The 55,062-nt window shown below is 63.4% G+C and carries 63 protein-coding genes and 1 tRNA gene (1 of these 64 running past the window's edge); 18 read left to right on the top strand and 46 right to left on the bottom strand.

Annotation, left to right across the window (positions count from 1 at the left end; all coding sequences use genetic code 11):
* From AC6H0R_RS11090 to AC6H0R_RS11050, 9 genes are all read right to left on the bottom strand, one after another.
* Positions 1-667, bottom strand: partial view of an aspartate aminotransferase family protein gene (locus AC6H0R_RS11090; RefSeq protein WP_497581431.1) — the beginning only. 737 nt of this gene lie to the left of the window's left edge; the window shows 667 of its 1,404 coding nt (coding positions 1-667); it begins with the start codon at positions 665-667; its stop codon lies off the left edge, out of view.
* A 2-nt stretch (positions 668-669) separates the two neighbouring features.
* Entirely contained in the window at positions 670-2,157 is a 1,488-nt protein-coding gene (gene trpE, locus AC6H0R_RS11085) for an anthranilate synthase component I (protein ID WP_497581430.1), read from the bottom strand.
* Between the two features lie 199 nt (positions 2,158-2,356).
* Positions 2,357-3,028 carry a phosphoglycolate phosphatase gene (locus AC6H0R_RS11080; protein WP_497581429.1) on the bottom strand — a complete coding sequence of 224 codons (672 nt, stop codon included), beginning with the start codon at positions 3,026-3,028 and terminating at the stop codon, positions 2,357-2,359.
* Positions 3,025-3,717, bottom strand: coding sequence for a ribulose-phosphate 3-epimerase (rpe, locus tag AC6H0R_RS11075; protein ID WP_497581428.1), 693 nt, complete (start codon positions 3,715-3,717; stop codon positions 3,025-3,027). Before rpe ends, AC6H0R_RS11080 begins: the two co-directional genes overlap by 4 nt.
* 66 nt (positions 3,718-3,783) lie before the next feature.
* A complete protein-coding gene (locus tag AC6H0R_RS11070) occupies positions 3,784-4,548 on the bottom strand; it encodes a 3',5'-cyclic-nucleotide phosphodiesterase (protein WP_497581427.1) in 765 nt (254 codons plus the stop codon).
* Positions 4,549-4,584: 36 nt separating this feature from the next.
* Positions 4,585-5,238, bottom strand: coding sequence for an FHA domain-containing protein (locus AC6H0R_RS11065; protein WP_497581426.1), 654 nt, complete (start codon positions 5,236-5,238; stop codon positions 4,585-4,587).
* 133 nt (positions 5,239-5,371) lie between these two features.
* Positions 5,372-6,265 carry a succinate--CoA ligase subunit alpha gene (gene sucD / locus AC6H0R_RS11060; protein WP_497581425.1) on the bottom strand — a complete coding sequence of 298 codons (894 nt, stop codon included), beginning with the start codon at positions 6,263-6,265 and terminating at the stop codon, positions 5,372-5,374.
* A 12-nt stretch (positions 6,266-6,277) separates the two neighbouring features.
* A complete protein-coding gene (gene sucC, locus AC6H0R_RS11055; protein ID WP_497581424.1) occupies positions 6,278-7,438 on the bottom strand; it encodes an ADP-forming succinate--CoA ligase subunit beta in 1,161 nt (386 codons plus the stop codon).
* A gap of 259 nt (positions 7,439-7,697) precedes the next feature.
* Complete coding sequence (locus AC6H0R_RS11050; RefSeq protein WP_497581423.1) at positions 7,698-8,447, bottom strand: Nif3-like dinuclear metal center hexameric protein; 750 nt, start codon at positions 8,445-8,447, stop codon at positions 7,698-7,700.
* A 90-nt stretch (positions 8,448-8,537) separates the two neighbouring features.
* Between AC6H0R_RS11050 and AC6H0R_RS11045 the strand changes: the two genes are divergently transcribed.
* Positions 8,538-9,713, top strand: coding sequence for a Do family serine endopeptidase (locus AC6H0R_RS11045; RefSeq protein ID WP_497581422.1), 1,176 nt, complete (start codon positions 8,538-8,540; stop codon positions 9,711-9,713).
* Between the two features lie 18 nt (positions 9,714-9,731).
* Here AC6H0R_RS11045 and tatC read toward each other — a convergent pair whose 3' ends face one another.
* The 10 genes from tatC to hisB all read right to left on the bottom strand — a co-directional run bounded on the left by tatC (position 9,732) and on the right by hisB (position 15,236).
* A complete protein-coding gene (gene tatC / locus AC6H0R_RS11040; RefSeq protein WP_497581558.1) occupies positions 9,732-10,547 on the bottom strand; it encodes a twin-arginine translocase subunit TatC in 816 nt (271 codons plus the stop codon).
* On the bottom strand, positions 10,544-11,020 hold the full coding sequence (gene tatB, locus AC6H0R_RS11035; RefSeq protein ID WP_497581421.1) for a Sec-independent protein translocase protein TatB: 477 nt from the start codon (positions 11,018-11,020) through the stop codon (positions 10,544-10,546). Before tatB ends, tatC begins: the two co-directional genes overlap by 4 nt.
* Before the next feature lie 80 nt (positions 11,021-11,100).
* Positions 11,101-11,334: a Sec-independent protein translocase subunit TatA gene (tatA, locus tag AC6H0R_RS11030; protein ID WP_497573809.1), complete on the bottom strand. Its 234-nt coding sequence runs from the start codon at positions 11,332-11,334 to the stop codon at positions 11,101-11,103.
* Between the two features lie 10 nt (positions 11,335-11,344).
* A complete protein-coding gene (locus tag AC6H0R_RS11025) occupies positions 11,345-11,692 on the bottom strand; it encodes a histidine triad nucleotide-binding protein (protein WP_497581420.1) in 348 nt (115 codons plus the stop codon).
* Positions 11,693-11,702: 10 nt separating this feature from the next.
* The gene (locus AC6H0R_RS11020) at positions 11,703-12,029 is read right to left on the bottom strand and encodes a phosphoribosyl-ATP diphosphatase (protein WP_497581419.1); all 327 of its coding nucleotides are present in this window, start codon (positions 12,027-12,029) and stop codon (positions 11,703-11,705) included.
* Entirely contained in the window at positions 12,026-12,415 is a 390-nt protein-coding gene (gene hisI, locus AC6H0R_RS11015) for a phosphoribosyl-AMP cyclohydrolase (protein WP_497581418.1), read from the bottom strand. The genes AC6H0R_RS11020 and hisI overlap by 4 nt, the downstream gene beginning before the upstream one ends.
* Entirely contained in the window at positions 12,412-13,170 is a 759-nt protein-coding gene (gene hisF, locus AC6H0R_RS11010; protein ID WP_497581417.1) for an imidazole glycerol phosphate synthase subunit HisF, read from the bottom strand. Before hisF ends, hisI begins: the two co-directional genes overlap by 4 nt.
* On the bottom strand, positions 13,170-13,919 hold the full coding sequence (gene hisA / locus AC6H0R_RS11005; RefSeq protein WP_497581416.1) for a 1-(5-phosphoribosyl)-5-[(5-phosphoribosylamino)methylideneamino]imidazole-4-carboxamide isomerase: 750 nt from the start codon (positions 13,917-13,919) through the stop codon (positions 13,170-13,172). The genes hisF and hisA overlap by 1 nt, the downstream gene beginning before the upstream one ends.
* 42 nt (positions 13,920-13,961) lie before the next feature.
* Positions 13,962-14,606 carry an imidazole glycerol phosphate synthase subunit HisH gene (hisH, locus tag AC6H0R_RS11000; protein ID WP_497581415.1) on the bottom strand — a complete coding sequence of 215 codons (645 nt, stop codon included), beginning with the start codon at positions 14,604-14,606 and terminating at the stop codon, positions 13,962-13,964.
* A 42-nt stretch (positions 14,607-14,648) separates the two neighbouring features.
* Complete coding sequence (gene hisB / locus AC6H0R_RS10995) at positions 14,649-15,236, bottom strand: imidazoleglycerol-phosphate dehydratase HisB (RefSeq protein ID WP_497581414.1); 588 nt, start codon at positions 15,234-15,236, stop codon at positions 14,649-14,651.
* Positions 15,237-15,379: 143 nt separating this feature from the next.
* Between hisB and hisC the strand changes: the two genes are divergently transcribed.
* Complete coding sequence (hisC, locus tag AC6H0R_RS10990; protein WP_497581413.1) at positions 15,380-16,453, top strand: histidinol-phosphate transaminase; 1,074 nt, start codon at positions 15,380-15,382, stop codon at positions 16,451-16,453.
* A gap of 72 nt (positions 16,454-16,525) precedes the next feature.
* Here hisC and hisD read toward each other — a convergent pair whose 3' ends face one another.
* Both hisD and hisG read right to left on the bottom strand, forming a co-directional pair.
* Positions 16,526-17,821, bottom strand: a complete 1,296-nt coding sequence (gene hisD, locus AC6H0R_RS10985; RefSeq protein ID WP_497581412.1) for a histidinol dehydrogenase — start codon at positions 17,819-17,821, stop codon at positions 16,526-16,528.
* Positions 17,818-18,474 carry an ATP phosphoribosyltransferase gene (hisG, locus tag AC6H0R_RS10980; protein ID WP_497581411.1) on the bottom strand — a complete coding sequence of 219 codons (657 nt, stop codon included), beginning with the start codon at positions 18,472-18,474 and terminating at the stop codon, positions 17,818-17,820. Before hisG ends, hisD begins: the two co-directional genes overlap by 4 nt.
* A gap of 140 nt (positions 18,475-18,614) precedes the next feature.
* Between hisG and rnk the strand changes: the two genes are divergently transcribed.
* Positions 18,615-19,013 (top strand): nucleoside diphosphate kinase regulator, encoded by a 399-nt coding sequence (rnk, locus tag AC6H0R_RS10975; protein WP_497581410.1) that lies wholly within the window; start codon positions 18,615-18,617, stop codon positions 19,011-19,013.
* On the opposite strand, the gene murA is transcribed toward rnk, so the two are convergent.
* From murA to AC6H0R_RS10925, 10 genes are all read right to left on the bottom strand, one after another.
* Entirely contained in the window at positions 19,014-20,264 is a 1,251-nt protein-coding gene (gene murA / locus AC6H0R_RS10970; RefSeq protein ID WP_497581409.1) for a UDP-N-acetylglucosamine 1-carboxyvinyltransferase, read from the bottom strand.
* Between the two features lie 6 nt (positions 20,265-20,270).
* A complete protein-coding gene (locus AC6H0R_RS10965; protein WP_497581408.1) occupies positions 20,271-20,531 on the bottom strand; it encodes a BolA family protein in 261 nt (86 codons plus the stop codon).
* A gap of 22 nt (positions 20,532-20,553) precedes the next feature.
* The gene (locus AC6H0R_RS10960) at positions 20,554-21,345 is read right to left on the bottom strand and encodes an ABC transporter permease (RefSeq protein ID WP_497581407.1); all 792 of its coding nucleotides are present in this window, start codon (positions 21,343-21,345) and stop codon (positions 20,554-20,556) included.
* The gene (locus tag AC6H0R_RS10955) at positions 21,338-22,234 is read right to left on the bottom strand and encodes an ABC transporter ATP-binding protein (protein ID WP_497581406.1); all 897 of its coding nucleotides are present in this window, start codon (positions 22,232-22,234) and stop codon (positions 21,338-21,340) included. Before AC6H0R_RS10955 ends, AC6H0R_RS10960 begins: the two co-directional genes overlap by 8 nt.
* Positions 22,234-22,521: an STAS domain-containing protein gene (locus tag AC6H0R_RS10950; RefSeq protein ID WP_497581405.1), complete on the bottom strand. Its 288-nt coding sequence runs from the start codon at positions 22,519-22,521 to the stop codon at positions 22,234-22,236. Before AC6H0R_RS10950 ends, AC6H0R_RS10955 begins: the two co-directional genes overlap by 1 nt.
* Entirely contained in the window at positions 22,521-23,147 is a 627-nt protein-coding gene (locus AC6H0R_RS10945) for an MlaC/ttg2D family ABC transporter substrate-binding protein (RefSeq protein ID WP_497581404.1), read from the bottom strand. The genes AC6H0R_RS10950 and AC6H0R_RS10945 overlap by 1 nt, the downstream gene beginning before the upstream one ends.
* 5 nt (positions 23,148-23,152) lie before the next feature.
* Positions 23,153-24,001: an MlaA family lipoprotein gene (locus AC6H0R_RS10940; RefSeq protein ID WP_497581557.1), complete on the bottom strand. Its 849-nt coding sequence runs from the start codon at positions 23,999-24,001 to the stop codon at positions 23,153-23,155.
* Positions 24,002-24,077: 76 nt separating this feature from the next.
* Positions 24,078-24,542: an outer membrane lipid asymmetry maintenance protein MlaD gene (mlaD, locus tag AC6H0R_RS10935; RefSeq protein WP_497581403.1), complete on the bottom strand. Its 465-nt coding sequence runs from the start codon at positions 24,540-24,542 to the stop codon at positions 24,078-24,080.
* On the bottom strand, positions 24,539-25,333 hold the full coding sequence (gene mlaE / locus AC6H0R_RS10930) for a lipid asymmetry maintenance ABC transporter permease subunit MlaE (protein WP_497581402.1): 795 nt from the start codon (positions 25,331-25,333) through the stop codon (positions 24,539-24,541). The genes mlaD and mlaE overlap by 4 nt, the downstream gene beginning before the upstream one ends.
* Positions 25,330-26,148 (bottom strand): ABC transporter ATP-binding protein, encoded by an 819-nt coding sequence (locus AC6H0R_RS10925; RefSeq protein ID WP_497581401.1) that lies wholly within the window; start codon positions 26,146-26,148, stop codon positions 25,330-25,332. Before AC6H0R_RS10925 ends, mlaE begins: the two co-directional genes overlap by 4 nt.
* A 194-nt stretch (positions 26,149-26,342) precedes the next feature.
* On the opposite strand from AC6H0R_RS10925, the gene AC6H0R_RS10920 reads away from it, so the two are divergent.
* The 6 genes from AC6H0R_RS10920 to AC6H0R_RS10895 all read left to right on the top strand — a co-directional run bounded on the left by AC6H0R_RS10920 (position 26,343) and on the right by AC6H0R_RS10895 (position 30,534).
* On the top strand, positions 26,343-27,308 hold the full coding sequence (locus AC6H0R_RS10920; protein WP_497581400.1) for a KpsF/GutQ family sugar-phosphate isomerase: 966 nt from the start codon (positions 26,343-26,345) through the stop codon (positions 27,306-27,308).
* Positions 27,308-27,829 carry a KdsC family phosphatase gene (locus AC6H0R_RS10915; RefSeq protein ID WP_497581399.1) on the top strand — a complete coding sequence of 174 codons (522 nt, stop codon included), beginning with the start codon at positions 27,308-27,310 and terminating at the stop codon, positions 27,827-27,829. The genes AC6H0R_RS10920 and AC6H0R_RS10915 overlap by 1 nt, the downstream gene beginning before the upstream one ends.
* An 11-nt stretch (positions 27,830-27,840) precedes the next feature.
* Positions 27,841-28,410 carry an LPS export ABC transporter periplasmic protein LptC gene (lptC, locus tag AC6H0R_RS10910; protein ID WP_497581398.1) on the top strand — a complete coding sequence of 190 codons (570 nt, stop codon included), beginning with the start codon at positions 27,841-27,843 and terminating at the stop codon, positions 28,408-28,410.
* Positions 28,407-28,940 (top strand): lipopolysaccharide transport periplasmic protein LptA, encoded by a 534-nt coding sequence (lptA, locus tag AC6H0R_RS10905; RefSeq protein ID WP_497581397.1) that lies wholly within the window; start codon positions 28,407-28,409, stop codon positions 28,938-28,940. The genes lptC and lptA overlap by 4 nt, the downstream gene beginning before the upstream one ends.
* A gap of 11 nt (positions 28,941-28,951) precedes the next feature.
* A complete protein-coding gene (locus tag AC6H0R_RS10900; RefSeq protein ID WP_497581396.1) occupies positions 28,952-29,728 on the top strand; it encodes an enoyl-CoA hydratase in 777 nt (258 codons plus the stop codon).
* Positions 29,729-29,967: 239 nt separating this feature from the next.
* Positions 29,968-30,534 carry a phasin family protein gene (locus tag AC6H0R_RS10895; RefSeq protein WP_497581395.1) on the top strand — a complete coding sequence of 189 codons (567 nt, stop codon included), beginning with the start codon at positions 29,968-29,970 and terminating at the stop codon, positions 30,532-30,534.
* A 93-nt stretch (positions 30,535-30,627) separates the two neighbouring features.
* Here AC6H0R_RS10895 and AC6H0R_RS10890 read toward each other — a convergent pair whose 3' ends face one another.
* From AC6H0R_RS10890 to miaB, 9 genes are all read right to left on the bottom strand, one after another.
* Positions 30,628-31,365, bottom strand: coding sequence for a lysophospholipid acyltransferase family protein (locus AC6H0R_RS10890; RefSeq protein WP_497581394.1), 738 nt, complete (start codon positions 31,363-31,365; stop codon positions 30,628-30,630).
* Positions 31,362-31,901 (bottom strand): D-glycero-beta-D-manno-heptose 1,7-bisphosphate 7-phosphatase, encoded by a 540-nt coding sequence (gene gmhB / locus AC6H0R_RS10885; protein WP_497581393.1) that lies wholly within the window; start codon positions 31,899-31,901, stop codon positions 31,362-31,364. The genes AC6H0R_RS10890 and gmhB overlap by 4 nt, the downstream gene beginning before the upstream one ends.
* A 12-nt stretch (positions 31,902-31,913) precedes the next feature.
* Positions 31,914-34,007 carry a glycine--tRNA ligase subunit beta gene (gene glyS, locus AC6H0R_RS10880; protein ID WP_497581392.1) on the bottom strand — a complete coding sequence of 698 codons (2,094 nt, stop codon included), beginning with the start codon at positions 34,005-34,007 and terminating at the stop codon, positions 31,914-31,916.
* The gene (gene glyQ, locus AC6H0R_RS10875) at positions 34,007-34,933 is read right to left on the bottom strand and encodes a glycine--tRNA ligase subunit alpha (protein ID WP_497581391.1); all 927 of its coding nucleotides are present in this window, start codon (positions 34,931-34,933) and stop codon (positions 34,007-34,009) included. The genes glyS and glyQ overlap by 1 nt, the downstream gene beginning before the upstream one ends.
* Positions 34,934-35,004: 71 nt before the next feature.
* Positions 35,005-36,483: an apolipoprotein N-acyltransferase gene (gene lnt, locus AC6H0R_RS10870; protein ID WP_497581390.1), complete on the bottom strand. Its 1,479-nt coding sequence runs from the start codon at positions 36,481-36,483 to the stop codon at positions 35,005-35,007.
* A complete protein-coding gene (locus tag AC6H0R_RS10865) occupies positions 36,483-37,334 on the bottom strand; it encodes a CorC family transporter (RefSeq protein WP_497581389.1) in 852 nt (283 codons plus the stop codon). Before AC6H0R_RS10865 ends, lnt begins: the two co-directional genes overlap by 1 nt.
* Positions 37,335-37,399: 65 nt before the next feature.
* Positions 37,400-37,840: an rRNA maturation RNase YbeY gene (gene ybeY, locus AC6H0R_RS10860; protein WP_497581388.1), complete on the bottom strand. Its 441-nt coding sequence runs from the start codon at positions 37,838-37,840 to the stop codon at positions 37,400-37,402.
* Between the two features lie 41 nt (positions 37,841-37,881).
* Positions 37,882-38,853: a PhoH family protein gene (locus tag AC6H0R_RS10855; protein ID WP_497581387.1), complete on the bottom strand. Its 972-nt coding sequence runs from the start codon at positions 38,851-38,853 to the stop codon at positions 37,882-37,884.
* Entirely contained in the window at positions 38,853-40,190 is a 1,338-nt protein-coding gene (miaB, locus tag AC6H0R_RS10850) for a tRNA (N6-isopentenyl adenosine(37)-C2)-methylthiotransferase MiaB (RefSeq protein WP_497581386.1), read from the bottom strand. Before miaB ends, AC6H0R_RS10855 begins: the two co-directional genes overlap by 1 nt.
* Before the next feature lie 58 nt (positions 40,191-40,248).
* On the opposite strand from miaB, the gene AC6H0R_RS10845 reads away from it, so the two are divergent.
* Positions 40,249-40,325, top strand: a tRNA-Met gene (locus AC6H0R_RS10845).
* 76 nt (positions 40,326-40,401) lie between these two features.
* On the opposite strand, the gene AC6H0R_RS10840 is transcribed toward AC6H0R_RS10845, so the two are convergent.
* On the bottom strand, positions 40,402-41,331 hold the full coding sequence (locus AC6H0R_RS10840; protein ID WP_497581385.1) for a bile acid:sodium symporter family protein: 930 nt from the start codon (positions 41,329-41,331) through the stop codon (positions 40,402-40,404).
* Positions 41,328-42,212 carry a DMT family transporter gene (locus AC6H0R_RS10835; RefSeq protein ID WP_497581384.1) on the bottom strand — a complete coding sequence of 295 codons (885 nt, stop codon included), beginning with the start codon at positions 42,210-42,212 and terminating at the stop codon, positions 41,328-41,330. The genes AC6H0R_RS10840 and AC6H0R_RS10835 overlap by 4 nt, the downstream gene beginning before the upstream one ends.
* Before the next feature lie 38 nt (positions 42,213-42,250).
* Here AC6H0R_RS10835 and AC6H0R_RS10830 point away from each other — a divergent pair, with 38 nt between their 5' ends.
* Entirely contained in the window at positions 42,251-42,718 is a 468-nt protein-coding gene (locus AC6H0R_RS10830; protein WP_497581383.1) for a tellurite resistance TerB family protein, read from the top strand.
* Here the strand turns inward: AC6H0R_RS10830 and AC6H0R_RS10825 are convergent, their stop codons facing one another.
* Both AC6H0R_RS10825 and AC6H0R_RS10820 read right to left on the bottom strand, forming a co-directional pair.
* Positions 42,719-42,922: a hypothetical protein gene (locus AC6H0R_RS10825; protein ID WP_497581382.1), complete on the bottom strand. Its 204-nt coding sequence runs from the start codon at positions 42,920-42,922 to the stop codon at positions 42,719-42,721.
* Positions 42,919-43,839: a LysR family transcriptional regulator gene (locus tag AC6H0R_RS10820; protein ID WP_497581381.1), complete on the bottom strand. Its 921-nt coding sequence runs from the start codon at positions 43,837-43,839 to the stop codon at positions 42,919-42,921. Before AC6H0R_RS10820 ends, AC6H0R_RS10825 begins: the two co-directional genes overlap by 4 nt.
* 128 nt (positions 43,840-43,967) lie before the next feature.
* Here AC6H0R_RS10820 and gcl point away from each other — a divergent pair, with 128 nt between their 5' ends.
* The 7 genes from gcl (at position 43,968) to msrB (ending at position 50,733) form a co-directional block, all read left to right on the top strand.
* Positions 43,968-45,740: a glyoxylate carboligase gene (gcl, locus tag AC6H0R_RS10815; RefSeq protein ID WP_497581380.1), complete on the top strand. Its 1,773-nt coding sequence runs from the start codon at positions 43,968-43,970 to the stop codon at positions 45,738-45,740.
* 121 nt (positions 45,741-45,861) lie between these two features.
* Positions 45,862-46,641: a hydroxypyruvate isomerase gene (gene hyi / locus AC6H0R_RS10810; protein ID WP_497581379.1), complete on the top strand. Its 780-nt coding sequence runs from the start codon at positions 45,862-45,864 to the stop codon at positions 46,639-46,641.
* Between the two features lie 111 nt (positions 46,642-46,752).
* The gene (locus AC6H0R_RS10805) at positions 46,753-48,012 is read left to right on the top strand and encodes a glycerate kinase type-2 family protein (protein WP_497581378.1); all 1,260 of its coding nucleotides are present in this window, start codon (positions 46,753-46,755) and stop codon (positions 48,010-48,012) included.
* Positions 48,013-48,033: 21 nt separating this feature from the next.
* Positions 48,034-48,447 (top strand): GlcG/HbpS family heme-binding protein, encoded by a 414-nt coding sequence (locus AC6H0R_RS10800; RefSeq protein ID WP_497573867.1) that lies wholly within the window; start codon positions 48,034-48,036, stop codon positions 48,445-48,447.
* A gap of 43 nt (positions 48,448-48,490) precedes the next feature.
* The gene (locus tag AC6H0R_RS10795; protein WP_497581377.1) at positions 48,491-49,351 is read left to right on the top strand and encodes an HDOD domain-containing protein; all 861 of its coding nucleotides are present in this window, start codon (positions 48,491-48,493) and stop codon (positions 49,349-49,351) included.
* A 253-nt stretch (positions 49,352-49,604) separates the two neighbouring features.
* Positions 49,605-50,231: a peptide-methionine (S)-S-oxide reductase MsrA gene (gene msrA / locus AC6H0R_RS10790; protein WP_497581376.1), complete on the top strand. Its 627-nt coding sequence runs from the start codon at positions 49,605-49,607 to the stop codon at positions 50,229-50,231.
* Positions 50,232-50,247: 16 nt separating this feature from the next.
* A complete protein-coding gene (gene msrB, locus AC6H0R_RS10785; RefSeq protein WP_497581375.1) occupies positions 50,248-50,733 on the top strand; it encodes a peptide-methionine (R)-S-oxide reductase MsrB in 486 nt (161 codons plus the stop codon).
* A 1-nt stretch (position 50,734) separates the two neighbouring features.
* Here msrB and AC6H0R_RS10780 read toward each other — a convergent pair whose 3' ends face one another.
* Positions 50,735-51,733: a response regulator gene (locus tag AC6H0R_RS10780; protein WP_497581374.1), complete on the bottom strand. Its 999-nt coding sequence runs from the start codon at positions 51,731-51,733 to the stop codon at positions 50,735-50,737.
* Complete coding sequence (locus AC6H0R_RS10775; protein WP_497581373.1) at positions 51,730-55,056, bottom strand: MHYT domain-containing protein; 3,327 nt, start codon at positions 55,054-55,056, stop codon at positions 51,730-51,732. The genes AC6H0R_RS10780 and AC6H0R_RS10775 overlap by 4 nt, the downstream gene beginning before the upstream one ends.
* Positions 55,057-55,062 lie beyond the last annotated feature (6 nt).

Genomic DNA, 55,062 nt, shown 5'->3' with positions numbered 1-55,062 from the left:
TGAAGGCCGCGACCTTCTCGGGACCGGCTTCGAGGATGGCGCGCTCCAGATCCTCGGCGCACTCGATGGCACACGAATCGGGCTCCTTGCCGAACGGACAGCGGTAGCAGAAACAGGGCGCGACGCGCGGTGCCTTGAACAGCATCGGTTCGTAGATCGCCCGTCTCCAGCGGTTGCCGCCGGCCGCCAGCGCGCCCAGGGTGTTGCCGTGGTAGCTCTGGTCGCGGCCGATCACCATCCACTTGTCAGGACGGCCCATCTGCACCCAGTAGGCGCGCGCGAGCTTCATCGCCGATTCGACTGCTTCCGAGCCGCCGGAGACGAAATACGCGTGGTTGAGCCCGCCCGGCGCGCGGTCGGTGAGCATCTTGGCAAGCTCTTCCTGCGCAGGGTTGGTGAACTGGCTGGTGTGGGCAAATTCGACGTGGTCGAGCTGCGCCTTCATGGCCGCGACGACTTCCGGCACGGAATGACCGAGCGAGGACACCACCGCCCCGCCACAGGCGTCGAGATAGCGTTTGCCATGCTCGTCGAAGAGGTAAGCGCCGTCGCCGCGCACCACCGTCGGGTAGTAGCTGAACGGGTTGCGGTAGAAGACGTGGGTGTCGTCATTCACCTCCGGCTCGAAGGAAGCGCTCTTGCGTCTGCGTTGTGCCGGTTCAACCATGATCAGTCCGTCCGTGTATCGAGTCCCGCCTCGGCCATTTCGGCCGCCCTGAGCATGGCGCGCGCCTTGCTCTGCGTTTCCTGCCATTCGGCATCGGGGTCGGAATCGGCAACGATGCCGGCTCCCGCCTGTACGTGGATGTTGCCGTCCTTGACCACTGCGGTACGGATGGCAATGGCGATATCCATCTCGCCATGAAAGCCCAGATAGCCGACCGACCCGGAATAGATGCCGCGTTTGACCGGCTCCATCTCGTCGATGATCTCCATCGCGCGCACCTTGGGTGCGCCGGACACCGTACCGGCCGGGAAGGTTGCGCGCAGCACGGCCATCGCATCCAGCCCCGCTTTCAGACGACCTTCGACGTTGGAGACGATGTGCATCACGTGCGAATAGCGCTCGATGGTGAAGCTTTCGGTGACCTTGACCGTGCCGATCTCGGCCACGCGGCCGGCGTCGTTGCGGCCCAGGTCCAACAGTTGCAGGTGCTCGGCGAGCTCCTTCTGGTCGGACAGCAGTTCGCGCTCCAGCGCCAGATCCTGCTCGGGCGTGGCTCCACGCTTGCGTGTGCCGGCGATGGGACGGACGGTGACGCGACGATCTCCCGTTTCGTCATCGAGCCGCACGAGGATCTCGGGCGAGGCGCCGACGACATGGAAGTCACCGAAGTCGAAATAGAACATGTAGGGCGACGGATTGAGCGAGCGGATCGCGCGGTACAGCGCCAGCGGACTGGCGGCAAAGGGCTTGCTCATGCGCTGCGACAGCACGACCTGCATGATGTCGCCATCAACGATGTACTGCTTGGCTCGGCGCACGGCGTCCTTGAAGCCCTCCTCGCCGAAGCTCGACACCGCCGGCGCGGATTCGCCCCGCGCGTCGGCCGGAATCGCCACCGGCTCACGCAGTTGCGTGATGAGTTGCCCCAGGCGGGCCTGCGCGGCCGCATAGGCCCCTTGCACCGTGGGATCGGCGTACACAACCAGCGTCAGCTTGCCGGAGAGGTTGTCGACGATGGCGATTTCCTCGGACAGCAGCAGCACGATGTCCGGCGTACCGAGCGCATCCGGCGCACGGCACGGGCCCAGACGCGGCTCGATGTAGCGCACCGTGTCGTAGCCGAAACAGCCCACCAGGCCGCCGGCGAATCGCGGCAGGCCGTCACGCGGGGGCACGCGGATGGCGGACATGAAGTCGGTGATGAAGGCCAGCGGATCGCGGCTTTCCAAGGCCTCGACGACGGTTTCGCCATCGATGACCTTGACGGCGTTCTCGCGCACCTCGATGCGCGTGTTGGCGGCCAGGCCGATGATGGAGTAGCGCCCGAAACGCTCGCCACCCTGCACGGATTCGAGCAGGTAGGTACGCGGCGCGTTGGCCAGTTTCAGATAGATCGACAGCGGCGTGTCGAGGTCGGCGAAGGTCTCGAGCGTGACCGGGATACGGTTGTAACCCTCGGTGGCGAGACGGTTGAATTCCTGCTCAAGCATGGGGACTCCACAAGCACGTTGGTACGGGTACGGGGTGGCGGGCGCAGGCCCGCAGAAGACGCGTCAGTTCAGTGGCCGGCAGGCCAGCGCCAGCACCACCGGCTGCCGTTGCCGGTCGCGCGGAGCACGTCATTCCCGTAGAGATCCCGTTGGCTGAGAGTCACGATGTACGAATCGAAGTGTGATCGGAAATCCGCCGCTATGCGCGCTGGATGCGGGCAAGTGCGTCGGATGCGCTCGATAGTAGCCCATCGCATTCGATGGTGTCCACCGGCACTCTTTCACTGTAGCCATAGGTCACAAGCAGCACCGGCAGGCCCGCCGCGCGCGCCGCTACAGCATCGTTGGCAGAGTCTCCAATCATCAGCGCACTAGACGCACCGAGCAGTGCACAGGCGTGATGCAGCATGGTCGGATCGGGCTTCTTGACCGGCAGCGTGTCGCCGCTCACCACCGCGTCAAAAAAGTGCGTGAGATCGAGCTTGCTCAGCAGCGGCAGCGTGAAGGCTTCCGCCTTGTTGGTGACGCAGGCAAGCCTCAACCCCATCGCGCGCATCTGCGTGAGCGTGTCCAGCACCGTCGGATACACCACGGCGTGCTGACCGTTGATGTCCGCGTAGTAGCGGCGGAACACCGCGATGGCGGACTCGATGTCGGCCTCATCGGCCTGAGCACCCTCCGTCATGCAGCGGGTGACGAGATTCGGAATGCCCTTGCCGACAAAACGACGGATCTCGGCAATGTCGCGCTGCGGCCGGCCGAGTTCGGCCAGCATGCGGTTGGCCGATAGCGCGATGTCGGGCAGTGAATCGACCAGCGTGCCATCGAGATCGAACAACACCGCCTCGACGGCGAACTTCGCAGCGCTCATGCGGCCGCGGCCAGTTCAGCGCGCAGCGAGGCAATCACGCTGTCGTAGCGGTGCGGGTCGGCAGCAGACGCCGCGCCGAACACAGCTGATCCGGCCACGAAGGTATCGGCACCCGCGCGCGCAATCTCGGCGATGTTGTCGGTCTTCACGCCGCCATCCACCTCCAGCAGGATGCGTCGGCCGCTCTCGCGCTCGTAGGCATCCAGGCGAGCTCGTGTTTCGCGCAGTTTGGTGAGCGTGCCAGGAATGAACTTCTGCCCACCGAAGCCGGGGTTCACGCTCATCAACAACACGATGTCGATGCGGTCCATGACATGGTCGAGGTAGTGCAGCGGCGTGGCCGGGTTGAACACCAGACCGGCCTGGCAACCATGATCGCGGATCAGCGCGAGGCTGCGGTCGATATGATCGGATGCCTCGGGATGGAAGGTGATGACGTTGGCACCGGCCTTGGCGAAGTCCGGAATGATGCGATCCACCGGCCGCACCATCAGATGTACGTCGATTGGTGCCGTGGTATGCGGGCGAATGGCCTCACACACCAGCGGACCGATGGTGAGATTCGGCACGTAATGGTTGTCCATCACGTCGAAGTGGATCCAGTCGGCGCCGGATGCAACGACGTCGCGGACCTCTTCGCCCAGACGCGCGAAATCGGCCGAGAGGATGCTGGGGGCGATGCGGAACATCAGTGAATTCCTTGCTTCCCTTGGGAGCCGCGATTCTACCGCATCCCCCGCTCCGGCCTTAGCGGCTCAGAACTCGAGCACATCCCCACGCTGCAGCACCCTGGGCCGCAAACGCCCGGCGCCGGCCCCGATCTGCCCGACAATGCGTGCTTCGAGGCCCGGCTTGAGGTGGCTCACGTAAACCTGCGGACTGCCCTCGACGGCGTCGAGCAGCCGCCGCAACGACTGCGGACACAGATGACTGGAGTCGCGCGCGAGTTGATCCTGCTCGTCGGAAAATGCGGTTTCGACCAGAAGGTGGCTCACCGGCCCCAGTGCGTTGAGGGCGGCGACAAAACCATACTCGAAACGCGTGTCACCGCTGAACACCAATCGACCCGCCCCACTGTCCAGACTCCAGGCCAGAGCCGGCACGCTGTGAAAGGCGGGCAATGCCGTCAGGCTGCGCGTGCCGACGCGGATGCTCGCCCCAACCGCCACCTCCCGCAGCACGAGCACCGGCGCATGGCGCGGCAAGGCGGTGAAATCCGGCCACATCGTTCCATTGAAGACGTGCGTGCGCAGCGCCTCCAGCGTACCTGCGAGGCCGTGCACGATGATTGGCGAGCGCCGCAGTTCGGACACCGAATCCGCCAGCAAGGGCAGGAAGGCAACGTGGTCGAAATGCGCGTGCGTGAGAAATACGTGATCGATGCGCGCGAGCGCCTCAAGCGACAGGTCACCGACGCCGGTACCGCAGTCGAGCAGGATGTCGTCGTCGACCAGGAACGACGTCGTGCGGCGTGCATCACCGCCAATCCCGCCACTGCAACCGAGCACCTCCAGCTTCATGATCTTTCCGGCTCCTCGCCTCACGGACGGAGAGCCCTAGCCGCGAAGCTCGAACTCCATCCGAATGCCTGACAACTCGAATACTGCCTTGTCGCTCAGCTCCAGTCCTTCCTCGCCGATCACCTCACCATTCACGGCCGGACGATCCCCTTCCACGGCGACCAGGCAGAAGCCGTCAGGCTTGCGGACGATCGCAACCACCTGTCCGCCCGGACTGCCCAGCATGGTGCGCGGTTTCGAGAGCGACACTTCACGCCCGGCATGCGGGCCGCTGACGACCTTTACCACTGCCGTGCGAGGCTTCTCTGGCGGCGGCTTCGGCGGAGCCTCGCGCTCACCAAGCGGCACCACCGCAGAAGCACGCAAACTCTTGGCAGCATCCTCCTGCGACATCTGGGCGGCGATGAACTTCAAACGATACTTGCCAAGATCGATCACGTCACCGTCCGACAGCGCCTTGCGCGTGACAGGTTTGCCATTGACGTTCGTTCCGTTGGTGCTGTCGAGATCCTCGAGGAAGGAATCGCCCAGAATCGTGGTGATCCGGGCATGCTCGCCGCTGATGGCGAGATCCTCGATCTGGATCTCGTTGGTTCCCTTGCGGCCAACATTGATGCGCTCACGATCGAGCACGATCTCGCGCAGTACAAGGCCGTCCATGCTGAGGATGAGGCGCGGAACAATGATCATCGGATTCGCGCCGGGAGCGTGAAGTAATTCATGGTGGGAATTCTATCCGCATCGACGCGGGGACCGGCAATCGGGCCGTAAACAAAAAAAGCGCCGGACGATGCCGGCGCTTTCGGTACTCAACGCGGTTCGATTACAGCAGCGACTTGAGCAGCTTGCCCATGACCGACGGGTCGCGGGTGATCTTGAAGCCGGACTCTTCCATGATCGCCAGCTTGGCGTCGGCGGTGTCCTCGCCACCCGAGATCAGCGCACCGGCGTGGCCCATGCGCTTGCCTGCGGGTGCGGTAACACCGGCGATGAAGCCGACCACCGGCTTCTTCATGTTGTCCTTGCACCAGCGCGCGGCCGTAGCCTCGTCCGGGCCACCGATCTCGCCGATCATGATGACGGCATCGGTATCCGGATCGTCATTGAACATCTGCATGACGTCGATGTGCTTGAGACCGTTGATCGGATCACCACCGATATTGACCACGGTGGACTGGCCCAGACCGACGTCGGACAGCTGCGACGCGGATTCATAGGTCAGCGTGCCCGAACGCGACACGACACCGATACGGCCCTTCTTGTGGATGTGGCCCGGCATGATGCCGATCTTGATTTCCTCAGGCGTGATGACGCCCGAGCAGTTCGGTCCGATCAGCAGCGTACGCTTGCCACCGGCGGCTTCCTTCGCACGCATCTTGTTGCGCAGTTGCAGCATGTCGCGCACGGGGATGCCTTCGGTGATGCAGATCACCAGATCGAGATCGGCGTCGACCGCTTCCTCGATGGCAGCCGCAGCACCTGCCGGCGGCACGTAGATCACCGAAGCAGTCGCGCCGGTGGCGGACTTGGCGTCAGCCACGGTAGCGAAAATAGGCACATCCATCAGCGACTCACCGGCTTTCTTCGGGTTCACGCCGGCAACGAAGCAGTTCTTGCCGTTCGCGTACTCGATGCACTTCTCGGTGTGGAACTGACCGGTCTTGCCGGTCATGCCCTGGGTGATGACCTTGGTGTCCTTGTTGATGAGAATCGACATTCGGAGGCTCCCTTACTTGACCGCAGCAACGATCTTGGTGGCGGCTTCAGCCATGGTGTCGGCCGAGATGATCGGCAGGCCGGATTCAGCCAGGATCTTCTTGCCGAGTTCTTCGTTCGTGCCCTTCATGCGCACGACCAGCGGCACGCTGAGCTTGACCTCACGGGCAGCGGTGACGACGCCGTTGGCGATGGTGTCGCAACGCATGATGCCGCCGAAGATGTTCACCAGGATGCCCTTGACCTTGGGGTTCTTGAGCATGATCGTGAAAGCCGCAGTGACCTTCTCGGTGGTCGCGCCACCGCCGACGTCCAGGAAGTTGGCCGGCTCACCGCCGAACAGCTTGATGGTGTCCATGGTGGCCATGGCCAGACCGGCGCCGTTGACCATGCAGCCGATGTCGCCATCGAGACTGATGTAGGCCAGGTCGTACTTGGAAGCCTCGATTTCCTGCTCGTCTTCCTCGTCCGTGTCGCGGTAGGCCACGATGTCTTCGTGACGGAACAGCGCGTTGGAGTCGAAATCGAACTTGGCGTCGAGTGCCTTGACCGTACCGTTGCCCTCGCGGATCAGCGGGTTGATCTCGGCCAGCGAAGCATCGGTGTCCATGTAGCAGGTGTACAGCTTCTTGAACGCGTCGATGGCGTTGGCACGAGCTTCCGCCGGCATGCCGATGCCGTCGGCGAGTTCGCCGGCTTGCGCGTCAGTCAGGCCCTGCAGCGGATCAACGAAGACCTTGATGATCTTTTCCGGGGTCTTCTCGGCCACTTCCTCGATGTCCATGCCGCCCTCGGACGAGGCCATCAGGACAACCTTCTGCGTAGCACGGTCGGTCAGCGCTGCAACGTAGTATTCGTGCTGGATGTCGGCGCCTTCCTCGACCATCAGACGACGGACCTTCTGGCCTTCGGGGCCGGTCTGGTGCGTGACGAGCTGCATGCCGAGAATGGAATCCGCGTGGCTCCGCACTTCGTCGAGCGACTTGGCGAGTTTGACGCCGCCGCCCTTGCCGCGGCCACCGGCGTGAATCTGCGCCTTGACGACCCAGATCTTGCCGCCGAGCTGCTCGGCCGCTTTCACGGCTTCATCGACGGAGAAACACGGAACGCCCTTCGGCGTGACGATACCGAACTTCCTCAGAACTTCTTTTGCCTGGTACTCATGAATTTTCATGGTTGCCCTTCGATCGAAGTTGCGGCCTCTGCCGGGCCGCGAACAGTTGATGGGACGATTCAAATTTTTGAATGTTTGGCGGACGATGTCTGTCTGGTGCTGACACCCTCCAGGGGATTCGCCTGATGGGCCAACCCGATCTCGCGCATGCCCCCCGGTCGGGGACACTGATGCCAAGAACCGCGCAGTATAACTTGTTGTTGCCTTGTGGAAATCCCGTATACGACTTTGCGCGGTGCACCATCGTGCGGATGCCTCCTCACACCGGATTGTCGATATCCAGGAAGTCTGCCCTGAGCCCCAACGCGCGCTGCAGATGTTCACCCAATGCACGGATGCCGTAGCGCTCGGTCGCGTGATGACCGGCGGCAATGTAAGGCACGCCGGATTCACGCGCGAGATGTACGGTCTGCTCGGAAATCTCGCCGGACACGAAGACATCCGCCCCCGCGGCAATGGCCTGTTCGAAATAGCCCTGTGCGGCACCAGTGCACCACGCCACACGCTGAACCGCGCGCGCGCCGTCGCCGACCAACTGCGCTTCTCGCCCCAATGCCACAGCCAGGCCAGCAGCCACGTCGGCGGCGGTGCCTTGACCCGCCGGCGCACCGGTCCAGCCCAGCTGCTGTTCTCCGAAACGCACGGTACCAGGCGTCCAGCCGGCAACCGCAGCCAGCTGCGCGTTGTTGCCCAGCTCGGCATGGGCATCCAGTGGCAAGTGATACGCAAACAGGCTGATGTCGTTGCGCAGCAGGCTTGCCAGACGCTGCTTGCGGATGCCGGTCACGCGACCGTCCTCCCCACGCCAGAAATAACCGTGGTGCACGAAGACTGCGTCGTATCCACCAGCCACTGCCGCATCAAGCAAGGCCTGACTGGCGGTCACGCCGCACAGCACGGAAGCCACTTCCGGGCGTCCTTCCACTTGCAATCCGTTTGGGCAATAATCCTTGAAGCTCGACGCGTCGAGCAGACCATCCACATATTCCCGCAGTTCGTTCAGTCGCATTCTTCCTCCGCAGCACGGCACCTCCAAGGATGATACCGGAGGGCCGCAGGTGGCAGCGACTGGCACCTGCGCCCACTGCGGACTCGCTGCATGCATCGTCTCTGGTTGATCTTCGCTCAGGCTGTCACCGTGGCCGTGGCGGCTCTGTTCGTGCTCAGCACGCTCAGGCCGGACTGGCTGGCACCGGTATCCGCACACGCAACCGTCGTAACCGTGCGTGAGGCGCTTTACGGCCCGCAGGCCCAGAGCGCGGATCTGGCCACGGCTTCCTACTCCGATGCGGCAGCCCGCTCGATGCCCGCTGTCGTGCACGTGTTCACACGCAGCGCAGTGCAAACGCAGCGCCATCCGCTGCTGGACGATCCGCTGTTCCAGCGATTCTTCGGAGCACCTCCGGACATGGCGCCGCGCGAGGAGTCCTCCGGACTGGGCTCGGGCGTCATCGTCAGCTCCGACGGGTTCATCCTGACCAACAACCACGTCATCGAGGCCGCCGACCAGATCGAGGTCGCATTGAATGACGGGCGGAAGTTTCCGGCGGAAATCGTCGGCCGGGACCCCGAGTCAGACCTGGCCGTGCTACGCATCCAGGGTGCGGGCGAGCTGCAGCCGATCAGTTTTGCACCCAATGAAGCCATGCGTGTCGGCGACACCGTGCTGGCCATCGGCAACCCCTTCGGCGTGGGCCAGACCGTGACGATGGGCATCGTCTCGGGCCTGGGCCGCTCGACGCTGGGCATCAACACCTTCGAGAACTACATCCAGACGGATGCGGCGATCAATCCGGGCAACTCCGGCGGCGCACTGGTCGACAGCCAGGGCCGCCTGATCGGCATCAACACTGCGATCTACTCCAACTCGGGCGGCTCACTCGGCATCGGCTTTGCGATTCCGGCATCGCTCGCGCTCGACGTGTTCCGCCAGATCGTCGCCGACGGGCAGGTTACGCGCGGCTGGATCGGCGTCGAGATTCAGGAAATGAGTGCCGAGCTGGCCGCATCCTTTGGCCTGCCCACGACCGAAGGAGCGCTGATTGCGGGGATTCTGCGCGGCGGCCCGGCCGAACGCGGGGGACTGCTGCCGGGCGATGTGCTGATGCAGGTAGAAGGCAAACCCATCCGGACCGCGCGCGAAGTGCTGGACACCGTTTCGGCCATGCGCCCGGGGCAGCACGTGCAGGTCAACCTGTGGCGGGAACGCAAAGAGGTGGAACTGGGCATCGAAATCGGACGACGCCCCACGCCGCAGCAGAACGTGCGGCGCTGAAGACGCCGCACGCTCAGGTCACTTGCGTTCGGATTGCTCGATGCTGTCGAGTTCGCGGTCGAGGTCCGCTTCGCCCGGGGCAACGTAGCCGGCATCCGCTTCACCCGCCTCTTCGCGCTTGGGCTTGGCCATCATTCGCACCATCAGGATGCCGACCTCGTACAGCGTGATCATCGGCACCGCCAACATGAACTGCGAGATGACGTCGGGCGGCGTGATGATGGCCGCAATCACAAAGGCCCCGACGATCACGTAAGGACGGGCCTCACGTAACTTCTGCACGTCCACCACCCCGACCTTGGCCAGCAGGATCACCGCCACCGGCACCTCGAAGGTCAGGCCGAAGGCGATGAACAGCGTCATCACGAACGACAGGTATTGCTCGATATCCGGCGCCACCATGATGCTCTTGGGTGCGAACTCGTAAATGAACTTGAAGACGGTCTGGAATACGAAGAAGTAGCAGAACGCCATACCCGCAATGAACAGCAGCGTGGTACCGACGACCAGCGGCAGACCAACGCGCTTTTCGTGCGAATACAGCCCCGGCGCAATGAAGGCCCAGGCCTGATGCAGCACATAAGGCAGCGCCACCAGAAACGCCGCCAGCAGGGTGACTTTGATCGGCACGAAGAACGGCGTGACCACACCGGTGGCGATCATGTTCGTGCCTTCGGGAAGCGTGTTCATCATCGGCAAGGCGAGGATGTCGTAGATGTCGCTGGCCCACGGCATCATCGCCAGGAAGATGACGAGCATGGCGATCACGGCGCGCAACAGCCGGTCGCGCAGCTCGATCAGGTGCGAGATGAAGGTTTCTTCCACGGTGCTCAGGACCCCGATTCGGTCGGGCGCTTCGAGTCGGCCCGGGTGTTTTCACCCAGACCGAGTTCCAGCTGTGATTCACTCTCCGCGCGTACAGGCGCGGCTTCGGGGATCTGCACTTGCGCGTCGCTCACCGGCGCAAGTGAAGGCGGGTCCATCGGCGGTGATCCGGGTTCGACCGGATCGACGCTGCGTTCGATGTCGCTTGCGGTCTCGCGCACGCTCGATTCAATGCCGTCGGCCTGCTTGCGCACCGTCGTTTCGAGTTCCTGCGCCTGTTCCTTGACCTGTTGCTGCAGCTTCTTCAGTTCGTCGAGCTGCATCTCGCGCGAGACATCGGACTTCACCTCCGCTACGTAGCGCTGCAGCCGCCCGAGCAGATGGCCCGCAGTACGCGCGACCTTGGGAAGACGTTGCGGGCCGACCACGATGAGGGCCACGACCGCAACAAGGACCATCTCGGAAAAACCGAAGTCGAACATGGGCTGGAATCCGCGAAACCGATGAGTGCTACGGGCGCGCAGCGCACCGCGCAAACGCGCGATGCACTACATGCGGACGCTCAGGAATTGACCTTGTCGGACTTTTCCTTGACTTCGGCGTCGAGCGTATCGACGTCGGCGATGCGGTTCTGCTTGCTGTCGTCTGCCGAGGCTTCGGACTCCTTCATGCCGTCCTTGAAGCCCTTCACGGCACCGCCGAGATCGGAGCCGACATTACGCAGTTTCTTGGTGCCGAAAACCAGCAGCACAATGACCAGAACGACCAACCAGTGCCAGATGCTGAAAGAACCCATTACGCTCTCCTTAATGCTTCAACATGGCCGGCAAAACGTCCGGACCACCAAGTACATGGACGTGGAGATGATACACCTCCTGCCTGCCGACCTTTCCCGCGTTGATGATGGTGCGGAAGCCGTCGTTCAATCCCTGCTCACGGGCGAGTTGCGCCGCGACAGTCATGATCTTTCCCATTAGCGCCGCATGCTCTGCCTGCACGTCGAGCATGGTCGGGATGTGGAGTTTCGGAATCACGAGAAAATGCACCGGCGCAGCCGGATTGATATCGTGAAACGCGATGCAGTCGTCGTCCTCATACAGCTTCTTTGCCGGGATCTGCCCCGCGACGATCTTGCAGAAAATGCAGTCACTCACGCTGTCGTCCTCATGCCTTGTTGCGGGAATTCTTTTCGTCGATACCCGAAATGCCCTCACGGCGCCGGAACTCGGCAACGACATCATCCACGCTGAGCCCGTGATATGTCAGCAACACCAGCGAATGAAACCACAGATCGGCGACCTCGTGCACAAGATGCAGCCGGTCGCCATCTTTCGCAGCCATGATGGTCTCGGCGCCCTCCTCCGCAACCTTCTTGCAGATCGCATCATTCCCTTTGGCGTACAGGCTGGACACATAGGAAGCGTCGGGACTGACGTTCTTGCGCGCCTGAAGCGTCTCCGAGACGCGGCGCAACACTTCGAGGTCGATCATTTGTAGATGTCCTTCGGTGACTTGATCACCGGCTCCACGGCTTCCCAACGGCCGTCGCCCATGCGGCGCTGGAAGAAGCAGCTGTGACGACCGGTATGGCAGGCGATACCGCCGGCCTGTTCGACCTTGAGCAGCACCACATCGTTGTCACAGTCGATGCGCATGTCGAGCACGCGCTGCGTATGACCGGATTCCTCACCCTTGTGCCACAGCTTGTTGCGCGAACGCGACCAATACACTGCCTCACCCAGCTCGGCCGTACGCGCCAGCGCCTCACGGTTCATCCACGCGAACATCAGCACGTCGCCCGATGACGCTTCCTGCGCAATCACCGGCACCAGACCATTCTCGTCCCACTGCACTTCGTCGAGCCAGGCTTCGCTCACAGTCTCACCTCGATGCCACGCGCACGCATCAACTCCTTGGCCTCGCGCACCGTATGCTGTCCGAAATGGAAGATGCTTGCCGCCAGCACTGCATCTGCGTGGCCGATCGACACGCCATCGGCGAGGTGATCGAGATTGCCCACGCCACCACTGGCAATCACCGGTACCGACACCGCGTCGGACACCGCGCGGGTCAGTTCCAGATCAAAACCGGACTTGGTGCCGTCGCGGTCCATGCTGGTCAGCAGGATCTCGCCGGCGCCCAGCGCAACCACCTGCCTGGCCCATTCGACCGCGTCCAGCCCGGTATCCTTGCGCCCGCCGTGGGTAAACACGTTCCACCGCCCCGGCGCGACCGCCTTGGCATCGATGGCGACGACGATGCACTGGCTGCCGACCTTGCCCGATGCCTCCGCCACGAGTTGCGGGTTGGTCACCGCCGCGGTGTTCATGCTGACCTTGTCGGCCCCGGCGTTGAGCAGGCGACGCACATCATCAACGCTGCGAACCCCGCCACCGACGGTCAAGGGAATGAAGACCTCGTTTGCGACCTCTTCGACCACATGCAGGATGATGTCGCGCGCATCGGAACTTGCGGTGATGTCCAGAAAGGTCAGCTCGTCCGCACCCTGCTCATCGTAGCGCCGTGCGATCTCGATGGGATCGCCCGCGTCGCGTAATTCGACGAAGTTCACGCCTTTGACCACGCGCCCCGCATTGACGTCCAGACAGGGAATGATGCGCTTGGCCAGCATCAGTCGCCGGCGCCGTTGAGCTCGTCGGCGCGTGCCTGCGCAGCGGCGAAATCCAGCGTACCTTCGTAGATCGCGCGGCCGGTGATGGCGCCCATCACGCCCTCTTCCTCAACCGCACACAGCCGGTCGATGTCGGACAGGTCGGTAATGCCGCCGCTGGCGATGACCGGAATGCGCAGCGCCTGCGCCAGACGCACGGTGGCTTCGATGTTGACGCCGGAGAGCATGCCGTCGCGGCCGATGTCGGTGTAGATCACACCTTCGACACCGTAGTCCTCGTATTTCTTGGCCAGATCGACGACATCGTGGCCGGTGATCTTGGACCAGCCATCGGTCGCGACCTTGCCGTCCTTGGCGTCCAAGCCGACGATCACGTGACCGGGGAAAGCCGTGCAGGCATCGTGCAGGAAACCCGGATTCTTCACCGCCGCAGTACCGATGATGACGTAGCGGATACCGCTGTCGAGATAGGCCTCGATGATGTCCAGATCACGGATGCCGCCACCGAGCTGCACCGGCAGGTCCTCGCCGACTTCGTCGACGATGGCGCGGATGGCAGCCCCGTTCTTCGGTTTGCCGGCGAAGGCTCCGTTGAGGTCTACAAGGTGCAGACGCCGCGCCCCCAGATCAACCCAGTGGCGCGCCATGGCGGCCGGATCTTCGGAGAACACGGTAGCGTCGTCCATTTCTCCCTGCTTGAGGCGCACACAGTGGCCGTCCTTGAGGTCGATGGCGGGGATCAGCAGCATTTGGAAATCTTGATTCGATAAGTGATTCGGTGGCGTCCGCGCTCAGGGATTCCAGCGGACGAAGTTGGAGAGCAGTTGCAGACCGGCTTGCGCGCTCTTCTCGGGGTGAAACTGAACCGCAAAAATATTATCCCGCCCCACCGCACTGGTAAACCGCAGACCATAGGTGGTTTCCGCAGCACGCACCGCGGGATCGCTTGGCGAAACGTAATAGCTGTGCACGAAATAGAAGCGCGCACCGTCATCAATCCCGGCCCACAACGGGTGCGTGGGGTCGAGCTGCACGACTTCATTCCAGCCCATGTGGGGCACCTTGAGGTGACCGCCGTCAGCCGTCTTCATGCTGGCCGCCTCGGGAAAGCGCACCACCTTGCCGGGGAGGATACCCAGGCCTGGCACATCGCCCTCTTCGCTGCGTTCGAACAGCATCTGTTCGCCAATGCAGATACCGAGGAAGGGCTTGCTTGCCGCGGCGGCAATGACTGCCTCACGCGCTCCGCGCGCTTCCAGTTCACGCATGCAGTCGGGCATCGCACCCTGGCCGGGAAAGATGACCCGGGAAGCCGCAGCAATCTCGCGCGGATCGGAGGTCACGACAATTCGGTCGCCCGGCACGACATGCTCAACGGCCTTCGCGACCGAACGCAGATTGCCCATGCCGTAATCGATGATGGCGATATCCGTCATCACTGTGTCACTCGCAGCTCGAAACGGGGAAAACGGGAGCGGTCAGAGCGCACCCTTGGTCGAAGGCACACTGCCGGCCGTACGCTCATCGCGTTCAGCCGCCATGCGCAAGGCGCGCCCGAAGGCCTTGAAGATGGTCTCGCACTGATGGTGTGCGTTGTCGCCGCGCAGGTTGTCGATGTGCAAAGTCACCGCCGCGTGATTGACGAAGCCCTGAAAGAACTCACGCGCCAGATCCACGTCGAAGTTGCCGATGCGCGCACGGGTGTAGTCAACGAAGTAGTGCAACCCCGGACGGCCGGAAAAATCAACGACCACGCGAGACAACGCCTCATCGAGCGGCACATAGGAATGACCGTAACGACGAATGCCCTTCTTGTCGCCGAGCACCTTGGCAAAGGCCTGCCCCAGGGTGATGCCGACATCCTCGACCGTGTGGTGATCATCGATGTGCGTATCACCCTCGGCACGCACTTCGAGGTCAATCACGCCATGACGCGCAATCTGGTCGAGCATGTGATCAAGAAAAGGGACGCCGGTCGCAAAATCGCCCTTCCCGCTGCCGTCCAGATTGATCTTGACGGTGATGCGGGTTTCGAGCGTATCGCGGGTAACTTCTGCCTGCCGCATGTGTTTCCGTTCGGGGTAGTGAATGGGTTGCCATGGCAGGGCCATGGACGCGCCATGATACCATCGCGATGCTGTCCGGCAGCAAGCCGTCGCAGCATCCGCAGTACGCAAAAACCCCAGCATCACGCACAACTGGAAGCACGATGAGCCGCTACTGGAGCCCTGTCGTTCACGGACTCGACCCCTACGTCCCCGGCGAACAGCCGCGTGTGGACAATCTGATCAAGCTCAACACCAACGAAAGCCCGTACGGCCCCTCGCCACAGGCCGTCGCGGCCATCCGCGCCGCAGCCGACGATGCGCTGCGGCTGTATCCAGATCCGCGCGGCCACGCCTTGTGTGCAGTGCTTGCTGAGCGCTTCGGCGTGAAGCCGGAGCAGGTCTTTGTCGGCAACGGCTCGGACGAGGTGCTGGCGCACGTCTTTCAGGGGCTGCTCAAGCACGAACGTGCGCTGTGGATGCCGGACATCACCTACAGCTTCTATCCGGTGTATTGCGGCCTGTACGGCATCCACTACGAGGCCCTTCCGCTCGACGACGCGTACCGCATCAATCCCGACGACTACCTGCCGCGCGAAGAGGCGCGAGCCGGCGCCATCATCTTCGCCAACCCGAACGCGCCGACTGGCCGGCCACTGACACTCCCCGAGGTCGAGCGCATCGTCGCCGCCAACCCCCAGTGTGTCGTGGTGGTCGACGAGGCCTATGTGGATTTCGGTGGCGACAGCGCCGTCACGCTGGTGGACCGCTTTCCCAACCTGCTGGTGGTACAGACGTTCTCGAAATCACGTGCACTCGCCGGCCTGCGCGTTGGCTATGCCATCGGTCACGTTGATCTGATCGAAGCCCTCGAACGGGTCAAGAACTGCTTCAACTCTTACCCGCTCGACCGACTCGCGCTGGCCGGAGCCATCGCCTCGGTCGAGGACGAGGCGTATTTCGTCGAAACCTGCGAAAGAGTCATCGCCAGCCGTATGCAACTGACGCAGGACCTGGAAGACCTGGGATTCGAGGTCCTGCCGTCGGCGGCCAACTTCGTCTTTGCGCGCCACCCCGACCACGACGCAGCCACGCTGGCCAAGGCTTTGCGCGCACGCGCGATTCTCGTGCGCCACTTTGCCAAGCCACGAATCGATCAGCATCTGCGCATCACGATCGGTACGGACGAGCAGTGTGCAGCCTTGATTGCAGCACTGAAAAGCGCGCTGAACCACTGAAGCATTCTCAGCTGCACAAACAAACGGGGCGCCAGATCTGGCGCCCCGTTTGCGTTGGAGAACTCCCCGCGATTACTTCAAGCGCATCTCAGCGGAGCGTGCGTGAGCCTGCAAGCCTTCACCGTGCGCGAGGATGGAGGCCACTCGGCCGAGCTTCTGGGCCCCGGCTTCAGAAATCTCGATGATGCTGGTGCGTTTCTGGAAGTCGTACACACCCAGCGGCGACGAGAAACGCGCACTGCGCATCGTCGGCAGCACATGGTTGGGGCCGGCACAGTAATCGCCCAGCGCCTCGACCGACCAGTGACCGACAAAAATCGCACCCGCGTGACGGATATGCTCCACCCACTCGGAGGCATCCTCCAGCGACAGCTCAAGGTGCTCCGGCGCAATGCGGTTGGCGATGGCGCAGGCCTGTTCCAGCGAATCCACCTTGATCAGCGCACCGCGATTCTTCAGCGAGGTCGCGATGGTGTCGCGCCGCGGCATGGTCGGCAGCAGACGGTCGATGCTGGCGGCGACCGCCTCGATGAAATCAGCGTCGGTGCATAGCAGAATGGATTGGGCCAGCTCGTCGTGCTCGGCCTGCGCAAAGAGATCCATTGCAACCCAGTCCGGATTGCCGCTGCCGTCGGAAATGATCAGCACTTCGGACGGACCGGCCACCATGTCGATGCCGACGGTACCGAAGACACGACGCTTGGCTTCGGCCACATAGGCGTTGCCGGGGCCAACGATCTTGTCCACTTGCGGCAGGGTCTGCGTGCCATAGGCCAGCGCGGCCACGGCCTGCGCACCGCCAATCGTGAACACGCGGTCCACGCCGGTGATCGCGGCCGCTGCCAGCACCAGCGGGTTCTTCTCTCCGCCCGGCGTCGGCACCACCATGATGAGTTCCTTGACGCCGGCGACCTTGGCCGGAATCGCGTTCATCAGCACCGAGCTCGGGTAGGACGCCCGCCCGCCCGGCACATACAGCCCTACGCGATCGAGCGGCGTGACCTTCTGGCCCAGACGCGTGCCGTCTTGCTCGGTATAGCTCCAGGACTCGGCGGTCTGACGCTCGTGATAGCGCCGCACCCGATCGGCCGCCTCACGCAGGGCCTCGCGTTGTTCAGCGGGAAGCCCGTCCAGCGCAGCCTTCAACTCCGAATGCGGCAGCTCCAAACCCGCCATGGTCGACACGTCCAGTCGGTCGAAGCGACGGGTGTACTCGATGACGGCCGAATCGCCGGCAGTGCGCACCGCCGACAGGATCTCGCTGACTGCTTCGTTGATACGAGCGTCAGCGCCTCCTTCGAAGGCAAGCAAGGCGTCGAGGTCGGCGAGAAAGCCCGGCTCGCGGGCATCCATGCGGCGGATGGTCATGCGGCGTTCCTCTTGCCGATGACGTCAGAGAAAGCATCGAGCATCGGCTGGATCAGATCATGTTTGAGTTTCAGCGAAGCCTGATTCACCACCAGGCGCGAGCTGATGTCGCGGATATGTTCGACCTCGACGAGCCCGTTGGCGCGCAGGGTTCCGCCGGTGGAGACCAGATCGACAATGGCGTCGGCCAGCCCGACCAACGGCGCAAGCTCCATCGAGCCATACAGCTTGATCAGGTCCACATGCACGCCCTTCTCGGCAAAGTGCGCCTTGGCGCTCTCGATGTACTTGGTCGCAACCCGGATTCGACCGCCGGGACGCGATGCGGTTTCGTAGTCGAAACCCGTGCGGGTGGCAACACTCAGCCGGCAGCGCGCGATCTCCAGATCCAGCGGCTGATAGAGGCCTTCACCGCCATGCTCCAGCAGCACGTCCTTGCCGACAATGCCCAGATCGGCCGCGCCATGCTGGACGTAAGTCGGCGCATCGGTGGCGCGCACGATGAGCAGCCGCACTTCGGGCCGGGTGGTGCCAATGATGAGCTTGCGGGAGCTCTCCGGACTATCGGTCGGCACGATGCCTGCGGCAGCGAGTAGCGGCAGGGTCTCTTCGAAGATCCGCCCCTTCGACAGGGCGATGGTAATGCTGGACACGGATGAAGCCTCGGTCGGTCGTCAAGGGCGGGATTGTAACCCGTCAGGGGAAGTGATAGCCTTCAGACAAATGGCTGAGCCGCGCCCGGGCGCGAATCAGCCATTTCCTTTTTTTGACCTCGATTCACGGAAGTCCGGACATGAAGCCCGAAATCATTGTTTCCTCGCACGACCTCGACCGACTGGAGGGCCTGCTCGCCACGCCGGCTTCGCGCAAGCGCACGGACCTCGACGGTCTGCGCGCGGAACTTGATCGGGCCGAGATTCGCGAGCCGGCAGACATGCCGACCGACGTCGTGACCATGAACAGCCGTTTCCGCATCCGCGAACAACCCTCCGGGCGTGAGCGCGAACTGACGCTGGCGTGGCCGGGGGACCGCAGCCATGGTGACGCAGGCATCTCGGTGTTCACACCGGCCGGCAGCGCGTTGCTGGGGTTGTCGACGGGCCAGATCATCGACTGGCCGACCGTAGAAGGCCACGAGGTGCACCTCGAGGTACTCGAAGTGGTTTCGCAACCCTCAGCGGAAACCGCTTGATCAGCTGACGCGGAAGGCCTTCGCGCCAAGCGCCGCAAGCTTCTCTTCAAGGCGCTCGTAACCGCGATCGAGATGGTAGATGCGCTCGATCGTCGTTTCGTCTTCGGCCACCAGGCCCGCAATGACGAGACTGGCCGACGCACGCAGGTCGGTAGCCATCACAGTTGCCCCTTCGAGCTTCGGCACACCCCGCACTACGGCGGTATTGCCGTCGATGGCGATATCGGCGCCGAGGCGCTGCAACTCCACCGCATGCATGAAGCGGTTCTCGAAGATCGTCTCGCGGATCACTGCCGAGCCTTCAGCGATGGTGTTGATCGCCATGAACTGCGCCTGCATGTCGGTCGGGAAAGCCGGATACGGCGCCGTGCGCAAACCAACCGCCTTGAGGCGACTCGGCGCACGCAGGTAGATCGCGTCGGCTTCGGTCGTGATGCTGCAACCTGCCTCGGTCAGCTTGTCGATCACGGCGTCGAGATAGCCGGTGGACGTTCGCGTCAACCGCCCTTCCCCGCCGCTCGCCGCGATCGCACAAAGGTACGTGCCGGTCTCGATGCGATCGGGCATGACGCGGTGCGTCGCGCCGTGCAGACGCTCGACGCCGTCGATATGGATGACGTCGGTGCCGGCACCGCGGATGCGCGCACCCATTGCGATCAGACAATTCGCCAGATCGACAATTTCGGGCTCACGCGCTGCGTTCTCGATGACGGTTTCGCCGTTTGCCAGCGTGGCGGCCATCATCAGGTTGGCAGTCCCGGTAACCGTGACCATATCGGTCACCAGCCGCACGCCTTTCAGCCTCTTCGCCACGGCGTGCACGTATCCGTGTTCGACCGTGACCTCCGCACCCATGGCCTGCAGGCCGCGGATGTGCTGATCGACCGGGCGTGCGCCAATGGCACAACCGCCAGGCAGCGACACCCGCGCCTCACCGCAGCGCGCCACGAGCGGGCCAAGCACGAGAATGGAGGCGCGCATGGTCTTGACCATTTCATACGGCGCCACGGGCTCGGTGATCTGGGAAGCATCCAGCGTCACCGTATCCGCCTCGCGCGACGACTTCACGCCCATGCTGCCCAGCAAGCGCAGCAAGGTATCGATGTCGTTTAGGTGCGGGACGTTATGCAATACCAGCGGTTCGCGTGTCAGCAAGGCTGCGCACAGGATCGGCAAGGCCGCGTTCTTGGCACCGGAGATCGCGATCTCGCCGCCAAGACGAACGCCTCCCTGTATCCGAAGCTTGTCCATCTGATCTCAATACCCCAGGGAAGAGCGGACCGTGGCCCAGCGCGCCGGCGTGTAGGTCTTCAGACCCAGGGCGTGAATTTCACCGGTATCGAGGCGCTCGCCCAGCGTGCCTTTGACCATGCGGTGTTGATCCGGCAAGGACGACCCTTCGAACATCGGACTGACCACGATGGCGCTGAAATGCACACCGTCCTCGCCTTTCACTTCGATGAATTCACAATCCAGCCCTTCGGCGATCAAACGCTCTATTTCTGATGCCTGAAACATCTTCAGCTTTCCTTTGTTGCACTCAGTTGCGTAGTTTGTAGCCTCGCGCCAGCAGCGCGAGAGTCAGTACCGCCAGCCCACCCAGGCACATCCCGACAACGGCGAGACTCAGCCAGGGGGAAACATCCGACTGGCCAAAGAATCCGTAGCGGAATCCGTCAATCATGAAGAAGAACGGGTTCGCATGCGAAACGTCCTGCCACAGCGGGGGCAGCGAATGGATTGAATAGAATACGCCGGAAAGCATGGTCAGCGGCATGATCAGGAAGTTTTGAAACGCAGCAAGCTGATCGAACTTCTCCGCCACGATACCGGCGATCACACCAAAAGACCCAAGGATGGCTCCGCCGGCCAGAGCGAACGCCAGAACCCACAACGGATGCGCGATCGGCAAGTCGACAAACGGCAGTGACGCGAGCCACACGCCCGCCCCGACAAATACGCCGCGCAGCATCGCCGCACCCACATAGGCGCAATAGAATTCGAGGTAGGAAATCGGCGGCAACAGCACGAACACAATGTTTCCGGTGATCTTGCTCTGGATCAGCGAGGACGAGGTGTTGGCGAAAGCATTCTGCAACAGCGACATCATGATCAGGCCGGGCACCAGGAAAGTGGTGTAGCCGATCTCGCCATAGACCGTGACATGCCGATCTAGCACGTGCGAAAAGATCAGCAGGAACATCACTGCAGACAGCACCGGCGCCGCCACGGTCTGGAAAGCCACCTTCCAGAAACGCAGGACTTCCTTGTAGAGCAGCGTGCGAAAACCCGTCCAGCGGGAGACGCGGGGACGAGGTGTAGATTCAGGCACGGCTCATCACCTCGACAAAGACTTCTTCAAGATCCGGTTCGCCGAGACGCAGCTCCTCGACCCCTGCATCGTTCTGACGCAAACGCGCGAGCAGCGGTTCGACATCCGCATAGGTATCAAATCCGAAGCGAACCCAGCCATCCTCAGACGAGACCCCGCCCAGGGCCGCACCCACGGCGGGATTGCGCATGCGCACGGCGAGGCTGTGCGTGGCAAAACGCTCCAGCAACGCACGCGTGTGATCAAGCGCCACAACCCGCCCGCCCTTGAGCATGGCGATACGCCCGCACAGGGCTTCGGCTTCTTCCAGGTAATGCGTGGTCAGCACGATGGTGTGGCCGTCGCGGTTGAGCTTGCGGATGAACTGCCACAGCCCCTGGCGCAACTCTACGTCGACGCCTGCCGTCGGCTCGTCAAGCACGATCACCGGTGGGCGATGCACCAATGCCTGGGCCACCAGCACGCGACGCTTCATGCCGCCTGACAGCGAACGCATGTTGACCTCCGCCTTCGGCAGCAGATCAAGCTTGTGCAGAATTTCGTCAATCCAGTCGTCGTTGTCGGCGATACCGAAATAGCCCGACTGGATGCGCAACAGCTCGCGCACGGAGAAAAAGGGATCGAACACCAGTTCCTGCGGCACCACACCGAGCTGCATGCGCGCATTGCGGTAATCGCGCACCACGTCGTGCCCCATCACGGACAGCCGCCCGGAGGTCGGCCGCACGAGACCGGCCAGCGCAGAGATCAGGGTGGTCTTACCCGCACCGTTGGGGCCCAGCAGGCCGAAGAACTCGCCCTGCGCCACTTCGAGGCTGACGCCCGAAAGTGCATGAAGGTCACCGTACTGCTTGGTGACCTCCTCGATACTGAGTGCTGAAACCGGCATCAGGCGTTCCTGGAAGCCTCGTCGAGCGGCAACAGCTCGTCGACCCCGTACAACTGCGCCAGACTCGCCAGACCGGGCGGCACCGAGCTCAGGCTGAGTTTGCCGCCACTGGCTGCGCTGGTACGCATCCAGTCGAGCAGCAAGGCCAGCGCAGCCGAGTCAAAGTCGGACACCGCCGAAAGGTCGACCTGCAGATCCCCACCGGCCGCCATCTCACGCCCACTGCGCAGTTGCCCGGCCGCAGTGTCCATGGTGAGCGCACCGCTCGGCTTGAGCACAGCCCCCATCAGGACTTGCCTTCCGCGGCCTTCGCGATCTCGCTTCCACGCGTTTCGAGCGCGCGGATCAGGCCATCGATACCACCCGCCCGGATTTCCTGGGCGAAAGTCCCCCGATAGTTGGTGACCAGACTGACGCCAGCGACCACGACATCGAATACCTTCCAGACCTTGCCGTCCTGCTCCAGCATGTAGTCGACCGGAATCGGCTGCCCGCCGGGCTGACGGACTTCGGTCTGCACGCGCACGGTGCGATCACCCGGATTCATCCGCAGCGGGCGAAAGGCGACGGTCTGGTTGCGATATTCGGTCAAGGCGTTTGAATACGTACGCACCAGCATTTCGTAGAAAGAATCCACCAGACGCTGCTGCTGGGCCGCACTGGCATTGCGCCAGTCGCGACCGACAGCCAGCATGGTCATACGACGCAGGTCAAAGTGCGGCAGCACGAGTTTCTCGATGCTTTCCACCGCGCGACTGGCATCGCCCTTCTTGAGATTGTCGTCACCACGCAGGATCTCGAGCACGTCTTCCGTCAAAGCCTTGACCAGTTCGTCAGGCTTGTCCGTCGGGACAGCAGCAGATGCCAGCACGGATACGGCGGACAGACACATTGCCAGAATGAGGTTCTTCATCAAGCTCACCTTGTGATCACGACTTCCGAACGCTGATCGACCGCGGAATGGTCAACAAATTCCATACGACCAACCGCAGCCAATGCCAACGCATCCGGATAGGTCTGATAGAACGGAGCGTGCGAGGACTTTCCGTTCGCATCAAAATTTTCATACTGGACCGGCGGGTTGCCGTCATGCACTTGATAGCGACGGGCCTGCAGATAGGCATCGCGCACAAAAGCGTATTTGTCGAGTTGGTCATCCAGCGTGCGATCCGTCTTGAGGAGCAGCGACCGGGTATGCACAACGCGCGTTGCCAGTACGGTATTGCGCGTCGGCACGTGATCAAGCTGCACCAGACCATTGCCACGCATGTCGACCGGCAGCACCACGGCGTCACGCACCGTTCTCGGTCCGAGGAACGGCACCACGAAGTAGGCCCCTTCACCCACGCCCCATACGGCCAGGGTCTGACCCAGATCTTCGTTGTGCTTCGGCAAGCCCATCTCGCTCGCCACATCGAAGATGCCAAGGAAACCGAAGGTAGAGTTAACCGCGAAGCGCATCAGGTCAGACATGCCATCGCCAGCCTTGCCTTGCAGCAGGTTGTTGATGCCGACCCACACGTCACCGAGGTTGCTGAACACGTTGCCGATACCGGTACGAACAAGCTGCGGCACCACCGCCTCATAGCCCTGAGCAAGCGGTTTCACGACGGCCTTGTCCACGCCCTCGTTGAAGCTGAACATCGCCCGGTTGTAGCCCTCCAGCGGATCGTCAGGGTTGCGTGGATTGGATGCACAGCCGGTCATCACGAGCATCGCGAATGCCAGCAGCAGCACGAAGGCACGGGTAAAGTTTTGTTTGGCCATGATGTTTTCTCTGTTGTTCTTCACTATTGTTCAGACCCACTACACCTCGGGACGCGAGCGCCCGATGTACAGCATGTTATTCATTTGCTGCGCCAGCCCGGTCAAACAGGAACTGTCCGATCAGCTTCTCCAGAACGATGGCTGACTGCGTGATCTGCAGCTTGTCACCGTTTTCGAGGTTCTCGACATCGCCGCCCGCATCGAGCCCGATGTACTGCTCACCCAGCAAGCCCGATGTCAGGATCGAGGCAATCGTGTCGCGCGGAAACTCGAACTCCGGCGCAATGTTCATCTCAATCACGGCCCGGTAGGTGTTGGTGTCGAAGCGAATCGCGTTCACACGTCCGACGATGACCCCCGCGCTCTTGACCGGCGCACGCACCTTGAGCCCGCCGATATTGTCGAACTCCGCCTGAACGGTATAGGCATCGGCAAGGTTCACGCTCGATACATTGCCGACACGCAACGCCAGGAAAAACAACGCGCCGACACCGATGACAACGAAAATCCCGACCCACAGGTCGAGCGTGCTGCGGCTCATGATGTACCCCGGAACATGAATGAAGTCAGTACAAAATCAATTGCGAGAATAGCCAGCGCCGAGCTGACCACTGTACGGGTAATGGCCCGCGAAATTCCTTCAGCCGTCGGGTGGCAGTCGAAACCCTCGAACACCGCGATCAGCGAAACCGCAATCCCGAACACAAAGCTCTTGATCATCCCGTTCATGATGTCATAGCGGAAATCGACGGCATTCTGCATCTGCGACCAGAACGCGCCGGAATCCACGCCGATCACCACAACACCGATCAGCCAGCCCCCGAATATGCCCATCGACGTGAAAATCGCGGCCAGCAGGGGCATGGCGATGACGCCGCCCCAGAATCGCGGCGCAACAACACGTGCAATCGGGTTGACGGCCATCATGTCCATGGCCTTGAGCTGTTCGGTGGTCTTCATCAGCCCCACCTCGGCCGTTACGGCCGACCCGGCACGGCTGGCGAACAACAGCGCAGCCATCACCGGCCCGAGCTCCCGCGTGAGCGATAACGCCACCAACACGCCAACTGCGTCACCTGAGCCGAAACGCTGCAGCGTTTCGTACCCCTGCAGACCGAGCACAAGCCCGACGAAAAGCCCGGACACGACAATGATCAGCAGCGACAGCACGCCGCTGAAGTAAATCTCGCGGATGGTCAGGTGCGCCCGGCGGAGTGACTGCCCCGAATACAACAAGACCAGCATGAAAAAGCGCGCGGCAAAGCCCACACGCCACACGCCATCAAGAACCAGACTGCCGACCCGGCGTACCGCCGCGACCGGGCCGCTCACGCCGCTCTCCCGCCCAGCAGGGCCTCACGGATCGGCGGTGCAGCCATGTGGAACGGCACCGGGCCATCAGCCTCGGCATGCACGAACTGGTGTACGAAAGGATCGGCAGAGGCGCGGATCTCGTCCGGCGAGCCCTCTGCAACAATCTTGCCGTCCGACACGAAATAGACGTAATCCACAATACTCAAAGACTCATGCACGTCGTGCGTAACCATAACGGTGCTGGCGCCAAGCGCATCATTGAGCTTACGGATGAGCTGGCCGATGATGCCGAGCGAAATCGGGTCCAGACCTGCAAACGGCTCGTCATACATCATCAGCATGGGATCCAGCGCAATCGCACGTGCCAGCGCCACACGTCGCGCCATACCCCCCGACAGTTCAGCAGGTGAAAGATGCGCAGCCCCCCGCAAACCGACGGCATTGAGCTTCATCATCACCAGCAGCTCAAGCAATTCGGGAGGCAGATCGGTGTGTTCACGCAACGGAAACGCCACGTTTTCGAACACCGACATATCCGTAAACAGCGCGCCGAACTGAAACAGCATGCCCATGCGCCGACGCAGCTCGTACATCCGATCACGGCCGACACGCCCGATGTCTTCGCCCTCCACCATCACCGTGCCCGAACTGGCCCGCAACTGACCACCGATCAGGCGCAGCAGTGTCGTCTTGCCACATCCACTCCCCCCCATGATCGCGACCACCTTGCCGCGTGGCACGACGAGGTTCACACCCTTCAGAATCTGGCGTTCGCCATAGGCGAAGCAGACGTCGTGAAGCTCGACAAGAGGGGATTCCTGAATGCGGGTCAAGGGACGGGCGCCGAGGGCTTAGGTACGGGCTGCAAATCTATCACACACGGCCGTTCAATCCGTCGCATCGGCACAACAGAACGCTCGCTCCGGCGTCTCCGTCATTCGCGCCACAAGCCCCAGCCACGGCGCACTCCAGACACCCTCTGATATACTCGAACGCCCGCACACCCGACAGGTCGAAAGCCGACAACATGAGCAGCGCAAGCGACATGGCAAAGCGCGTACTGCGCATCGAGGCCGAAGCGGTGGCAGCGCTGATCGATCGCATCAACGGCGACTTCGAACGCGCCGTCGAACTGATCCTGTCCCGCCACGGGCGGGTGATCGTCACCGGCATCGGCAAATCCGGCCACATCGGCCGCAAGCTGGCCGCCACCCTGGCCAGCACCGGCACCCCCGCCTATTTTGTCCATGCCGCCGAAGCTGCACACGGCGATCTGGGCATGATCACCCCTGACGACGTCGTCATTGCGCTGTCCAACTCCGGCACCAGCGAAGAGATCCTGACCATCGTGCCGCAGGTCAAGCGACGTGGCGCCAGCCTGTTGGCCATTACCGGCGCTGCCGGCTCGCCGCTGGCGCGCGAGGCTGACGTTCACCTGGATGCAGCCGTCGCCGAAGAAGCCTGCCCGCTCAACCTTGCGCCAACTGCCAGCACCACTGCGGCTCTGGCGCTGGGCGACGCTCTTGCGGTTGCGCTGCTTGATGCGCGCGGCTTCAGCGCAAGCGATTTCGCCCGCGCCCATCCCGGTGGTGCGCTTGGTCGCCGCCTGTTGACCCATGTCCGCGACGTCATGCGCCCTGCCGCCGACGTTCCACAGGTATCGCCTGACGCCCCCGTATTGGACGCCCTGCTGGCCATGACCCGCGGCGGCTTGGGCATGACCGCCATCATTGCGCCCTCCGGACAGATTGCCGGCATCTTCACCGACGGCGATCTGCGACGCACGGTTGAACGCGGCGCGGACATCCGCAGCGCCTCGATCGGCGACGTCATGAGCCGCAACCCGCAATGCATTCGCCCCGACGCGCTGGCCGTCGAAGCAGCCGAAACCATGGAGCGGCTGCGCATCAGCCAGCTGCTCGTCGCCGACGAGGGCACGTTGCTGGCCGGCGCCCTGAACACCCACGACCTCATGCGCGCGCAGGTGATCTGATGAGCGCACTCGGACACGCCGCTGGCGTACGCCTGATGGGCTTCGATGTCGACGGCGTAATGACCGACGGAAGCCTCTACTTCACGCCCGCCGGTGACGAAATCAAGTCGTTCTCCAGCCTCGACGGACATGGCTTGCGCATGCTCATGGACGCCGGTATCGAGGTCGTCATCATCAGCGGCAGGGCGTCGCGAGCACTCGAACTGCGTGCGGCCAACCTGGGTATCACCGAGCTGCACATGGCAGTCGAGAACAAGCGCGAGCGCATGCAGAATCTGCTGGATCAACGCAAACTGAAGCCTGTTCAGGCAGGCTATATGGGCGACGACGTCGTCGACCTCCCGCTACTGCGCTTTTGCGGATTCTCGGCCACCCCGCTCGACGGACACGATTTCGTCAAGCAGCATGTCCATTTCGTCGGCACCCGACCGGCGGGCCACGGAGCGGTACGCGAGGTCTGCGACCTGTTGCTGCAGGCGCAGGGCAAACTCGACACCCTGCTTCAAGGCTATTTGCGCTGACCAGACCCCAAATGCACATCGACCGCCTTTACCCTGTTGTCGCACTGGTCTTGCTGGCTGCCGCCACGCTGTGGCTCGAGCGCGTGACGCGCGCCCCAGAAGCCGTGCAACAGGTTGATCGGACCCATCCTGACTTCATCGGCGAGAACATCCGGGTCGCACGCTTTGACACCGACGGCAGGCTCGCCTACGAACTGGATGCCGACCGCATCACCCACTACCCCAGGTCCGACATCACCGATCTGGAACGCCCCCATCTGCGCTATCACAGCCCCCGCGGCCAGATCACGGCAACGGCCAACCGCGGCGAAAGCGGCCCGGACGGTAGCGTGGTGGATCTGCGCGGCGAAGCCGTCGTAGTACGCAAGACGCCGGAGGGCGATGAGCTGATCATCGAAAGTGAAACCCTTACGGTGTGGCCTGATGCACAGAAGGCATCAACCGACTCACCCGTGGTGCTCAAAAACGGTAACATCACTGCTTACGGCGATGGCATGCGTGCCGACAACCTCGCCGGCACCCTGGATCTCGTTGGCGCAACTCGCCTCCAAATGCCCAGCTCAAGACGGACTAGACCATGATCAAGCCAATCCTTCCGCTGCTTTTCTGTTGCGCACTTACCGCCTCCTCATTCAGCGCATTTGCCGAACGAGCTGATCGCGAAAAGCCCATCAACATCGAGGCCGACAAAGTCGCGGTTGATGAACGCAACCGCACCCACACCTTCGATGGCAATGTCGTGCTGACCCAGGGCACCCTCGTCATGCGGGGCAATAAGCTGGTGGTCATGCAGGGCGCCGATGGCTTCCAGACCGGCGTTGCCACCGGCACGACCACCAAGCTCGCGACCTTCCGCCAGAAGCGCGAAGCCTCACAGGAATACATCGACGGCGAAGCCGAGCGCATCGAATACGACAGTCGCAACGAAACCGCCAAGCTTTTCGGGCGTGCCCGCATCCAGGCCGGTCAGGACATCCTTACCGGCGATGTCATCGAGTACGACGCGCTGACCGAAAACTACACCGCCTTCCGCCTGCCGCCGAAAGGCAGCAAGCAGGATGAATCGCGTATCCGCATGACCATCCAGCCCAAGGCAGCCGCCAACCCCTGACCCCCGCGCCAGTGACCTGGACCTGCATCCGCACCGACCAACGAGGCCGCACCGGCCTCGTCGAACTGAATCGCCCCGAAGCCCTCAACGCCCTCAACGATGTCCTCGTCGACGAACTCGGCCTTGCGCTAGACCACTTCGAGGCCGATGAGGGCATTTCCGCTGTAATCCTCAGTGGCTCCGAGAAAGCCTTCGCGGCAGGTGCTGACATCGCTGCGATGGCAGACCTCTCGTGGATGGACGCCTACCTCGGCGATTACATCACCCGCAACTGGGAACGCCTCAAGACCTTCCGCAAACCGGTCATCGCCGCAGTACGCGGCTATGCGCTTGGCGGTGGCTGCGAAATCGCGATGATGTGCGACATCATCGTCGCCGGCGAATCAGCCAAATTCGGACAGCCCGAAGTAAAGCTCGGCATCCCGCCCGGCGCTGGCGGTACCCAACGCCTGCCCCGCGCAGTCGGCAAGGCCAAGGCCATGGATCTTTGTCTGACGGCGCGTTTCATGGATTCCGCGGAAGCCGAGCGCGCCGGACTGGTGTCGCGTCGGGTGCCCGACGATCGGGTACTGGCTGAGGCCTTCGCAATCGCAGACACCTTGGCCGGCTACTCTCTACCGACGCTGATGATGATCAAGGAGTCGGTCAATCGGGCCTTCGAGATGCCACTCAACGAAGGTCTGTTGTTTGAGCGTCGAGGCTTTCACGCCGCCTTCGGACTCGACGATCAGAAAGAAGGCATGACCGCCTTTCTTGAAAAGCGCCAGCCCGACTTCAAGCATCGCTGACTACCCCTGCTTCCTGTGCACCGCCAGAATAGACACTCCGAGCTCGGCTGAGCCCCTTGGACCAGCCCAGAACTACGAGCTTTCAAGATTGTTTTAAAACAACTTTCCAGTCAGTCTCGACCCACTTTCTGGACTTTTGTGCACCGCAATATATTTTCCTTGACAAGCAGCTTGTCCGCCCTATACTGGGAACCATGCTGCACCGCAGCACCGAATTTAATCAAGTCAAGGAGAACACCATGTTTGCGACTCCGGAACAAATCGCTGCTGCCAACAAGGCCAATCTCGAAGCATTCGTCAGCATCGCCAACAGCGCTTTCGCCAATGCCGAGAAACTTGCCGCACTCAACCTGAGCGCTGCCCGCGCCATGGTCGAGGACAGCATCACCAGCACGCGCAGCCTGATGGGCGTCAAAGACCCACAGGAGCTGTTGAGCCTGCAGAGCTCGCTGGGCAAGCCGATGGTCGAGAAGGCCGTGTCCTACAACCGCAGCCTGTACGAAATCGCGACCAGTAACCAGGAACAGATGACCAAGCTGTTCGAGAACCAGGTCGGCCAGCTCAACAAGGCTTTCACCGGCATCATCGACAAGGCCGCCGAGTCCGCTCCGGCCGGTTCTGACGTAGCCTTCGCCGCGATGAAGTCTGCCATGGCCGCCGCCAACAGCGCCTATAACACGGTCAACAAGGCCGCCAAGCAGGTTGCAGAACTGGCCGAAGCCAATGTCAGCGCCGCGACCGACGCCACGGTCAAGGCCGTCGGCACGGCGAGCAAGGCTCCCGCTGCCAAGAAAGCGGCCGCCTGATACCTGTGTTGGGGCGAAAGCTCCCGAAGCTCTTCTGCACAAAAACGCCAGCCCGAGGGCTGGCGTTTTTTTGTTCACTCCTGGCCGGCAGGGCTACCGAGTCGTGACACCCTTGGCATAGTGATGCGGAAACAGCCGCCGCATCTCGGCCTCGATCCACGCTTCGGCTTCGGCATTCACCGCGTCAGGCGTCCGCCCCTCCGCTTCGATGGCTGGACCAATGCTTACCGTGATCTCGCCGGGACGCTTGACCAGCGCATTCTTGGGCCAGAACTCGCCGGCGTTGTGTGCCACCGGAACGACCTTGGATCCGACGTGCGTGGCCAGCCACGCACCGCCGATCTTGTAGCGCGCCGAACGCCCTAGCGGCACACGCGTCCCCTCGGGGAACACCACCACCCAGAAGCCATCGCGCATCCGTGCGCCGCCCCGCTCCACCACCTGCGCAAGGGCATCCTTGCCGGCCGCGCGATCGATGGCCACAAACGGCATCTGCGCCAAGCCCCAACCAAAGAAGGGGATGCGCAACAACTCGCGTTTGAGCACGAAACTGATCGGCGGAAAGATCTGCTGAAAGGCCAGCGTTTCCCAGGCCGACTGGTGTTTGGACAGAATCACGCCGGGCTCGTCAGGCAGATTCTCCAGGCCCAGCACCCGATAGCGGATACCGAGGAAATGACGCGCCATCCACAAGGCGATACGCGCCCACGAGCTGATGATGCGATAGCGCGTGAGCGGCCGGAACGGAAAGGTCAGGAACGAGAACAACGCATAGGGCGGAATCGTCACCACCAGGCCGAGCGCAAAGAGGAAGGAGCGCAACGCGTTCATTTTTCCGCCACCAGTTCTGCCGCTACGGCGGCCAGATCCGGAAAGATTCGGGTTCCCGCCGGCAAACCGCCCTCATCCAGCGTCCGCCCGCCTTTCCCCGTGAGCACCAGGTAGGGCACAGCACCGACGGCGGCTGCAGCCTCCAGATCGCGCAGACTGTCGCCGACCACCGGCACGGTGGCCAGATCGAAGTTGAAGCGCTCGCCGATATCCCGATACATGCCGGGCTTGGGCTTGCGACAGTCGCAGGTCGAATCGGCCGCATGCGGGCAGAAGAAGATCGCATCAAGCCGCCCGCCAAACTGCGCGAGGCTCTTTACCATCTTGTCGTGAATGGCGTTGAGCGTATCCATGCCGAACAGACCGCGTCCGACACCGGACTGATTGGAGGCCACCACCACGCGCCAACCGTACTGGTTGAGCCGCGCAATCGCTTCGAGCGAGCCCGGAATCGGCTTCCATTCGTCTGGCGACTTGATGAACAGATCGGAGTCATGATTGATGACGCCGTCGCGATCGAGAATGATGAGCTTCATCCGTGACCCCGCTTACTGCGCCGACAGGCGCGACAAGTCGGCCACCCGGTTCATGAGCCCGGCCAGTGTGCCGAGCAGCGCCAGACGGTTCTGGCGTGTCAGCGGCTCTTCGGCATTGACCATGACCTTGTCGAAGAAGCTGTCGACCACGCCGCGCAACCCCGCCAGCGCACGCAGCGCCTCGGTGTAGTTTTCGTTGTCCACGTGTGAGCGCACCAGCGGCACGATATCGACAACCGCATGGAACAGCGCCTTCTCGGCCTCTTCCTGCAGCAGCGCGACATCCGGCTCAACCGCTGCTGCCCCGCTCTTCTTGAGGATGTTGACGATGCGCTTGTTGGCCGCGGCCAGCGCCTCGGCCTCGGGCAGCGAGAGGAACTCGCGCACCGCGTCGAGCTTGGCCGGCACGCGGTCCACACGCGTCGGACGCAGCGCCAGCACCGCGTCAATCGCATCCACGGCGTGACCGGCGTCGCGCAACTGGTTACGCAGGCGCTCGAACATGAAGTCCAGCAACGTGTCGCGGAAACCTTCTTCGGTCAGCACGCCCGGCGCAAAACCGGCTGCGGCCTCTCCCACCAGATCAGCCAGATCCAGCGGCAACGGCGACTCCATCACGATGCGCAGCACGCCCAGTGCCGCGCGGCGCAGCCCGTAGGGATCGCGGTCGCCGGTGGGCACCTGACCGATGCCGAAGAACCCCACCAGCGCGTCGATCTTGTCCGCCAGCGAAACTGCGCAGGCAATATTGCCGCTTGGCAAGGCATCGCCTGCAAAACGCGGCTGGTAATGCGCAGCAATGGCATCGGCCACAGCCTGCGTCTCACCATCAGCAAGCGCGTAGTAGCGGCCCATGAAACCCTGCAGCTCGGGGAATTCGCCGACCATGTCGGTGACCAGATCCGCCTTGGCAAGCTTGGCCGCGCGGGAGGCGGCATCGACATCGCCATTCAACCGCGCCGCGATGCGACCTGCCAGACGCTCCAGCCGCGCAACCCGCTCAAGCTGGCTGCCAAGTTTGTTGTGATACACCACCGAACTAAGACGCGACAGACGGCTTTCCAGCGTGTTGCGGCGATCCTGTTCAAGGAAGAAGCGCGCATCGGCCAGACGCGGGCGCACCACGCGCTGGTTACCGGCCACGATATTGGTCGGGTCAGCCACCCTCATGTTCGACACGATCAGGAAGCGATTGAGCAGCCGCCCCTTGCCGTCGAACAGCGGGAAATACTTCTGGTTGGCACGCATCGTCAGGATCAGGCATTCCTGCGGCACAGCGAGGAATTCGGCCTCGAATTCGCCAACATATACGCTCGGATGCTCGACCAGCGCGCTTACCTCGTCGAGCAGGTCAGCGTAGTCGCCCAGCGAGGCCTTCTCGCGCGCGGCAGCATCCTTGAGCTGACGCTCGATCTCGTCACGACGCTCACCGAAATGCGGCACCACCTTGCCTTCGGCCAGCAGCGTCGGCTCCCAGGCCTCGGCGTTCGCAATCTCGATTGCGCCACGGCTCATGAAACGATGGCCCATCGTCGTGCGGCCGGCTTCCAGTCCCAGCACGGAACCCGACACCACACGCTCGCCGTGCAGCATCACCAGGCGATGGACCGGACGCACGAACTGCACCTCGGACGCACCCCAGCGCATCAATTTCGGGATCGGCAGCGCGCGCACGGCGTCACCAACAATCTCGGCCAGCACCGCATCAAGCGCTGCACCCGCTTCGGTTCGGGTATAGAACAGCGCCTCCGCCTTGCCGTCCATGCGGCGCTCGAAGCCTGCAACAGCCTCCTCACCGATACCACGTGCAGAGAGCTTCTTGAGCAGCGCCTGCGTCGGCTTTCCGTCGGCATCCAGCGCGACTTGCACCGGCATCAACTTTTCGGTGACCTCCTGCGCAGCGGCCTCAGCAGCCACGCCACGCACCAGCACCGCCAGGCGGCGAGGCGCAGAAAAACCACGGAATTCTCCGTCAGCGGCAGCCAGCCCACGGGCACGCAGACCCGCGACGACGCCGTTGGCAAAAGCCTCACCCAGGCGCGGCAACGCCTTCGGCGGCAATTCTTCAGTGACCAGTTCAACCAGCAGATGGGCGTGTTTCGACATCATGCGCCCTCCCCGGCGAAGCTCTGACTGCGGGCAAGCATCGGGAATCCGAGCGCCTCACGTGATTCGAAATAAGCCTGCGCGACGGCGCGTGAAAGGTTGCGGATGCGGCCGATGTAGGCCGCACGCTCGGTCACCGAAATGGCGCCGCGCGCGTCCAGCAGGTTGAAGGTATGACCGGCCTTGAGCACCATCTCATAGGCCGGCAGCGCCAGCCCCTCGGCGATCAGGCGTTTGGCTTCGGATTCGTAGTTGCCGAACAGCGAGAACAGGAAGTCCACATTCGCGTGCTCGAAGTTGTAGCGCGACTGCTCGACTTCGTTCTGGTGATACACATCGCCGTAGGTCACCGGCATGCCATCCGGGTACACCGTCCAGATCAGGTCATACACGTTCTCGACACCCTGCAGATACATCGCCAGCCGCTCAATGCCGTACGTGATTTCGCCCAGCACCGGCTTGCAATCGAGGCCGCCAACCTGCTGGAAATAGGTGAACTGCGTCACCTCCATGCCGTCCAACCACACCTCCCAGCCCAGACCCCAGGCGCCCAGCGTGGGGTTCTCCCAGTCGTCCTCGACGAAGCGGATGTCGTGCTCCATCGGATTAATGCCGAGCGCGCGCAGGCTGTCCAGATACAGTTCCTGGATGTTCGGGGGCGAGGGTTTGAGCACGACCTGATACTGATAGTAGTGCTGCAGACGGTTGGGGTTTTCGCCGTAACGACCGTCCTTGGGGCGGCGCGAAGGCTGCACATAGGCAGCGTTCCATGGCTCGGGGCCAAGCGCGCGCAGGCAGGTAGAGGGATGCGAGGTGCCGGCACCGACCTCAAGGTCGAGCGGTTGCAGCAGCGCGCAGCCGCGTTCACCCCAGAACTGGCCGAGCGTCTGGATGATCTGCTGGAAAGTCGGTTTCTTCAAAGACATGGTCCGCGGGACACCAAGCAAAAGGGTGGATTTTACTGGCTTTCAGGCAGCGGGGCGACGCGCAGCGCAAATCAGGCGCGGCGACGCACCAACAGCACCATCGCCAGGCCGAACGCCGCGAGCACAAAGGCCAGCCAGTCGCCCCAGCGTGCATACGGCGTAATGCCGGTGAAGCCGGTCACTTCCGCGCGCAGCACGCCACGTTCGAACTGCGGCAGCACATCGCTAACTGTGCCGTCAGGCTGAACAACTGCCGTCATGCCGGTATTGGTCGCGCGCAGCATCGGGCGGCCGGTTTCCAGCGCCCGCACGCGGGCAATCTGCAAATGCTGCGGCTGGGCGAAGGAATGCCCGTACCAGGCCAGATTGGAGACGTTGAGCATCAGACTGGCTTCGGGCAGGGCATACAGCAGTTCGCGCCCGAACAGATCCTCGTAGCAGATGTTCAAGGCGATGCGCTGCCCGCCCAAGGCAAGCGGCGGCTGCCCGGCGGGGCCCGGAGTCTGATCGGACATCGGGATCGCCGCCAGTTTGTAGAACCAATCAAACAGTGGCGGTGAATACTCGCCGAACGGCACCAGATGGCGCTTAGCATAAGACTGTGACGGCGACGCACCCAGGCTGGCCGTGGCGTTAAACACCTGCCCTTGTGCATCGCGCAGGAACACGCCGAACAGCAAATCGGCATCATTCGCCGCTGCACGCGCTGCAAGCGTCTCGACATAACCCGGCGGCAGGTTCTCAGCGAGCATCGGCAAGGTCGACTCCGGCAGCACCACCAGATCCGCATCCGGCACGTCCGACATGCGCAGATTCAGCTCCAGCCAGTCGCTCACGTGCTCGGGTCGCCATTTGAGCTCCTGCGCGATGTTGGTCTGCACCAGCGCCACGCGCAGCGGCTCGCCCTCCGGCTGCGTCCAGGCAACGCGCCCCAACGCACCGCCGACGACCAGCAAGACACCAATCAGCACGGCCGCCGGAGCGGCCTCACGCAATATGCGCCACGGCGCGAAGGCGACCAGCCCGGCCATGAGAGCCAGCAGGCCGCCGACGCCATACACACCGAGCAACGGCAGCCAGCCGGCCAGCGGGCTGGGTGGCGCCTGCGAATAGCCGATGGAAAGCCAGGGGAAACCGGTAAACACCCAGGCACGAAGGCCTTCGGCAGCGACCCATAAGGCAGCGAACAGCACTGCCCGCAACAGCACACCGCCCGTGCGCAAACGCACGAAGAGCGCACCCGCCAGCGCCGGATACAGGGCCAGATAGGCACAAAACAGCGCAATGGCTAGCGCGGCCAGCGGCACAGGCATGCCGCCGTAACGGTTGAGTGCAACAAACAGCCACGAGATGCCGGCCGCGAATGCACCAAAGCCCCACGCAAAGCCGAGCAGGAAGCCGTCACGCCGACGCTCGGCGCGTGCCAGCAGCCAAGCCAGCATCGCCAGACTCAGCGGCGCAACGACGAACACGCCGAACGGAGCGAATGAAAATACCGCAGCAGCGCCGGCCAGCAGCGCAATACCGCCGTGCAACCAGCGTGGCGCCATCACTCCGCTTCGGCGGCAGGCGTCGCCGGCTGGGCAACGCGTTCGACCAGCAGGGTGTAGACCCGCCGGCTGTCGGCACGCATCACCTGAATGCGCAGGCCGTCGAGTTCGATCACCTCGCCACGTTGGGGCAGACGCCCCAGGTGACGGATGACGAGGCCGCCGATGGTGTCGACCTCCTCGTCACTGAAGGCGGTCTCGAAGGCGTAGTTGAAGTCCTCGATTTCGGTGGTGGCCTTGACGCGGTAGCGACCGTTCTGGTCAAGCCGGATGCTGTCGGATATCTCGTCGAAATCGTACTCGTCCTCGATATCACCGACGATCTGCTCCAGCACGTCCTCGATGGTCACCACACCCGCCACGCCGCCGTATTCATCCACGACGATGGCCATGTGGTTGCGGCTGACGCGGAACTCGCGCAGCAGCACGTTGAGGCGCTTGGATTCGGGCACGAACACGGCCGGGCGCAGCATGCCTCGCAGGTCGAACTCGCGGCCGGCGTAAAAGCGCAGCAGATCCTTGGCAAGCAGGATACCGACCACGTCATCCTTGTTTTCGCCCACGGCCGGGAAGCGCGAGTGGGCGGTGTCGATGACGAAATTGGCGATCTTGTCGATCGGGTCTTCGAGATGGACCACGTCCATCTGGGCACGCGGAATCATCACTTCGCGCACCTGCATGTCGGACATCTGCAGGGCACCTTCAATGATGGACAGCGCATCCGCGTCGATCAGATTGCGATCACAGGCGGAGCGCAAGCGCGCGAGGAGATCGTCGCGATCTTCCGGCTCGCGCGAGAGAAGGGCCGAAAGTCGCTCCAGTAAGGAGGGTCTGTCTGATGGACTGTCCATTTTCCTGCTTGAGTGAAGAACGAGGATTTGGGTCCGTCGAACCCAAATCCTCGGCCTTCACCGCATCATGCGTATGGATCGCCGATTCCGAGCTGCGCGAGAATCTGCGTCTCAAGCGCCTCCATGACCTCGGCTTCCTGCGTGGTCTCGTGGTCGAAACCCTGCAAATGCAGCATACCATGCACCATCAGGTGGGCGAAGTGGGCCGCCGGCGCCTTGCCCTGCTCGCTTGCCTCCCGCAGCATCACCGGCACGCACAGCACGATGTCACCGTACAGCGGCATGCCCGGAACGCTCGCCTCGTCATAAACGAAGGTCAGCACGTTGGTGGCGTAGTCGCGTTCGCGGTACTCGCGGTTGAGCGTGCGCCCCTCGTCCTCACCAACCAGACGTACGGCCACTTCAACATCACGGTCACGCAGCGCAGCACGCGCCCAACGGCGCAGGTCGACCGCCTTTGGCGCCTGCTCGCGCTCACCGAGCTTGAGCGCGCGCTGCACGCTCATCGTCAGTCTGGGTCGCGCTTGTTGCGCCGACGTTGCAGCGCTCACGTGTCCGCCTCGCGGCGCTTGGCGGCAGCCTCGCGCTCGGCATCGGCCCGGTCATAGGCCTCGACGATGCGCGCAACCAAGGGGTGGCGCACCACGTCTTCCTTGCCGAAACGGGTGAAGGCGATCCCGCGGACACCGGCGAGAATATCGGCCGATTCGCGCAAACCGCTCTTCTGGTGGCGCTGCAGGTCGACCTGCGTGAGGTCGCCGGTGACGACCGCCTTGCCGCCGATGCCGATCCGCGTCAGGAACATCTTCATCTGCTCGGGCGTGGTGTTCTGCGCCTCGTCGAGGATGATGAAGGCGTGATTCAGCGTGCGCCCGCGCATGAAGGCCAGCGGCGCAATTTCAATGCTGCCACGCTCGAACAGCTTGGCCACCCGATCAAAGCCCATCAGGTCGTACAGCGCGTCGTACAGCGGGCGCAGATAGGGATCGACCTTCTGCGCCAGATCGCCGGGCAGGAAGCCGAGCCGCTCGCCGGCCTCGACCGCAGGACGCGTCAGGATGATGCGCTCGACCAGTTCGCGCTCGAAAGCATCGACGGCACTGGCCACTGCGAGGTAGGTCTTGCCGGTGCCGGCCGGACCGATACCGAAGGTGATGTCATGCGCCTGGATGTTGGTCAGATACTCAACCTGCCGCGGCGTGCGTCCGTGCAGTTCGGTCTTGCGCGTGAGCAGCTTCGGCGAGGCGATCTGCGGCTCGCTGCGGGCGGAAGCCTCGACCAGGCCGAGCTGGATGTCGTCCAGGCTCAGATGCTCCTCCGCGCTGTCATAAAAGCGCTGCAAGGCGTCCGCTGCCAGCCGCGACTGGTCGCCGGAGAGACTGAAGCGCTCGCCGCGGCGCACGATGCCGACGTCGAACGCCGACTCGATCTGGCGCAGGTTCTCATCCAGCGCGCCGCACAGATTCGCCAGTCGCGCGTTGTCGACCGGCTCGAATACCACTTCCACGATGTCGCCCATCACGACTCCCGCACGACGATTTCGCCGCGCAGACTGTGCGGCATGGCCGAGACGATGCTCACATCGACGAACTGGCCGATCAGCCGCTCGTTGCCCGGAAAGTTCACGACGCGGTTGTTGGCGGTACGCCCGGCCAGCTCGCCCACGCCCTTCTTCGCCGGGCCTTCGACCAGGATGCGCTGCTGGCTGCCGACCATGGCTTCGCTGATGACCTGCGCCTGAGCCTCGATGCGCTTCTGCAGGCGCGCAAGCCACTTGAGCTTGGTCGTCTGCGGCACCGTATCTTCCAGATCCGCAGCCGGCGTACCGGGCCGGGCGCTGTACACAAAGCTGAACGAGGCATCGAAACCGACGTCCTCAATCAGCTTCATGGTCTTTTCGAAATCCTCTTCCGTCTCGCCGGGGAAGCCCACGATGAAATCCGACGACAGCGACAGATCCGGCCGCACCGCGCGCAGCTTGCGCACCAACGCCTTGAATTCCAGCGTGGTATAGCCGCGCTTCATGGCCGCCAGCACACGATCCGAACCCGATTGCACCGGCAAATGCAGATGGCTGACCAGTTTTGGAATCTTCGCGTAGGCGTCGACAACGCGCTGCGTCATCTCGCGGGGATGCGACGTGGTGTAGCGCATGCGCTCGATGCCCGGCACCTCGGCCACACATTCGAGCAGGAAGGCAAAGTCCCCGAACTCGTCACTTTCCTTGCTCATCGGTCCGCGCCAGGCGTTGACGTTCTGCCCGAGCAAGGTCACTTCCTTGACGCCCTGCTGCGCGAGGTTGGCCACCTCGGCCAGGATGTCGTCAAGCGGACGCGAAACTTCCTCGCCACGCGTATAGGGCACTACGCAGAAGGTGCAGTACTTCGAGCAACCTTCCATGATCGACACAAAAGCACTCGCACCCTCGACACGCGCCGGCGGGAGATTGTCGAACTTCTCGATCTCGGGGAAGGAAATATCCACCTGTGAGCGCCCACTGCGGCGGCGTTCGGCGATCAACTGCGGCAAACGGTGCAGGGTCTGCGGGCCGAACACCACGTCCACATACGGCGCCCTCGCCACAATGGCCTCGCCTTCCTGACTCGCCACGCAACCGCCGACCCCGATGATCAGATCAGGCTTTTCGAGCTTGAGCAGACGCGCACGACCGAGGTCGTGAAACACCCGCTCCTGCGCCTTTTCACGCACGGAACAGGTATTGAACAGGATCACATCCGCGTCTTCAGGGCTATCGGTCTTGACCAGGCCTTCGCCGGCCCCGAGCACGTCCGCCATCTTGTCCGAGTCGTACTCGTTCATCTGGCAACCGAATGTGCGGATGTAGAGCTTCTTCATTGATTGAAACCGTTGCTTGACGCTTTATTTGGAGAGCGGCTATATTAGCAGGCTTGTCGGTGATGTAGCTCAGACGGTTAGAGCGATGGATTCATAACCCATAGGTCGGCGGTTCGATTCCGCCCATCACCACCAGAATTCGATTGGCCGCCGGTTCATGGAACCGGCGGCTTTTTCGTTTCTGCGCGCCTCTTCAGGAAGGTATAGCCGATCAGCCCTGAGTACGCGGCACGCGCTGGCGCCACCACCACGCCAACAGCGCCCCCGACAGGTTGTGCCAGATGCTGAACAGTGCGCCCGGCAGCGCTGAAAGTGCCGAGAAATACTGCAGCGCCAGCGCCACGCCAAGGCCGGAGTTCTGCATGCCAACCTCAATGGCGATGGTTCGCGCGGTGACCACCGGCAGCCGCAATAGCCGCGCGCAGACGTAACCCAGGCCGAGCCCGACCAGGTTGTGCAACACCACCGCCAGCGCGGCGAGCGCACCACTGTCGGCGATACGCGCATGGTTGAGCGCAACGATGATGGCGATCACGAACACGATGGCGCCGACCGACAGCAAGGGAAACAGCTCCTTGGCCGGCGCGATGAAGCGGCCAAACAGCGTATTCAGCGCCACGCCCGCGGCAACCGGCAGGAACACGATCTCGATCAGGCTGCGCAGCATGCTGGACACCGGCACCGGCACGCTCTCGCCCAGATACAGCCAGATCAGCATCGGCGTGAGCAGCACAGCGAGAAAGGTGGTGACGAAGGTCAGGCTGATTGACAGTGCGACATCCGCGCGGGCGAGGTAGGCAATAACATTCGAAGCCGTGCCACCAGGGCAACACCCGACAACCACCAGCCCGATGAGCAAGGCCTCGGGCAAGCCCAACAGCCGCCCGACGATCAGCGCAGCCAGCGGCATGATGATGAACTGCAGTGCGGCACCGATGGCAATCGCCATCGGGCGGCGCAGCGCGCGTCGGAAGTCGTCGGGCGTGAGCGTCATGCCCATGCCGAACATGATCAGCATCAGCAAGGGCACGATCCACCCGCCCAACCCGGCCAAGGCCTCCGGACGCACCCAGGCGAAGGTGGACGCCAGCATCGCCCACAGCGGGAACAAGCGCGTCAGCAGTCCGACCATCGCGCTCATGTCCGCCGCCTGCCGGCAACCCACATCAGCGTGCCCAGCGCGAGTGCAATCAGCAACATACCTGCAGCCTCCGGAAGGCTGGGACGCTCACCCAACTCGACCCAGGCCGCCAGAACACCAACAGCCGGCACGGCGAGCGAAGCCAGCCCGGCGATACCGGCCGGCAGACGGTCGAGCACGAACAACCACAGCAGCCATGCCAGCGCGGTGGCAAGCACGGCGTTGTAGGCCAGCGCACCAAAGAAATACAGGCTGGGTTCGATCTCGCGCGAAGGCAGCATCCAGGCCGCCACGCAGACCACGATGGAGCCGAACAGCATCTGCCAGGCAGTGAGCGACAGCAGGTCGAGCTGCAGACGATTACGCAGACGCTTGGCATAGACCGCAGCGCCCGCCCACACCAGACTGGCCAACAGGGCAATGCCGCTACTCAGGATGGAGGCCTCGAAGTTCCACGGCTCAAGCACCAGCATCAGACCCGCCGCTCCGATCGCGATGGCCGCCCACTGCAGCTCGCGGATTCGCTCTCCGAGCAGCAGCCAGGCCAGCGGCAGCAGCCAGAACGGCATGACATATACCAGCACCGCCGTCTTGCCCGCCCCGCCCTGCACCAACGCGAGCTGGATCAAGGTGCTGAACGCCCCGCACTGCAGCACACCCAGCACGATGGTCGGCCCCGGCGCGGCAAGACGGAACGATTTGCCCATCAGCGCCATCACAACAAACAAGCACAGTGTGCCGAACAGCACGCGCAGCGCGGTAAAGTCCACCGGGTCGGCAAACATCAGGACCTGTTTCATGACGACCCAGTTGTAGCCCCAGATCAACGACAGGGCGATCAGTGCCAGGGCTGCCTGCCACATGGGACGCTGACCGCTCATTTCAAATTCATCCGCAACACCTGCAATCCAAAGCCAACATGCTCAAGACCCTGAAAGACCTGTTCGACAACGCCCTCAACCCCGGCATGAATCTGCCGAGCAGCAAGGGCGAACACAGCCTGCAGCTTGCCACCGCCGTGTTGCTGGTGGAAGTGATGCGCGCGGACACTGACATCGGCGAGGCCGAACGCGCCATCGCCATCGACGCGCTGCGCGACAAGTTCGGGCTGGACGAAGACGAAGTAGCACGCCTGCTCGAACTGGCCACCACCACCGCCGAAGAATCCTACGATTTCCACCGCTTCACCTCGGAGATCAACCGCCGCTGCGACATGTCTCGCCGCATCCGCATCATCGAATATATGTGGCAGGTGGCACTGGCCGACGGCAATCTGTGCGCCCACGAGAACCACCTTATGCGCAAGGTCGCCGACCTGCTGTACATCCCGCACGGCGACTACGTGGCTGCCAAGGCACGCGCCCGACAGGCCGCCGGACAAGGCTGATCAGTCCGGTTCGCGCAGCAGCCGCCAGATGATCAACGCACTGGCGGTCGCGTTGATGATCACCAGCGCGCTCAGTACAAAGGCCACGCCTGCGCCCGGAGTGTATTGCACCAGCACATGCAGAAAAGCCGTAGACAGCGCCTGCAGGGCGACCAGCAACCAGAACATCGGATGACGCGGACGCACGATGCGTGACAGTCTCACGGCAGGCTCGCCTCCCCTTCCCAATAGCCGGGCGCGTTGTAGATCTCGCGCAGATGGTCGATGAACAGACGCACCTTGGCGGGCAGATAGCGTTGCTGCGGGTACACGGCCTGGATGTCATAGTTGGGCATGGCGTACTCGTCGAGCACGGTCACCAGTTCCCCGCGTTTGAGTTCCGCCTGGATCTCCCACATCGAACGCCAGCCCACGCCAAGCCCCTGTTTGACCCAGTTGAACAGCAACTCGCCATCGTTGCAGTCGAGATCACCCGACACCTTCACCGCCACCAGCTTGCCGTCCCGCAAGAAGGTCCAGCCGCGCTGCTGCCCCCCCTGCAGGTTGAAGGCCAGACAGTTGTGATGGGCCAGATCCTCCACCGTCCGGGGCTGACCATGCTCCGCAAAATACTCCGGGGTCGCACAGATCACACGGCGGTTCGGAAAGAGCCGCATGGCGACATAGTTGGGATCGGTCACTTCGCCGATGCGGATCGCCATATCGTAGCCCTCACGCACCAGGTCAACCACACTGTCCGTCAGGTTGAATGACAATTTCAGATCCGGGTGCAGCGCGCGGAAAGCCGGCGCATGCGGCGCCACGTGACGCCGCCCGAAAGCGGCCGGCGCCGAAACCACAAGGTGCCCCCGCACGGTCTTGCGATCCGCTGCAATGCTCGCTTCGGCCTCATCGAACTCGCGCAGCAGGGTGCGCGCACGCTCCAGAAACTGCTCACCAAGGTCCGTCAGCGACAGACCGCGCGTGGAACGGTGCATCAGTTTTACGCCCAGCCGACGCTCGAGCGCATCCAGCCGACGCCCCATGACGACCGGAGTTACCCCCTCGATCATTGACGCCGCGGCGAAGGTGCCCTTCTCGGCCACCAGAACAAAGCTCCGAAACTCGGTATAGCGATCCACTCGATACTCCTGATATCGACAGTCTTGAATTATGCGGCAGTTGCGGGGCGTACCCCAAGCCCTTATCCTTGCCGCCATTCACCGGAATTTCCGCCACTTTTCCAACATTTCCAGTCAAGGAGTTCATCATGGCCCGCATGAGAGCCGTAGATGCCGCTATTGCCGTTTTGCGCAAGGAAGGCATCGACACCGCGTTCGGTATTCCCGGCGCTGCAATCAACCCGTTTTACTCTGCCATGCGCAAGGATGGCAGCATCCGCCACATCCTCGGCCGTCACGTCGAAGCCGCTTCGCACATGGCCGAGGGCTACACCCGCGCCAACCCGGGCAACATCGGTGTGTGCATCGGCACCTCCGGCCCTGCCGGCACCGACATGATCACCGGCCTGTACTCGGCTTCCGCCGACTCGCTGCCGATCCTGTGCATCACCGGTCAAGCTCCGCTGGCCCGTCTGTACAAGGAAGACTTCCAGGCCGTGGACATCGAGTCCATCGCCAAGCCGGTCACCAAGTGGGCCACCACCGTGCGTGAAGCCGCGCTGGTGCCGCGCGTATTCCAGCAGGCTTTCCACGTCATGCGTTCGGGCCGTCCGGGTCCGGTGTTGATCGATCTGCCGATCGACGTGCAGATGGCCGAAATCGAGTTCGACATCGACAGCTACGAGCCGCTGCCGGTCTACAAGCCTGCATGCACGCGCACGCAAGCCGAGAAGGCCCTTGCGATGCTCAACGAATCCGAGCGCCCGCTGATCGTCTCCGGTGGCGGCGTGATCAACGCCGACGCCTCCGACCTGCTGGTCGAGTTCGCCGAGCTGACCGGCATTCCGGTCGTGCCGACGCTGATGGGCTGGGGCACCATCCCCGACGACCACAAGCTGATGGCCGGCATGGTCGGTCTGCAGACCTCCCACCGCTACGGCAACGCCTCGATGCTGGCCTCGGACTTCGTGTTCGGTATCGGCAACCGCTGGGCCAACCGTCACACCGGCTCGATCCCGGTCTTCACCAAGGGTCGCAAGTTCATCCACGTTGACGTCGAGCCGACCCAGATCGGCCGCGTGTTCGGTCCGGACCTGGGCATCCCCTCGTGCGCCAAGGCCGCGCTGGAGCAGTTCATCGCCGTTGCCAAGGAAATGAAGGCTGCCGGCAAGCTGAAAGATCGTTCGGCATGGGCCAAAGAGTGCCTCGACCGCAAGCTGGACGTGGCCATGCAGCGCAAGACGCACTTCGACGAAGTGCCGATGAAGCCGCAGCGCGTGTACGAAGAAATGAACAAGGCCTTCGGCAAGAACACCTGCTACGTGACCACCATCGGTCTGTCGCAGATCGCCGCTGCCCAGCACCTGCACGTGTACAAGCCGCGTCACTGGATCAACTGCGGTCAGGCGGGCCCGCTGGGCTGGACCATCCCGGCTGCGCTGGGCGTGGTGGCTGCTGACGCGAACCGTGAAGTTGTCGCCATTTCCGGCGACTACGACTTCCAGTTCCTGATCGAAGAACTGGCTGTCGGCGCGCAGTTCAAGCTGCCGTACATCCACGTGCTGGTGAACAACTCCTACCTCGGCCTGATCCGTCAGGCGCAGCGTGGTTTCGAGATGGACTTCTGCGTGCAGCTGTCCTTCGATAACATCAACGCGCCGGAACTGGCGGGTTACGGTGTTGATCACGTTGCCGTGGTGGAAGGTCTGGGCGCCAAGGCGATCCGCGTTCGCGAGCCGAAGGAATTCGGCCCGGCCGTTGAACAGGCCCGCAAGTTGATGGCCGAGTTCCAGGTGCCGGTCGTCATCGAGGTCATCCTCGAGCGCGTCACCAACATCCCGATGGGCCTCGAAATCGACGCAGTCAACGAGTTCGAGCCGGTTGCCGAGAAGGCCGAAGACGCGCCGACCGCCAACGCGTAATGCCCCTGCGCCCCGCTCACGCGGGGCGCTTCGCCCGAACGGGCGACAAGAGGATGGATTTCCGTCACAACGGTAGTCCATCCTTTTGACTTTCCTGCCAACGAACACACGGAGAACCGCAATGCCGAAATTCGCCGCCAACCTCACCATGCTCTACAACGAAGTCGATTTCATGGATCGCTTCAAGGCTGCTGCCGACGACGGTTTCACGGGCGTCGAGTACCTCTTCCCGTACGCCTACCCGGCTGCTGACCTGGCTGCCAAGCTCAAGGAATTCGGCCTGACCCAGGTGCTGCACAACCTGCCGGCCGGTGACTGGGCTGCGGGCGAACGCGGTATCGCCGTCGATCCGTCGCGCGTTGAAGAGTTCAAGAAAGGCGTCGACCAGGCCATCGAGTACGGCAAGGCTCTGGGCACCAAGCAGATCAACTGCCTCGCCGGCAAGGTTCCGGCTGGCGTGACGAAGGAACAGGCTCACGCCACCTTCGTGTCCAACCTCAAGTACGCCGCCGAAAAGCTCAAGGCCGCCGGCATCCCGCTGCTGATCGAGCCGATCAACACCTTCGACATCCCGGGCTTCTTCCTGAACTACACCGCTCAGGCCGCTGCGATCCTCGACGAAGTCGGTTCCGACAACCTGTTCATCCAGTACGACATCTACCATGCCCAGCGTATGGAAGGCGAACTGGCCAACACGTTCAAGGCCAACCAGGCGCGCATCGCGCACGTGCAGCTCGCCGACAACCCGGGCCGCAACGAGCCGGGCACGGGTGAAATCAACTACGCCTTCATGTTCAAGTACCTCGACGGCGCCGGCTACGACGGCTGGATCGGCTGCGAGTACAAGCCGGCCGGCAACACCTCGGCTGGTCTGGGCTGGCGCGAAGCGCTCACCAAGTAATAGCGACACGTCGGCGCACACGCGCCGATGATGCCGTGCAACAATCCCGGCACGCGCCGCGCCCCAAGGCCGGCGCGTGTCGCACGTCTAACGTATCCAGGAATTAGCGACATGCCCGCTCCCCGTGAATTGCTGCGCCAGATGTTCGACGCTGCCGTCCTCGCCGCCCAGCCGGAACACTGCATTCCGCGCTTCATGCCGACACCGCCCAAGGGCCGCACCATCGTCATCGGTGCCGGCAAGGCCTCGGCTGAAATGGCGCGCGCACTCGAGAAGCACTGGCCTGGCGAACTGAGCGGCGTGGTCGTCACACGCTACGGCTACGCCGTGCCGTGCGAACGCATCGAAATCCTCGAAGCCGCCCACCCGGTGCCGGACCAGGCCGGTCTGGACGCCGCCGAACGCATTCTGGCCACCGTGCAGGGGCTCACCGAAGACGACCTCGTGATCTGCCTGATCTCGGGTGGCGGCTCGGCGCTGCTGCCGCTGCCGGGCGAAGGCATCACGCTGGAAGACAAGCAGGGCATCAACCGCGCGCTGCTGCGCTCGGGCGCCAACATCTCCGAGATGAACTGCGTGCGCCGCCACCTCTCGCGCATCAAGGGTGGCCGTCTGGCCGCCGCCTGCCATCCGGCGCGCGTCGTGAACCTGCTGATCTCCGATGTACCGGGCGACAACCCGATGGACATCGCCTCCGGCCCTACCGTGCCGGACCCGACCACGCGTCAGGACGCGCTCGACATCCTGCGCCGCTATGGCATCGAGCTGCCAGCGGCCGCGCGCGCCTTCCTCGAATCCGCCGACGGCGAGAGCGTCAAACCGCAAGATGCGCGTCTGGCCGGTCTCGAAACGCATCTCATCGCCACGCCGCAGATGGCGCTCGAAGCCGCTGCAGAAGTGGCCCGCGCTGCCGGTGTCACGCCGGTGCTGCTGGGCGACACCATCGAGGGCGAGGCAAAGGACGTCGGCAAGGTATTTGCCGGCATCACCCACCAGATCGCCACCCGCGGAAACCCCTTCCCGCGCCCCTGCGTGCTGCTTTCCGGCGGCGAGACCACCGTCACCGTCAAGGGCGAAGGCCGTGGCGGGCGCAACGTGGAGTTCCTGCTGTCGCTCGCCATCGAGCTCAACGGCCAGGAAGGCGTATGGGCGCTGGCCGGTGACACCGACGGCGTTGACGGTCTGGAAGAGATTGCCGGTGCCGTGATCACGCCCGACACGCTGGAGCGCGCCTGGGCCGCCGGCATCCGCCCGCGCGACGCGCTGGCCGAAAACGACGGCCACGGCTTCTTCGAGAAAGTCGGAGACTCGGTCATCACCGGCCCGACGCTCACCAACGTCAACGACTTCCGCGCCATTCTTCTGCCGTAAAACCACCCAAGGAGCCCCCCGATGCGCACACGCCAGGTCATGACCCTCGACGACGCCCGCAAGATTGCCGCAGCCGCTGAAGCCGAAGCGCTGAACAACGGCTGGAAGGTCGTCATCGCCGTGTGTGATGAAGGGGGCCACCTGATGTGGCTGCAGCGCCTCGACGGCGCTCAGTTGATGAGCGTCGAAGTCGCGCCGGAGAAGGCTCGTGCCAGCGTGCTCGCGCGCCGCCCCAGCAAGGCGCTGGAAGACATGGTCAATGGCGGCCGGCTGGCGGGCCTGCATCTGCCGGTGCAGTGCATCGAAGGCGGCGAGTTGATCGTGGTCGACGGCGAGATTCTCGGCGCCGTTGGCGTGTCCGGTGTCAAACCGCACGAAGACGCGCAAGTAGCACGTGCCGGCATCGCGGCAATCGGTGCAAGCTGCACCCTCTGAAGCATTGCGGCACGCGGCCTGCGGGCCGCCAACGGAGCAACACATGACGGACTTCGACGAGCAGCTCAAGGCCTTCGGCGAGCGCATAGAACGCGAGATGGTCGAAGGCCGTCTCAACTTCCCCACCGTGCTCGACCTGTCGCTACGCATCAAGACCGTGGCCGACGACCCGGACTCCTCGCTCGACGATATCGCCGCCATTGCCCGCGCAGAACCCGTGCTGTCGGCCAAGGCCGTACGCATGGCCAACGCCGTGCTGATGAATCCATATGGCGCTTCGGTCACCAACGTTGGCGACGCCGTGCGCCGCATCGGGCTGGATTCGCTGCGCAGCCTGGCCTTTGCCGTGGCGGCCGAACAGGTCGCTCAGGATTTCCGCTCCCACACGCTGAAGCTGATCGCCACCGGGCTGTGGATGCACACCGTGGACATCGCCTGCTGGGCCAACGTGATCGCACGTGAAACCCGCTCCGCTCACCCCGACGCCGCGATGTTCGCCGGCATGATGGTCGACATCGGACAGTTCTTCCTGCTCTCGCGCGCCGCCGAGTACCCCGCGCTGGAGCATGACATGGACCGCTTCGCGCAGTTCGTCAGCACCTGGAACGCACCGGTCGGGCGCGTCATCCTTGAGGTGTTCGGCCTGCCCGACAGCATCCTTGACGCTTATCGCGAGCCCGCACACGAGATCAAGGCCTGGCCGCCGCGCAACCTCTCCGAAACGCTGAAGCTCGCGCGCATCCTCACCGAATCGCCGAACCCCTTCGAGAACCTGCTCGGCCAGAACACGCCCAATCTCGCCGACGCCGTAGCCGCCAGCAACATCGACGCCCCCGCGCTGCAGGAAATGGTCGACTCCGTCCAGCACAGCCGACGCCAGCTCATCTCGTCACTGTGCGGCTGACCGCCGTGACGACTTAACGCCCCACTCTCCGGAATACGCGCAGACCCGAACGCCGCGAGCACGCACTGCAGAGTGCGTACTCGCGGCGTTCGCAGTCGCGCGTCCCTACTCCGCAATCGTGCTCACGCACGCATCGGCGTTCCGCTGTAAGGAATGCCGGCGGCGCACGACCAATCCTCGTAATCCGCACGCAGCCGTCGCGAACTCGCACCGGCCGACGCGCTCCAAACCCGCACATACCGAGGAGTTGACCATGTCCCGAACGGCCTCACACCTTACCCGCGCACTGATGGGGGCAGCCGCTGCACTCACCGCACTGAGCCTGCATGCCAACGAAGCACGCAGTGACGGCTATGCCGTCGCCACCTTTGCCGGCGGCTGCTTCTGGTGCATGGAGCCGCCCTACGACAAGCTCGACGGCGTGATCTCGACCACCTCGGGCTACACCGACGGACGCACGCCGAACCCGACCTACAGCCTGATTTCCAGCGGGCGCACCGGCCACACCGAAGCCATGCAGGTGGTGTACGACCCGAGCAAGGTCAGCTTCGAGAAACTGGTGGAAGTGTTCTGGAAAAACATCGACCCGACCGACGTGAAAGGCCAGTTCTGCGACCGCGGCAACCAATACCGGCCGACGCTGTTCTATCACGACGAGGCGCAGCGCGAAGTGGCCGAGCGCTCCAAAGCCGAACTCGAGAAGAACAAACCCTTTCAGCAGGACATCACCACCCCGATCGTCGCCGCCAGCACTTTCTATCCGGCGGAGGAATACCACCAGGATTACTACTTGAAGAATCCGGTGCGCTACAACTTCTATCGCTCGTCCTGCGGCCGTGACAAGCGCCTGTATCAACTCTGGGGCAGCACCAAGCCCTGATCCGGAGGAAACCACCATGCAACGACGCACTTTCCTGGGCAGCCTGGCCACACTGGCCGTAACCCCCGTATTCGCTTCGACGCCGCAGGACGGCAGCGCGCCGGTCATCGAGAAGTTGGAGCGCAGCGAGGAAGAATGGAAGCAGCTGCTCACGCGCGAACAGTTCGCAGTGCTGCGCCGCGAAGCCACCGAGCGGCCGCACACCAGCCCGCTCAATCAGGAGAAACGCAAGGGCGTGTACGAGTGCGCCGGCTGCGGCCTGGCACTGTTCACGTCGGAGATGAAATACGAATCCGGCACCGGCTGGCCCAGCTTCTACACCCACCTGCCGGGCGTGTTCGGCACCAGCCGTGATTTCAAGCTGATCATCCCGCGCACCGAATACCACTGCGCGCGCTGCGGCGGCCACCACGGCCACGTTTTCAACGACGGCCCGAAACCGACCGGCCAGCGTTGGTGCAACAACGGCGTGGCGCTCAAGTTCGTGCCTGATCAGGCCTGATTCAGTCGGACCAGCGCGCCCGAACCGCCTCGACCTCGGGCAAGACGCCAAGGAAGAGTTCGACCAACTTCGGGTCGAAGTGGCGCCCGGCCTGGTCGCGGATGAAGGCCACCGCCTCTTCGACCGGCCAGGCATGCTTGTAGGGGCGCTCGCTGGTAAGCGCGTCGAACACGTCGGCAATCGCGACGATGCGCGCCTCCAGCGGGATGTCTTCTCCTGCCAGACCCTTGGGGTAGCCCGAACCGTCCCACTTCTCGTGATGCCCGAGCGCGATGCGCCGCGCCATCGCGAGCAGCCCGGAGGCGTGTTCGCCGATGATGCGGCCACCGATCTCGACATGGCTGGCCATCACCTTCCACTCCTCCGCGTCGAGCTTGCCCGGTTTGCGCAGGATCGCATCCGGGATGCCGATCTTGCCCACATCGTGCATCGGCGCCGCGTTCAGGATGTCGTCGGCCGCCGCCTCTCCCAGCCCGGCCGCCAGCGCCAGCAGGCGCGCATAGTGACTCATGCGGATCACATGCTGACCGGTCTCGTCGTCCTTGTACTCGGCCGCCACGCCCAGGCATTGCACGATGGCCAGGCGCGTTGCGCGCAGTTCCTCGACACGCACCAGCCGCAGGTGGTTGCGGATGCGCGCCCGCACCACCGACGGGCTGACTGGCTTGGTCAGGTAATCCACGCCGCCGGCGTCAAAGCCGCGTGTTTCGTCCACGCTGTCGCCCAGCGCGGTCACGAAAATCACCGGGATCGAAGCCGTCGCCGGGTCCGCCTGGAGGCGTTCGCACACCTCAAAGCCGGTCAAGCCCGGCATCATCACGTCGAGCAGGATCAGATCAGGCCGTTCAACCGCGACCAGTTCCAGAGCCCGCCGGCCGTTGCGGGCGAACTGCAGCCGATAGTCAGCCTGCAGGATCTCGCGCAGCACATGCAGGTTGGCCGGCTCATCGTCGACCAGCAGCAGGCGGGGGCGCGCATCAACGGGGGTGGAATCGGTCATGCGGGCTCCGGGTCGTCAGCGGCGGCATCAATCTCGGTTTCAAGGCACAGCACGGCCAGATCGAAATCAAAGTCATCAATGGCCGCGCTCAGGTTGCGGAAGCGCTCGGCCGGCATCAGCGAGCCCAAGGCGGCGAGATGTGCGGCATCGACACTGCCCCGCCGCAACAGGGCAAGCAGCGCACGAGCATGCTCGAGCAGCTCGGCACGGCCTCCCGCCACACCGGTCGCCACTGGGCTGACAGACGGCAGGCTGGCCGCGCCGAGTGCGGCCGCTGCGGCATCCAGCGCCGCCGACAACTCATCCAGACCAGTCGCCACACTGAGCGTGGCCGCGCCGTCTGCGAGCGCGCTCTCCACCCGCATGGCGATCCGCCGTACGCGCGGCAAGGCCAGATTGGCGGCCGCTCCGCGCAAACGGTGCATGGCGGCCGCAAGGCTGGTGCGATCCCCCTCGCGCAAGGCCGTACGGGCATGTCCAAGGCTGTCGTCCCGGCGCGCAAGGAAACGTTGCAGCGGTGCCGCCAACGCGGCCGCACTGCCCCAACGACGCTCGCCCTCGATCCAGTCCACATCCTCCTCAATCGGCGCACGCAGGCCCGCGGGGGCAGCATCCTCGCCGAAATCTCCCTGCAAGCCGATCACACGCGCCATCTCGCGCTGCAGCACCGGCCACTCGATGGGCTTCGACGCAAAACCGTCCATGCCTGCCTCGCGCGCCGCGGCGCGATCCTTGTCGAGAACGCTCGCCGTCAGGGCGATGATCGGCGTCGGCACGCGCTCGGCGCTGCGCTCGAAATCGCGGATCATCACGGTGGCCTCCAGCCCATCGACGCCCGGCATCTGCATGTCCATCAGCACCAGATCGTATTCGCCGCGGCAGAACAGGCGGAAGGCTTCTTCGCCGTCGACCGCCGAATGCACGGTGTGGCCGGCTTTGCCCAGTGCCACGCGCAGCAGTTCGAGGTTCTCGGCCACGTCGTCGGCCACCAGCAGGCGCAGCGGCGGCAACACCGGCGCTGCAACGCCCATCGCACGCTGCGCACTGCCCTCCGGCAGCGGCAGGAAGACGCCAAAGGTACTGCCCTCGCCCAGCACACTTTGCACGTCGATACGCCCGCCCATCAGATCGACCAGCTGCCGCGCGATGGTGGTGCCCAGGCCGGTGCCGCCGAAACGCCGGCTCATCGACACATCGGCCTGCACGAAGGGCTCGAAGATCAGCGCCAGCCGCTCCTCGGCAATACCGATCCCGGTGTCGGCGATAGCGATGTAGACGCCACCGCTGCGCGACTCCACGCTCAGCGTCACGCTGCCGCGCTCGGTGAACTTCACCGCGTTGCCGGCAAGATTGGTGACCACCTGCCGCAACCGCAGGGCATCACCGCGATAGAACTCGTTTGGCGCGGCGTAGTTGAGTGTGATCTCAAGCCCCTTGCGCTGGGCCTGCAGCATCAGCATTTCCACAACCTGCTGACACAGCTCACGCAGGGAGAAATCCTCGCTTTCGAGCTCGATCGCGCCCTTCTCCAGCTTGGCGGTATCAAGCACGTCGTTGAGCAGTCCGAGCAGGGAGCGCGCGGCGCCATGCACGGTGTTCAGGTGGCGGCGCTGGTCCTCTCGCAGCGATGTGTCGAGCAGCACCTCCGAGAAGCCGATGATGGCGTTCATCGGGGTGCGGATTTCATGGCTCATGTTGGCGAGGAAGCTGCTCTTGACCTCGGCCGCGCGCTCGGCCCGGTCCTTGGCCTGCCGCAGATCCATTTCCATGTCACGGCGGGCCGTGATGTCGATGATCACTCCGTCGATCCAGCGCGGCGTGCCGTCCTCATCAAATACGCCGCTGGCGCTCTCCCACACCCATCGCACCGTGCCGTCCCGGTGCAGCATGCGGTACTCGGTGACATAGCCGGCGCCTTGCGCCAGGGCGTCCATGATGCACTCGTACACGGGCTCGCAATCGTCGGCATGCATGATGTCGGCCAGACACTTGCGCCCGGCAATGAAGTCCGCCGCCGGCCAACCCGACAGCTGCTCGATGGCGTCACTGATGAACAGCACTTCCCAGGCGCGCGACGGCAGGCAACGGAACGACGCGCCGGGGATATTGCGGATCAGCGAGGCGTACTGCTCCTCGCGTTCGCGCAGCGAGGCCTCCATGGCCTTGCGCGTCGAGATGTCGGTGATAAAGCCGACGTAGGTCGCCCCCTCGACCATCTGCGCTTCGCCGATGGCCAGCCGCATCGGCATCCGGCTTCCGTCCTTGCGCAAGCCGGTGACCTCGCGGGCGGTACCGATAATGCCTTTCACCCCAGTCAGCCAGGGATGCGCCGGATAAGCATCAGACGCCGCCGCATCCGGCTCGGGAATCAGCATGCTGACGTTGCGCCCGATGAGTTCTGATGCAGCCCAGCCAAACATCTGTTCAGCCGCCGCATTGAAGCGCGTGATGCGCCCCCCTTCGTCGAAGGTGATGATGCCATCCACTGCGGTATCCACGATGGCACGCAACTGCGCCTCATCGTCCAGCACACGGCGGTACAACAGAATGAAGCGCGCCGCCGCATTCGCCAGCGCCACCAGCACCGTCAGGCCCAGACTGATCAATGCGATCCACAGCGCCAGACCGGAATTGGCGTCGGGCTCAGCAGGAATCAGCGTGTCGCCTCGCGCAATGAAAACGGCCGCGGCCATACCCGTGTAATGCATGGACGCGATGGCCAGCCCCATCACCGTGCCGCCGGCCAGTACCGCACTCCACTCGGCCTTGCCCGAGTCTCGCAGCATGCCGAAGCGGATCCACAGCGCACCGATGGCCATGACCACAGCCACCACCAGCGATGCCGCAAACCACCACGGATCAAGACGCAGGTCGGCCTCCATGCGGATGGCCGCCATGCCGGTGTAGTGCATCGCGCCGATACCCACGCCCACGCACACGCCACCAATGACCAGCTCGCGCCGCGACACGCGCCCGCGCGCAAACATGCGCAGCGCAATCCACGAGGCGAAGAAGGCGGGCAGCAACGACAGCGCGGTGACATCCGGCGCATAACGCACGGCAATGCCGACGTCCATGGCCAGCATGCCGACAAAGTGCATCGCCCAGATGCCTCCGCCCAGCGCGGCGGCACCCGAGAAGACAGCAAAATTGCGGTGAAAGCCCGGCGGTGTGCGACGCGCCAGCCCGCCGACCTGCAAGGCCATGCAGGAAGCCGAAATGGCGATGAACAGCGACAGGCCGATCAGCCACACCTCGTGGTGGGCCATCAGCACATTCGCCGGATCATGCGCCCCGGCCAGATGGAATACATGGCTCAGCATGCGGGG

The organism is Pseudazoarcus sp. NS36, from assembly GCF_059703705.1.
This window is presented reverse-complemented; position numbering and strand designations above follow the sequence as displayed.

Excerpts from the sequence above, each read along its gene's own strand:
- AC6H0R_RS10940 (WP_497581557.1), bottom strand. The coding sequence starts at position 24,001 with ATGGCCAAACAAAACTTTACCCGTGCCTTCGTGCTGCTGCTGGCATTC.
- rpe (WP_497581428.1), bottom strand. The coding sequence starts at position 3,717 with ATGTTCCGCATCGCCCCCAGCATCCTCTCGGCCGATTTCGCGCGTCTG.
- AC6H0R_RS10795 (WP_497581377.1), top strand. The coding sequence starts at position 48,491 with ATGACGGACTTCGACGAGCAGCTCAAGGCCTTCGGCGAGCGCATAGAA.
- AC6H0R_RS10780 (WP_497581374.1), bottom strand. The coding sequence starts at position 51,733 with ATGACCGATTCCACCCCCGTTGATGCGCGCCCCCGCCTGCTGCTGGTC.
- AC6H0R_RS10835 (WP_497581384.1), bottom strand. The coding sequence starts at position 42,212 with ATGAGCGGTCAGCGTCCCATGTGGCAGGCAGCCCTGGCACTGATCGCC.
- lnt (WP_497581390.1), bottom strand. The coding sequence starts at position 36,483 with ATGGCGCCACGCTGGTTGCACGGCGGTATTGCGCTGCTGGCCGGCGCT.
- hisB (WP_497581414.1), bottom strand. The coding sequence starts at position 15,236 with ATGCGGCAGGCAGAAGTTACCCGCGATACGCTCGAAACCCGCATCACC.
- tatB (WP_497581421.1), bottom strand. The coding sequence starts at position 11,020 with ATGTTCGACTTCGGTTTTTCCGAGATGGTCCTTGTTGCGGTCGTGGCC.
- AC6H0R_RS10830 (WP_497581383.1), top strand. The coding sequence starts at position 42,251 with ATGCTCAAGACCCTGAAAGACCTGTTCGACAACGCCCTCAACCCCGGC.
- AC6H0R_RS10890 (WP_497581394.1), bottom strand. The coding sequence starts at position 31,365 with ATGAACGCGTTGCGCTCCTTCCTCTTTGCGCTCGGCCTGGTGGTGACG.
- lptA (WP_497581397.1), top strand. The coding sequence starts at position 28,407 with ATGATCAAGCCAATCCTTCCGCTGCTTTTCTGTTGCGCACTTACCGCC.
- AC6H0R_RS10945 (WP_497581404.1), bottom strand. The coding sequence starts at position 23,147 with ATGAAGAACCTCATTCTGGCAATGTGTCTGTCCGCCGTATCCGTGCTG.
- hisF (WP_497581417.1), bottom strand. The coding sequence starts at position 13,170 with ATGCTGGCCAAGCGCATCATTCCCTGTCTGGACGTCAATGCGGGGCGC.
- miaB (WP_497581386.1), bottom strand. The coding sequence starts at position 40,190 with ATGAAGAAGCTCTACATCCGCACATTCGGTTGCCAGATGAACGAGTAC.
- gmhB (WP_497581393.1), bottom strand. The coding sequence starts at position 31,901 with ATGAAGCTCATCATTCTCGATCGCGACGGCGTCATCAATCATGACTCC.
- hyi (WP_497581379.1), top strand. The coding sequence starts at position 45,862 with ATGCCGAAATTCGCCGCCAACCTCACCATGCTCTACAACGAAGTCGAT.
- AC6H0R_RS10965 (WP_497581408.1), bottom strand. The coding sequence starts at position 20,531 with ATGTTTCAGGCATCAGAAATAGAGCGTTTGATCGCCGAAGGGCTGGAT.
- trpE (WP_497581430.1), bottom strand. The coding sequence starts at position 2,157 with ATGCTTGAGCAGGAATTCAACCGTCTCGCCACCGAGGGTTACAACCGT.
- gcl (WP_497581380.1), top strand. The coding sequence starts at position 43,968 with ATGGCCCGCATGAGAGCCGTAGATGCCGCTATTGCCGTTTTGCGCAAG.
- lptC (WP_497581398.1), top strand. The coding sequence starts at position 27,841 with ATGCACATCGACCGCCTTTACCCTGTTGTCGCACTGGTCTTGCTGGCT.
- ybeY (WP_497581388.1), bottom strand. The coding sequence starts at position 37,840 with ATGAGCGTGCAGCGCGCGCTCAAGCTCGGTGAGCGCGAGCAGGCGCCA.
- hisC (WP_497581413.1), top strand. The coding sequence starts at position 15,380 with ATGAGCCGCTACTGGAGCCCTGTCGTTCACGGACTCGACCCCTACGTC.
- hisA (WP_497581416.1), bottom strand. The coding sequence starts at position 13,919 with ATGCTGCTGATCCCCGCCATCGACCTCAAGGACGGCCACTGTGTGCGC.
- murA (WP_497581409.1), bottom strand. The coding sequence starts at position 20,264 with ATGGACAAGCTTCGGATACAGGGAGGCGTTCGTCTTGGCGGCGAGATC.
- AC6H0R_RS10775 (WP_497581373.1), bottom strand. The coding sequence starts at position 55,056 with ATGCTGAGCCATGTATTCCATCTGGCCGGGGCGCATGATCCGGCGAAT.
- mlaD (WP_497581403.1), bottom strand. The coding sequence starts at position 24,542 with ATGAGCCGCAGCACGCTCGACCTGTGGGTCGGGATTTTCGTTGTCATC.
- msrA (WP_497581376.1), top strand. The coding sequence starts at position 49,605 with ATGTCCCGAACGGCCTCACACCTTACCCGCGCACTGATGGGGGCAGCC.
- AC6H0R_RS10800 (WP_497573867.1), top strand. The coding sequence starts at position 48,034 with ATGCGCACACGCCAGGTCATGACCCTCGACGACGCCCGCAAGATTGCC.
- AC6H0R_RS10950 (WP_497581405.1), bottom strand. The coding sequence starts at position 22,521 with ATGGGGGCTGTGCTCAAGCCGAGCGGTGCGCTCACCATGGACACTGCG.
- AC6H0R_RS10855 (WP_497581387.1), bottom strand. The coding sequence starts at position 38,853 with ATGGGCGACATCGTGGAAGTGGTATTCGAGCCGGTCGACAACGCGCGA.
- AC6H0R_RS10840 (WP_497581385.1), bottom strand. The coding sequence starts at position 41,331 with ATGAGCGCGATGGTCGGACTGCTGACGCGCTTGTTCCCGCTGTGGGCG.
- AC6H0R_RS10915 (WP_497581399.1), top strand. The coding sequence starts at position 27,308 with ATGAGCGCACTCGGACACGCCGCTGGCGTACGCCTGATGGGCTTCGAT.
- glyS (WP_497581392.1), bottom strand. The coding sequence starts at position 34,007 with ATGTCGAAACACGCCCATCTGCTGGTTGAACTGGTCACTGAAGAATTG.
- sucC (WP_497581424.1), bottom strand. The coding sequence starts at position 7,438 with ATGAAAATTCATGAGTACCAGGCAAAAGAAGTTCTGAGGAAGTTCGGT.
- AC6H0R_RS10895 (WP_497581395.1), top strand. The coding sequence starts at position 29,968 with ATGTTTGCGACTCCGGAACAAATCGCTGCTGCCAACAAGGCCAATCTC.
- AC6H0R_RS10955 (WP_497581406.1), bottom strand. The coding sequence starts at position 22,234 with ATGCCGGTTTCAGCACTCAGTATCGAGGAGGTCACCAAGCAGTACGGT.
- rnk (WP_497581410.1), top strand. The coding sequence starts at position 18,615 with ATGAAGCCCGAAATCATTGTTTCCTCGCACGACCTCGACCGACTGGAG.
- glyQ (WP_497581391.1), bottom strand. The coding sequence starts at position 34,933 with ATGTCTTTGAAGAAACCGACTTTCCAGCAGATCATCCAGACGCTCGGC.
- AC6H0R_RS10865 (WP_497581389.1), bottom strand. The coding sequence starts at position 37,334 with ATGGACAGTCCATCAGACAGACCCTCCTTACTGGAGCGACTTTCGGCC.
- hisH (WP_497581415.1), bottom strand. The coding sequence starts at position 14,606 with ATGACGGATATCGCCATCATCGATTACGGCATGGGCAATCTGCGTTCG.
- AC6H0R_RS11050 (WP_497581423.1), bottom strand. The coding sequence starts at position 8,447 with ATGCGACTGAACGAACTGCGGGAATATGTGGATGGTCTGCTCGACGCG.
- hisD (WP_497581412.1), bottom strand. The coding sequence starts at position 17,821 with ATGACCATCCGCCGCATGGATGCCCGCGAGCCGGGCTTTCTCGCCGAC.
- msrB (WP_497581375.1), top strand. The coding sequence starts at position 50,248 with ATGCAACGACGCACTTTCCTGGGCAGCCTGGCCACACTGGCCGTAACC.
- AC6H0R_RS10805 (WP_497581378.1), top strand. The coding sequence starts at position 46,753 with ATGCCCGCTCCCCGTGAATTGCTGCGCCAGATGTTCGACGCTGCCGTC.
- AC6H0R_RS11065 (WP_497581426.1), bottom strand. The coding sequence starts at position 5,238 with ATGATCATTGTTCCGCGCCTCATCCTCAGCATGGACGGCCTTGTACTG.
- tatA (WP_497573809.1), bottom strand. The coding sequence starts at position 11,334 with ATGGGTTCTTTCAGCATCTGGCACTGGTTGGTCGTTCTGGTCATTGTG.
- AC6H0R_RS10920 (WP_497581400.1), top strand. The coding sequence starts at position 26,343 with ATGAGCAGCGCAAGCGACATGGCAAAGCGCGTACTGCGCATCGAGGCC.
- sucD (WP_497581425.1), bottom strand. The coding sequence starts at position 6,265 with ATGTCGATTCTCATCAACAAGGACACCAAGGTCATCACCCAGGGCATG.
- AC6H0R_RS11020 (WP_497581419.1), bottom strand. The coding sequence starts at position 12,029 with ATGATCGACCTCGAAGTGTTGCGCCGCGTCTCGGAGACGCTTCAGGCG.
- AC6H0R_RS11045 (WP_497581422.1), top strand. The coding sequence starts at position 8,538 with ATGCATCGTCTCTGGTTGATCTTCGCTCAGGCTGTCACCGTGGCCGTG.
- AC6H0R_RS11070 (WP_497581427.1), bottom strand. The coding sequence starts at position 4,548 with ATGAAGCTGGAGGTGCTCGGTTGCAGTGGCGGGATTGGCGGTGATGCA.
- AC6H0R_RS11080 (WP_497581429.1), bottom strand. The coding sequence starts at position 3,028 with ATGAGCGCTGCGAAGTTCGCCGTCGAGGCGGTGTTGTTCGATCTCGAT.